Source organism: Vibrio sp. V12_P9A6T4 (genome assembly GCF_963874835.1).
GTDB classification, from domain to species: domain Bacteria; phylum Pseudomonadota; class Gammaproteobacteria; order Enterobacterales; family Vibrionaceae; genus Vibrio; species Vibrio anguillarum.
Map to the genome: position 1 here is coordinate 57,672 of NZ_CAWNJO010000115.1, position 41,055 is coordinate 98,726.

Genomic DNA, 41,055 nt, shown 5'->3' on the forward strand with positions numbered 1-41,055 from the left:
TGTCGACAAACATGGTTTGGATTACGCCATCACCGATCGATCCGGTGGATTATCTGTCGGACAAGCTCAGCGAATTGCACTTGCTCGCGCACTGCTACAAAACGGCAATTTTTGGCTACTTGATGAACCAACCGCCAGCTTAGATGCACGCAGCGAACAGTTAGTGATGCAAGGTTTGAACCGCCAAATTCAACACCACACCGCTTTAATCGTGACGCACCAATTAGCACCATTAAAATCGGTGCAACAGATTTTGGTGATGCAAAATGGGGCGATAATTCAAACAGGCGATTACAACACACTTAGCCAGCAAAAGGGTCTGTTTTCCGATATGTTACAAGCTAATCAAGCGCTTGATGAAGCCAATAAGGGGAACCTTGATGCGTGATCTCATCCCTTACCTTAAATTGTATAAAAAGCACTGGTTTGGTTTATCTCTCGGTATGCTGCTGGCCTTTTTAACCCTGTTTGCCTCGATTGGTCTACTGACCTTATCCGGCTGGTTTTTATCCGCAGCGGCCATTGCTGGCTTAACCATTGCTCGTGAAACATTCAACTACATGCTACCGGGCGCGTTTGTACGTGGGTTTGCCATGGGACGCACTGCAGGACGTTGGGGTGAGCGTGTTGTCAGCCATAATGCTACATTCAAGCTGCTGACGGATCTGCGTATTTTCTTCTTCCAAAAACTCGCGCCACTGATCCCAGGACGTGTGTCAAACCTCCGAGACGCTGATTTACTCAACCGTCTAGTGGCAGATATCGATGCTATGGATCACGTCTATTTACGCTTAATCAGCCCAGTAACCGTGGGTGTACTGGGCATTAGTGCGTTAACGGCATTCTTATGTTGGTTCGACCCTGCCATTGGCTTAACCCTTGGTGCAATTCTTCTGACGCTACTGCTCGTGTGGCCTGTCCTCTTTTATAAACTGGGTCAGCGTAATGGTGCCGAGCTCACCCAGCACAAGGCGGATTTGCGTATTGCAACGCTTGACTGGTTGCAAGGCTACAGTGAACTGACCCTGTTTGGTGCAGAAAACCGTTACCGTGAAGCGATTCTTAGAGCGCAGCAAAAATTGCTGGTCAATCAATTGGCTAACGCTCATTTTTCTGGCCTTGCACAAGCACTGCTCATGCTCGCTAATGGCTGGACGCTTGTGTTAGTGATCTGGCTTGCCGCCGATGGTGTGGCAGGTAATCAACCCAACCCGATGATTGCACTGGTGGCTTTTGCAACTATGGCAAGTTTTGAACTGCTGATGCCGATTGCTGGTGCATTTCAACATTTAGGACAAACACTCACTTCTGCTCGCCGCCTCAACGATATTATTCTGGCTGAGCCTGAAGTCCAATTTCCTACCGCTTCAACTCAGCACTCAGGTCAATTCGATATTGAATTTTCAGACGTAACCTTTCACTATCCTGACAGCAGCCAAGATGTGCTACGCAGTGTCAACCTCCATATTCCCGCAGGGCATCGCGTTGCGATAGTGGGGCAAACAGGCTCTGGCAAATCGACCTTAATGCAACTGCTGTCACGCTATTGGGATCCACAGCAAGGTAGCGTCTCCATTGCAGGTACCCACTTAACAGCATGGAATGAGAGCGAACTTCGCCAAACCATCAGTGTGGTTAGCCAACGTGTAGATGTACTCAATGGCACGCTGCGAGACAACCTCGCGATGGCCAATCCAGGCGCAAACGATCAACAGTTGGCTCACGCCTTAACGCAAGTCGGTTTACATACTCTATTGGATGATCTAGGTTTGGACGCATGGCTGGGTGACGGCGGCCGTCAGCTCTCTGGTGGAGAGAAACGCCGCATCGGTATCGCGCGCGCGCTGCTACACAACGGTTCAATTTTATTACTCGATGAACCCACGGAAGGCTTGGATAAACAAACAGAGCAGCAAATTCTGGCTCTGTTTCAACAGCATTTTGCGCATAAAACGGTCCTCTTTATTACTCACCGCTTGGTCGAGTTAGAAACAATGGATGCTATTTGCCTGATTGAACAAGGTGAAATCGTGGAATACGGTAGCCACCAAGCGTTATTGACCAAACAAGGCCGCTATTTCCAACTACAGCAAACCTTGTAGCCATCGTTTGTCATTTGCTCGTTATGAGACTTATCTTTTTTAGGAACACTATGCTGAATTAGGTAACTGAAGCTTGGTATGAAAAATCTTCGCCCTCTTGCTTTGAGAGTCAGTGCATGAGGGTGAAGAAGCGGCCTTGCAAAGAAGCGGCAGTCAACCAAACTCGCTAAATACGTACCTCATCAGCTTAATAAGTACTGAGCGTACTACTCATTTTATAGGTGAGATTTTTAATTAATATTCAAAGATAGATGGTTAATAAGATCTTCCACTGGCATTGGGTGTCCTAGGTAGTAGCCCTGCACTTGTTGACAGCCCATTGTCTGCAAAATTTTCAATTGGTTGGCTGTCTCTACGCCTTCTGCCACAATATTGATGTCAAAACTTTGCGCCATAGCAATAATGGCATTCACTATCGTTCTTGAACGATCATCATGTTCTACTTCAGAGACGAAACTGCGGTCAATTTTGATTTCATCCACAGTAAGATCTTTGAGCATGGCAAGTGACGTATAACCCGTGCCAAAATCATCGATGGAAAAAGTAATCCCGTTAGATTGCAGATTAGAAATAATTTCAACACTCTTTTTCATATCGGTAAGCGTTGCTGTTTCCGTAATTTCAATGCGTATGTATGAGTTCAAATTCTCATGCTGCTGAATAAATCGCGTGAGTTCATACATCTCATCAGCATTATTGAACTCAGTCGCGGAGACATTAACAGCAACGTGTTTAATTTGTGTCCCCAATATTCCTGAACGCCCCAGCTCCTGTGATACTTTTCCAACCACAAATTTGGAGATAGCGCCCGTCAAGCCATTGTCCTCGGCTAATGGGATAAAAACATCAGGCGGGATAGCGCCTTTAACAGGATGGTTCCAACGAATCAGTACTTCGACACCGTTGACTGTTAATGTTTTTAGGTCATATTTAGGTTGATATACAACCGTTAAGCTATCGTCGTCGATCGCTAAGCGCAGGTCGAGGACCATTTGCCGGCGCTGCATCGCTTTTTCTGTTAATGTTTTGTCATGATACTGAATGGCATTCTTTTGTTTCTTTGCAACATTAAGAGCCTCAGTCGCGGAAACCATCAGTTCTCTAGCACTGATACCATCGGCTGGGTAAATGGCAACACCTATACAGCAAGTTGTTTCAATATTGTGTTGCTTGGCCCGATGGGTATACAGACGTTGGACGCTCCGAACATGAGAATCCATATCTACAGCGTCACTCAACTTTACAAAACTGGCAAACTGATCGGCATGTAAGCGCGATACTAATGAGCCGGGCAAAGCCATTTCGTTAATATCGTGAGCTAAATCCTGCAAAAATGCATCTGCACGCTCAAACCCCAGAGTTTCGTTGATACTTTTAAAATCGTCGACATCAAGGTAACAAAGAATAAATCGCTCATTAGACTTTAATTTTTTGATCGTGATATTGAGAGTACGCACAAACATACTAAGGCTGTGCAGCCCAGTGAGGCTGTCCATATCATTGGCCTTTTCTAGTAAGCGATTCCCTCTAAGCACCAACATGAGCAAAAGTAAGGCGGTAATAATGACAAACATCAACCCCTTATAGGTTTGAGCGAGAGCGCGCAACTGGGCGTTATCTAGCAATAATTCGACTGTCATATCCGAGAATAATATCCAGAGCACGGCAAATGTTGCGTAGATAAGTGCCACTTTAACGGCTGAGATGCCTGCTCTATCCATGTTTAACTGACTCCAAATGTACCCGCTTATGATCGTAACATTGTAGCATCACTAAAATTTAGTCAACCATACCATACATGCCACATGTAGCCTGTTTCTTCACTCTACTCACTTAAATACCAGAAAATATGAACATAGGGATGTCAATCATGCACAAGTGCTCAATACCAACTCTATTGTTTTAATTTTTATTTTATTATCAATACCTTAAACGAAAAAATCCCGAGCTAAGCTCGGGATTTTAATATCAATTAACAGGCAACGAGAAAGTTTCGCTTATCGACGTGGCGCTTTCGCTTTACCAGTTTGAGGCCGACCAGTGCCGCGGCTACCATCGGCACCACTGTTACGGGTACTTGAAGCAGGCTTGCGACGGCCAGTCGTTGTGCCATTGGTTGTCGTACCGTTAGTTTTTTTACCATTCGTCGTTGTACCATTGGTCGTACGACTTTTAGGCTTGCCAGTCGTCGTTACGCGCTCTTCATGGCGCTTAACGGCACGGCGAATTTTTTGGCTACGCGCACGCTCACGAGTACGTGAAGTGTTGTCTTTGCTCAAATCTAGCATCGTCTCTTTTTCAGGACGCAGTTCAACCAATTCACGTAAATAGTTTACATCTTTAAGATCCAGTTCCATCCAACCGCCGCGTGGCAGTTTTTTGTCCAAATAGATCTCGCCATAACGAACGCGTTTCAAACGGCTCACTGTGGTATCTTGAGATTCCCAAAGACGACGAACTTCACGGTTACGGCCTTCGTTAATCGCGACGTAGAAAGTATGGTTCATACCTTCACCACCAGCGTAAACAATATCTTCAAAGCGTGCCAAGCCATCTTCTAGCTCAACCCCTTTAACGAGGTTACGCACTTTCTGTTCGTTCACTTCGCCAAAAACACGCACTAAATATTCGCGTTCTACTTGACGGCTTGGGTGCATAAGGCGATTAGCCAATTCACCATCGGTAGTAAAGAGAAGTAAGCCTGAGGTGTTGGCATCTAAGCGGCCAACTGAAATCCAACGCGAACCACGAATTTTAGGTAGACGATCAAATACCGTCCGACGGCCTTCTGGATCATGACGGGTACAAAGCTCACCTTCCGGTTTGTAGTAAGCAAGCACTCGGCAAATAACCTCTTCTGGTGCTTTAACGGAAACAGCATGCCCATCAATACGCACAACCGCGTTATCATCTTCTAGACGCTCGCCCAACATAGCTACCTTGCCATTAACACTGACACGTCCTGCTCTAATCAAAGCTTCTAACTCACGACGAGAACCATGACCAGCTCGTGCTAAAACTTTTTGTAACTTTTCGCTCATTTATCTACCTATGTGTCGTCTTCACAGACGTCGAATGAAAAAATGCGACCCCAAAATCGCGGCCGCATAGTATCTCAAATTCTACGCCAAAAAGCACTCGTTTTGATGGCCTACTCAAAAGCTATTCAAAAGGTGTTGGATCGCCCGCTCCCACGCGAGCAACCACCATCTCATCTTCACTGAAATCAATCACTGTCGTCGGCTGTTCACCTAAATAACCCCCGTTTAAAATGACATCCACGGCGTGCTCAAGACGATCCCGAATCTCTTCTGGATCCGATTCTGTATGGGTGTTGCCGGGCAAAATAAGTGAGGTGGACATTAGTGGTTCACCTAACGCTTCAAGTAAATCAAGTGCAATACGGTTATTAGGCACGCGGATACCGATCGTCTTACGCTTCGCATTCATCAACCGACGTGGCACTTCTTTGGTCCCTTTGAAAATAAACGTATAAGGGCCAGGTGTATTATTCTTGAGCAAGCGAAAAGCGGTATTATCCACACGCGCATAAAAAGAGAGCTCTGACAAATCACGGCACAGCAAGGTAAAATTATGCTTATCATCAAGGCGTCGAATTTGGCAAATACGCTCTAATGCTTGTTTATTTTCTAGTTGGCAGCCTAGTGCATAACCAGAATCCGTTGGGTACACAACAACTCCGCCATTGCGGATAATGGCAACCGCTTGAGTAATCAAGCGAGTCTGCGGGTTTTCTGGATGAACGTAAAAAAACTGGCTCATTGTAATTCCTCATTATTGAGTCTATCTACGGGGCTTAAACCCCAATCTTTCCAGACAGGATCGACGCCAGAAGGCAACCAAAGATTTCGCCCCAGTTCCATCCAAGGTGAGGGGTAATGAAAGTCACTGCCTTGAGAAGCTAATAGATTGTATTGTATGGCATAATCGGCTAAATTACGTCTTTCTTGTGGCGCTTGTTGTGGCTGTGCCACTTCCATAGCGTCACCACCCGCTTCTACAAACGCCGTTATTAAGCGCTTGAGCCACTTGGTCGTCAAGTCATATCGTCCAGGATGCGCTAATACCGCTTGGCCACCAGCGGCGTGTATTGCTTCAACGGCATCGGTCATCGAGCACCAACTTGGTGGTACATACCCGGGATTATCGCGGGTGAGAAACTTTTTGAACACCTGCTGCATGTTCTTCGCAAAACCCTGTTCAACCAGCCATTTTGCGAAATGCGCACGAGTAATCGGTGCTTCTCCGGCGATGGCTTGCACCTCTTCTAACACCCCTTCACGTGTCACTTTTTGCAATCGTTGTGCAATCAATTGTGCGCGCTGCACACGATGTGCCTTTTGCTGCTCAATTAACTGCTGCAGAGCTTGAGCGTTTGAGTCGATGTTGAGCCCAACAATATGAATATCTTTATTTTGCCAAACCGTGGAAATCTCGATGCCATCGATCAAGGTGATGGGTAATTGTTGCTGATTAATATAGTCATGAGCAATAGTTAATGCATCAGTCGTATCGTGATCAGTGATCGCCAATACCTCAATATCAAAGCTTAGCGCCCTATCGATTAACGCTTGCGGCGATAACCTGCCATCTGAAGAAGTGGTGTGGCTATGTAGATCAATTCTCATAATTTTATTTTGGCCATCTTTTAGGCTTGACTTTTTACTCTCGCACTAGTTAACTAGTACACAAATGCAAGGCACGTATTTGAGGTTGACCATGTTACAAGAATTTAACCAAAACCATAATCACAATTTAAGCGCAGCTTCATCTGAGCTCAATTGGTGGCACACTTGGACAAGTTCTTGGTGGGCAACCGTGTACTTTTAAAATAGAACACGAATTCACAAAGCCCGCCTCAATGAGCGGGCTTTTTATTTTGTCGAATAGCTCACATTACATTGCGCAATAAAACAGCGAACCCCCAAAGTGATGATTGGGTCTCTAAGAGGATTATGCGAGTATGGACGACAGGAACATTAAAATTCATCAAGGAGGTCTTGTGAATAAGACCATTGAAATTAAAAGCTTAGGCCAAATTGACGTAATCAATATGTCCGTGCCTTATACCCAAGATCCAACACGTCTATTTCATACGCTATGTGAGTCAAAAACAGATTGTTTGCTATTAGAATCCGCCGAGATCGACTCAAAACAGGATCTCAAAAGTCTATTATTGGTTGATGCTGCCGTGCGCATCACTTGCTTTGGTCACGTTGTCACTTTTCACGCATTGACAGACAATGGTCAACAGCTCATCGAACATCTACAGCGTAATATTAAAACGGATATTGAACATCAGTTACAACAAAATACCTTAACACTTCAATTTCAAGCACCATGTGACACGCTAGACGAAGATTCTCGCCTACGCGAAGCCTCTTCTTTTGATGCACTACGTCTCGTGCAGCACAGTTTCGATCTTCGTCATCACGATAAACATGCCCTCTTTCTAGGCGGTTTATTTGCCTACGATTTGGTGGCCAACTTCGAACCGCTAGGAAATGCCGATACGACTAATCAATGTCCAGACTACGTTTTTTATATCGCAGAAACCTTGTTGGTGATTGACCATAAAACTGAGCATTGTCAGTTGCAAGCCAGTGTTTTTAACCCCACGCCAACAATGCGTGAAACATTAATTACTCGTTTACAAGAGATCGCGCAGCAATGTGCCGCACCCAAATTACTACCGCAAGCCAAAACCGTAGCTAACGTAAGCGTGACAACGAATATTTCTGACCAAGAGTTTTGCAAGACCGTTCAAGCGTTAAAAGAATTTGTCGTGAAAGGCGATGTTTTTCAGGTGGTCCCTTCTCGCCGATTTACTCTGCCTTGCCCTTCACCACTTGCTGCTTATAAAAAACTGAAAGAGAGCAATCCAAGCCCTTATATGTTTTATATGCAAGACGAACGCTTTACTCTGTTTGGCGCTTCTCCTGAAAGCGCATTGAAATACGCCACCGAAACCAACCAAATTGAGATTTACCCTATCGCAGGGACTCGCCGCCGTGGTAAACGCACCGATGGTTCAATTGATTTTGATTTAGATAGCCGCATTGAACTTGAGCTACGTTGCGACAAAAAAGAGAACGCTGAACACATGATGTTGGTCGACCTTGCGCGCAACGATGTCGCACGTATTGCACAAGCAGGAACGCGCCACGTCGCTGATTTATTGAAAGTGGATCGCTACAGTCACGTTATGCATTTGGTTTCTCGCGTGGTGGGTCAACTCCGAAGCGATCTCGATGCACTGCACGCTTACCAAGCCTGCATGAATATGGGCACACTCACTGGTGCGCCGAAAATTCGCGCCATGCAGCTTATCCGTAACGTGGAAAAAGCCCGCCGTGGCAGTTACGGTGGCGCGGTTGGCTACCTTACTGGGGAAGGCGATTTAGATACTTGCATCGTGATCCGCTCGGCTTATGTCGAACAGGGTATTGCGCAAGTTCAAGCGGGCGCTGGAGTCGTTTATGATTCAGACCCTCAATCGGAAGCCGACGAGACACGTGGTAAAGCACAAGCCGTGATCTCTGCAATTCAAGCCGCGCATCAGGAGTAGCAGACATGGCCAACATTATTTTTATCGATAACTTTGATTCCTTTACCTACAACCTTGTTGATCAATTCCGCTCACTCGGCCATACGGTGACGGTTTATCGCAACAACATCGCCGCACAGAGCATTGAACAAGCGGTCTTTCAATTGAATGAACCGCTGCTGCTGCTCTCCCCCGGACCGGGCGCGCCCGCAGACGCGGGATGCATACCACAATTAATCCAACGCCTTAAGGGCAAAGTGCCGATCATTGGCATCTGTTTAGGTCACCAAGCGATTGTTGAAGCTTACGGCGGCACCGTCGCGGGTGCTGGCGAAATTATCCATGGCAAAATCTCGATGATGGAGCACCAAGATCACCGTATTTACCAACAGCTACCGTCACCACTAGCCATTGCTCGTTATCATTCCCTAGTGGCTACTGAAGTTCCGGATAGTTTAACCATCACGGCTGAGGTTGATGGGCTCGTGATGTCCGTGGTGCAAGAGCAAGATAAAGTGTGCGGCTTTCAATTTCATCCAGAGTCCATCATGACTACTCATGGCGCAGCATTGCTTGCCAATGCGATCGATTGGGCTTTAGAAAAAGCACCCACTAACGGATTTATAGGGATATTTTATGGAAAACATCATTAATAAACTTTACGTGCAGCAGTCGCTCTCGCAAGCAGAAAGCCAGCAACTGTTTGATGTCATCATCCGTGGTGAACTCGACTCTATTTTGATGGCGGCGGTATTGACGGCACTGAAAATCAAAGGTGAAACACCCGATGAAATTGCTGGCGCAGCCAAAGCATTATTGGCTAACGCGGCCCCGTTTCCAAGGCCAGACTATGATTTTGCAGACATAGTCGGTACTGGTGGTGATGGCTCAAATACTTTTAATATTTCAACCACCGCAGCATTTGTTGCTGCTGCCTGTGGCGTAAAAATTGCCAAACATGGTAATCGTGGAGTATCGAGCAAATCAGGCTCTTCTGATCTACTGGATTCATTTGGTATTAACCTTGCGATGAGCGCTGAAAATACTCGCCAAGCCATCGATGATTTGGGCGTCGCTTTCCTATTTGCGCCGCAATATCATGGTGGCGTGCGTCATGCGATGCCCGTGCGCCAAACCATGAAAACGCGCACTATCTTCAATATATTAGGACCGCTGATTAACCCTGCTCGCCCCAACATTGAACTGATGGGTGTTTACAGTAAAGAACTGGTTCTGCCTATTGCCCAAACCATGTTACAAATGGGACTGAAACGTGCAGCGGTCGTTCATGGCAGTGGTTTAGATGAAGTGGCGATTCATGGTGAAACCTTAGTGGCTGAAATTCGTGATGGACACATCATCGAATACACCTTAACACCTAAAGATTTTGGTGTTGAAAGCTACCCACTCGAAGCCATTCAAGGTGGTGAGCCTGCGGAGAATCGCGCCATTATCACCAACCTGCTGACTGGGAAAGGCACGCCAGCGCAACTGGCTGCCGTCGCTGTCAATGTGGCGCTGCTGCTGCGTCTTTTTGGCCAAGAAGATCTCAAAGCCAATACACAACAGGCCATTAGTGTAATGAACTCGGGCAAAGCCTATCAGCTTGTCCAACAACTGGCACAAAGAGGTTAAGCCCCATGCCTGAGCAACTTTCTGACCACATTTCAACCCAGCATACTCAAATGGCTGAAGTGTTGGCCAAAATCGTCAATGACAAATATGAATGGGTCGAGCAGCGTAAAACGCAGCAACCATTGGGCAGCTTCGAACACTTATTAACCGCATCGGATCGCTCGTTTTATGATGCGTTAAATACGGGTAAAACCGCTTTTATTTTGGAGTGTAAAAAAGCCTCACCTTCCAAAGGGCTCATTCGCCAAGATTTTGATTTGGATTATATCGCTTCGGTTTACCATCAATATGCAGACGCCATTTCAGTTTTGACTGATGAAAAATATTTCCAAGGCAACCTCGAATTTCTGCCACGCGTTCGCGCGCAAGTAAGCCAACCTGTGATTTGCAAAGACTTCATGGTTGATGTTTATCAGGTTTATTTGGCTCGTCACTACAGTGCAGATGCCATTTTATTGATGCTGTCCGTCCTTGATGATCAACACTATCAAACGCTAGCCAATGTGGCTCACCAATTGGGTATGGGTATTTTAACCGAAGTGAGCAATGAGGAAGAGCTGCACCGGGCAGTCGCCTTGCAAGCAAAAGTTATTGGCATTAATAACCGCAACTTGCGCGATCTCTCAACCGATCTAAATCGCACTAAACAGCTGGCACCTTTACTCCCAGAAGGAACCATGATCATCTCGGAGTCTGGTATTTATACTCACCAACAAGTGCGTGAACTTTCGCAATACGCCAATGGATTTTTAATCGGCAGCTCGTTAATGGCCGAAGAAAATTTAGAGCTAGCGGTACGTAAAGTGACGCTCGGCGAAAACAAAGTGTGCGGCTTAACTCATGCTGACGATGCGGCCAAAGCCTATCAAGCTGGAGCCGTGTTTGGTGGCTTAATTTTTGTGCCGCAATCCAAACGCTATGTCGACTTGGACAATGCACGTTTGACGATGAGCGGCGCACCGCTGCGCTACGTGGGCGTGTTTCAAAATCACACCATTGAAGCCATTACGCAGATTGCTACGACGTTAAAACTCTTTGCGGTGCAACTGCATGGCGAAGAAGATCAAGCCTATGTTGACCAATTGAGAGCTCACTTACCTAGCCAGATTGAAATCTGGAAAGCTTATGGCGTGAGCGACTGCCTACCGACCAAGCTTGAGCGCCACATTGACCGTCACTTATTCGATGCAAAAGTAGGAACGCAATCTGGCGGCACTGGCCAACGTTTTGACTGGCAATTACTAACCGAGGTAAACGATGTCATGTTGGCGGGTGGCTTATCCCCTGAAAATGCTCAGCAAGCAGCAAACATCGGTTGTTTAGGGCTCGATCTCAATTCAGGTGTTGAGAGCGAACCGGGGAAAAAAGACTTACACAAGCTAACCCTAGCGTTCGACGCTATTCGGCAGTACTAACACTAAATCGATTCCCATTGACTTGAAAAGCGAGTGACTCCCAGCCGCAAGGTCAAGTAGCAAGGGATAACAACAGATTCATTACCGCTGAATCACTCAGCAGTAACACAGAGACTAAGGATACGAATCATGGCAAAACTCGATGCCTATTTTGGCGAATACGGTGGTCAATACGTGCCACAAATTTTGGTACCAGCGCTTGACCAATTGGAACAAGCTTTTATTGATGCGCAGGAAGATCCTGAATTTCGCTCTGAATTCATGATGTTACTACAAGAGTATGCAGGTCGACCAACGGCGCTAACTTTGACGCGAAACCTCACGAAAGGCACAAAAACCAAATTGTACTTAAAACGTGAAGACTTATTGCATGGCGGCGCACACAAGACCAACCAAGTACTTGGTCAGGCACTGCTTGCCAAACGTATGGGTAAACATGAAATTATTGCCGAAACAGGCGCAGGGCAACATGGTGTTGCAACGGCGTTGGCCTGCGCACTACTGGGGCTAAAATGTCGCGTTTATATGGGTGCAAAAGATGTTGAACGCCAAAGCCCCAACGTGTTTCGTATGAAGCTAATGGGCGCAGAAGTGATCCCCGTTCATTCAGGGTCAGCAACACTTAAAGATGCGTGCAATGAAGCGCTACGTGACTGGTCTGCCACCTATGAAACCACCCACTATTTATTAGGTACAGCAGCGGGGCCTCACCCATTTCCAACCATAGTCCGTGAATTTCAACGCATGATTGGCGAAGAAACGAAACTGCAAATTTTGGCTCGCGAAGGTCGTTTACCAGATGCGGTGCTTGCTTGTGTCGGCGGCGGTTCGAACGCGATTGGCATGTTTGCTGACTTTATTGAAGAAAAGAATGTCCGTTTGATTGGCATTGAACCAGCAGGAAAAGGCATTCATACCCACCTGCATGGCGCGCCATTGAAGCACGGCAAGACAGGCATTTTCTTCGGCATGAAATCACCTTTGATGCAAGATGAAAACGGGCAAGTGGAAGAGTCTTACTCGGTGTCCGCTGGGCTTGACTTCCCTTCTGTTGGCCCTCAGCACGCTCATCTTTATGCGACAGGCCGCGCTGAGTACGAAAGCATTACCGATGACGAAGCACTCGATGCTTTCCAATCGATCGCACGTAACGAAGGTATTATTCCCGCGCTGGAATCATCACATGCGGTTGCTTACGCCGTGAAGATGGCGTATGCCGAGCCAGAAAAAGAGCAGTTATTGGTCGTGAATCTATCCGGTCGCGGCGATAAAGATATTTTCACCGTCCATAAACTATTAGAAGAGAAAGGAGCGCTGTAATGGATCGCTATCAAACCCTATTTCAGCGTTTAGCTGACAACAATCAAGGTGCGTTTGTTCCATTTGTGACCATCGGGGACCCAGATCCAGAGCAATCACTGCGCATCATGCAAACGCTAGTGGAAGCAGGAGCAGACGCATTAGAACTCGGTATCCCTTTCTCTGATCCGCTCGCTGATGGCCCAACCATCCAAGGGGCGAATATTCGTGCACTGGATGCAGGGACGACTCCAGATATCTGCTTTGAGTTGATAACCAAAATTCGCGCGCAATATCCCGACCTGCCTATCGGACTACTCATGTATGCCAACCTCGTTTATTCACGCGGCATCGAGAACTTCTACCAACGCTGTAAAAATGCAGGCGTGGATTCAGTATTGATCGCCGATGTTCCGACTAATGAAAGCCGTGAATTTGTCGCGGCGGCAGACAAATACGGGATTCAACCCATTTTCATCGCACCACCCACCGCCAGTGATGAGACCCTAGCCGCGGTCGCCAAACTTGGCCGTGGCTATACTTATCTACTGTCTCGATCCGGTGTGACAGGAGCAGAAACAAAAGCCAATATGCCAGTACATGCCTTGTTGGAAAGACTGAACCAATTTGATGCCCCACCCGCATTGCTTGGGTTTGGCATATCAGAACCTGAGCAAGTCAAACAGGCCATCACCGCCGGTGCTGCTGGCGCAATATCGGGATCCGCAGTAGTGAAAATTATTGAACAACGACTTAATCAGCCAGATGAAATGTTAACGACTCTCAGCCATTTCGTTTCCAGCATGAAAGCAGCGACGTTGAAATAAATTGGTTTACAGCAAAAACCAACCTGATCGATTTCTGAGTCAAACCAAGAAATCGATCTTTTTTTTAACATTTACGCCTCGCCAAATTCATTCACAAAACACAAACCAACCACTCATTAAATTGACAAAACAAATAGCAAACGTTTTCTTTTTGAAAAAACCACGTTTCATGTCAATGAACTATCAATAATCTTGTCAATTTACCTTGTTACCATATTGCTAAATGTAAAATATCCGTGTAAAAAGCTAGTCGAAATATTTATCCACCGATTGATATTTATGTAGTGGGTAACACTAGGAATTTACAATTAATTAGCACAGAGGTTATGGAAGTGTTAAACAAAAAGAGTTTGTTAAGCAACATTGGCGTGCAAGTCGTCATTGCAATGATCATTGGTACTGCCGTTGGTGCCATGATGGGACACGATGCGGCCATCTTTTCGCCACTGGGTGTCATTTTTATCAACTTAATTAAGATGCTGGTGATCCCACTGGTGGCCGTTGCGCTTATTTCCGGTGCTGCGGGCCTTGGTAATAGCCACGCGGCGGGTAAAGTCGGTTTTGTCACACTCAGCTTTTTTGCGGTCACTTCCGCACTCGCCGTGACGCTGGCACTGGTAATGGGCGAAGTCTTCCAACCGGGTATCGGCGTCGATATTTCGGGCGTTGAAGGTATGTTTTCTGCCGAATACGCAGCAAAAGGTGAACTACCTACTTTTTGGGCAACCATTACGGGTATGATCCCAACCAACGTTTTCCAGTCACTGAATAATGCCAACATTCTGCAAATCCTTGTGTTTTGCTTGTTCTTTGGCATTGCCATTTCTAAACAGAGCAAAGAAAAACGTGACCCGATCATTAATGGCGTAAACACTATTGTTGATGCCATGGTGTGGATGATCAACAAAGTGATGATTATCGCACCTATCGGTGTATTCGGTTTGATGGCTGAAGCCGTCGGCACGTTTGGTTTTGGTGCACTGATGGTGGTATTTAAGCTGTTTGTCGTTTATGTCGCGGCTATTTTAATTTTCGGCTTTATTGCTTACCCGCTGATGATTCAGCTCTTAACCAAGACGTCGGCTAAGAAATTTATCCTTGCGATGAAAAAGCCTCAAGCCGTAGCCCTTTCAACCGCGTCATCAATGGCGACACTCCCTGTCACTATGGATACCGTAGAACACGACCTTGGCGTACGCAACTCAACTGCCGCCTTTGTTCTGCCGTTAGGTGCTACCATCAACATGTCTGGCAACGCCATCTATTATGGTTTAGTTGCAATTTTCTTCGCCCAGCTATTCAATATTGATCTCTCGATGGGCGCTTACATTGCCATCATCGTAACAGCGACACTGGGCGCCGTCGGTCAGGCAGGTGTTCCTGGTCCTTCTTTCCTTGTAGTAGCCGTTTTGCTAGCGGCTGGAATTCCAATTGAAGGTTTACCACTACTCTTCGCCCTAGACCGTATCTTCGACATGATCCGTACCGCGCTCAACATCACAGGGGATGCCGCGTGTGCCGTTATTGTTGATGCTTTGATTGAAGAAGAAGCCACTGAGGCCTCATTGAAGCAGCAAAAAGCCTAACTCATCACAGAGCATCATTGATCCAATACAAGCCGCATCCTATGCGGCTTTCTTTTTGCATCGCAATTTGCAAAAAAAACAGTTCTCATACTAAAGTTAATCATTAAAGCGCCCTATGACTGACGATAAAGTTGGCATTGCGATTGCTATAATAAACGACACCTCTTTCGTGCCACATAGCAGCGGCAAACTTTTGGCGTCAGCACGAATCGACTTGGAGTATGAGTAATGGATATTGATCGTGATACTTATTATGGTTTGATTCACCACGGGATCCGAGAATTGGTTATCGATCGGATTGGCCATTTCAGTGAATTTGAATACCACCAATATCTAGGCTTAATTACTGGCAAAGATTCCTGTTTTTCAATGACAGATGAAGAATTGCAGATAGCCGTCGCCAATTTAAAAAGTGAAGGCTATTTAGAAGACATGAAACGAGCAATACCACAACTTGAAACCAGCGGCTGGGAACGCTGATCCATTTCTAGTTAATTTGTTTCGAATTGTCTCTTTCTATTTAGCTCTGACACGGTTTTGGTTAGACTGTGCGCAACGTTTAAATCGGAAGCATGAACACGAATGAAACAACTTATTGATTTTATACCACTCATCATCTTTTTTGCCCTTTTCAAGATGTACGACATCTATGTCGCCACAGGGGCACTTATCGTGGCCAGTGCGGTACAGATTGCCCTGACCTACGCACTGTATAAGAAAGTTGAAAAAATGCAGATCATCACGTTTTTGATGGTGACTATCTTCGGTGGTATGACAATTTTCTTTCACGATGACAATTTCATTAAATGGAAAGTCACCATTGTTTACGTTGTTTTTGCCTTGGGCTTGACCATCAGCCACATCATGGGCAAATCAGCCATTAAAGGAATGCTTGGCAAAGAGCTAACCTTACCTGAACACGTATGGGCAAAAATCAACTGGGCGTGGGTTTTCTTTTTCAGCGTTTGCGCTGTACTAAACATCTACATTGCATATCAACTGCCATTGGATGTTTGGGTCAACTTCAAAGTATTTGGCTTATTAGCCGCAACTTTTGTTTATACCTTATTAACAGGCGTTTTTATCTACAAACACCTGCCAAAAGAGAAGCAAGTTTCCGAGAGCAAGCCCTCCTCGCACGAGCACTGATTGCACTAACCTTCTCGCTAGGACTCATTCAGAGGACTCTTTGAGTGCAAAACAGGCTGTCTTTGGTATAATCCGTCCCTATTTTTCAGCGACCACTTTGGTCGCTGTTTTGTTGTTGTGGATGTCGAAAAATGAATCAGGAAAATAGTGCCCCAAGAGGCCAATTATTGCTACGCACCTTAGCCATGCCAGCAGATACTAACGCCAACGGTGATATTTTCGGCGGTTGGATCATGTCTCAACTCGACTTGGCTGGCGCAATTTTAGCCAAAGAGATCTCATTTGGCCGCGTTGTCACTGTGTCTGTTTCTAGCATTACGTTTAAAAAACCCGTCAAGGTAGGTGATGTGGTGTGTTGTTATGGTGAATGCACCAAAATTGGCCGCACTTCAATGTCAGTCAATCTTGAAGTATGGGTAAAACCCATCAAATACGACAGCGTGGGAGATCGTTTCCAAGTATGTGAAGCAACCTTCAATTATGTCGCCATTGATACCGATGGCCGCCCTCGACCGATTAAGCCTAGCAACTGATCACAGAAATTCAGTTTGGTTGCTTTCAATACGCGCCAGTTTCAGTACAGTAAGGCCTCGACTTCATTATCAAACAATAAGGATATCAATATGTGGTACGTTATTTTCTCTCAAGACGTAGAAAACTCGTTGGAAAAACGCATGAGTGTCCGGCCACAACATTTAGAGCGCTTACAAACCTTGCAAGATGAAGGTCGTCTATTAACCGCAGGGCCAATGCCAGCAATTGATTCGGAGAATCCAGCAGAAGCTGGGTTTACGGGGTCAACAGTCATCGCTGAGTTTGATTCGTTAAGACAAGCTCAAGCATGGGCGGATGCCGATCCTTATGTTGCTGCCGGTGTGTATCAACATGTTATCGTTAAACCCTTCAAGAAAGTGTTTTAAGATGAAAGTCATTCTCTGTGCTCTGTTTACAACGCTGGTACTGGTGGGTTGTAGCTCGAATGGTGATCAGCAAAAATATTTGGAAGCCGTAGCCAGTAATCGCGCGAATGTGATTAGCGCTGAGTTACCCTTAGAATTTGGGCCTTTGTCCGTGATGCGTGCCAGTGCTAAAGGCAGTACGGTGGAAATTATGATGATTTACAATGAGGGTCAAAAAGGAGCAAAGCCGATTGATCAAGTGTTGAAAACCAGCATCAATACCTACTGCTCGGATTCAACCACACGCGCTAACCTCGACCTCGGCTTAACTTATCGAATTAAAATGCGCAATACGCGGGGCCAACTTGTTGTGGACCAATTCATTAGTAAAGCAACTTGTTCGGCACAATAGTCCTCCCCTTATTAGTGATGACCACCACTTTATTCGTAAAAAACAGAGGCTTCATTTGAGGCCTCTGTCAAGATTAATGTAGCTTAACTTTGCTGGGGTTTAAGCTCTTTGCGCAGCGCTTTAGCTGCTGACACTAAGTTGGTCAGTGCTGCCTCAACTTCATTCCAATTGCGCGTTTTTAAGCCGCAATCAGGGTTAACCCATAATCTCTCGGCTGGAATTTTTTCCGCCGCTTTACGCAACAAACCTTCAATCCACTCTTGAGAGGGAATGTTTGGCGAGTGAATATCGTACACACCTGGGCCAATTTCATTCGGGTAGTTAAACTCTTCAAACGCTTTGAGCAGTTCCATATTCGAACGAGAAGTTTCAATCGTAATCACATCAGCATCCAGTGCCGCTACCGAATCAATGATTTCATTAAATTCGCTATAACACATGTGAGTGTGGATCTGCGTTTCGGGTTTTGCACTCGCCGCCGCAATTTTAAATGCCTCAACTGCCCACGCCAGATATGCTTGATGGTCACGCTTCTTCAATGGCAATCCTTCACGAATCGCAGGTTCATCAATTTGGATGATGTTAATGCCCGCTTGCTGCAGGTCTGCCACTTCATCACGCAAAGCGAAAGCCAATTGCTGTGTGATGGTTTGACGAGAAATATCTTCACGAGGAAACGTCCAGCATAAAATCGTTACAGGCCCAGTCAACATTCCTTTCATTTGCTTCGCAGTCAATGATTGAGCATAAGTAGACCACTCCACCGTAATCGGTTTTTCACGTTCAATATCGGCCACCACGATAGCCGGTTTTACGCAGCGTGAGCCGTAACTTTGCACCCAGCCAAATTGTGTAGTCTGGAAACCGGCTAAGTTTTCGGCAAAGTACTCCACCATGTCGTTACGCTCAGCTTCACCGTGCACTAACACATCGAGATCAAGTGCCTCTTGACGTTTTACTGCATCGGCAATGTGCCCTTTCAATGCATTGATATAATCAGCGTGTGCCAGTTTACCTTGACGGTAAGCACTGCGCTGATGACGGATCTCACTCGTTTGAGGGAATGAGCCTATGGTTGTCGTTGGCAAAAATGGCAACCCTAACACTTCAGCTTGGTGATGAGCGCGCTCTGAATAAGGTGCACTGCGCTCAGAGAGTGCCGCCGTTATGCTGTTGACTCTCGCCTGTACATGCGGTTTATTAACGTGAGTTGCCGTTTTACGTGCAAGTATCGGTTGGCTATAAGTTTCACAGGCCAGAATCGCCGCGTCATCACCGTCCAGTGCCTTACCAAGTAAAGCAACTTCTGTCACTTTTTGTTTGGCAAATGCAAACCAACTTTGTACTTCATCACTGAGCTGCTGCTCAAGATCTAAATCGACCGGGCTATGCAAGAGTGAACACGAACTCGCAATCCACAGACGATCCCCAAGTTGCTGCTTCACTGGCTGTAAACGAGCCAATAACGTCGCAAGATCGGCGCGCCACACATTGCGTCCATTGACCACACCTGCCGAAAGTACCCAATTTTTTGGCAATTTCTCTAGTACCGCGTTCAATTGATCGGCAGAAGCGGAGAGATCGATGTGCAATCCATTTACTGGTAGCTCAATGATTTTATCGAGCGTATCAAGCACTGAATCAAAATAAGTAGTCAGTAACAGTTTTACATCACCAGCGATCACTTGATAAGCCAACTTAAATGCATCTTGCCACTTTGGTTCTAGCTCTAACGCTAAAATAGGCTCATCGATTTGTACCCATTCCACTCCTTGTTTAGCAAGCTTAGCTAAAATTGCTTGATAAGCGGTCAATAAACGAGGCAGTAAGGTCAGGCGATCAAATCCCTCTTCGACCTCTTTACCCAAGTAGAGGTAGCTCAGCGGGCCAAGCAGTACAGGCTTAACTTGGTGGCCTGCTTTCGACGCTTCATTGACTTCCTCAAACAGTTGAGGCCAGCTGACTTCGAACGTATCGTCTTGGCTGAACTCCGGCACAAGGTAGTGATAATTGGTATTAAACCATTTAGTCATATCAGAAGCTGCACTTCCGCTACAGCCGCAACCCGCTTGTGATTGACCACGTCCAACGCGAAAGAGTGTATCTAAATCAGGAAAGCCGTTTTTATGACGTTTAGGAACGTGTCCAAGGAGCAATGTGGTTGTGAGTACGTGATCATACCAAGCGAAATCGCCTACGGTTGAAAAACTCAGACCCGCTTGTTGCTGCTCAGCCCAGTTTTTCTGACGAATGTCATGCCCCACTTGCAATAACTGCGCTTGATCGCTTTCGCCACGCCAATATTTTTCTAACGCAAATTTCAGTTCGCGTTTTTCACCAATGCGTGGATAACCTAAGATGTGAGTCGTCGTTGCCATGTCCCTAGTCCTTTTGCTGTTGATCGTGTCTGATTCTTTATCGCATGAGATAAAGATGTCTGGATGGCTAGACTATCCATCTAAACTGACCCACAGACAAGGTGCAATTATTCAACTTGTTTATTAAAAAAATTCATGTTGATTGCAGAGAGCTTTAATTGACATCAAGACAAATAGACGTCTAGATGTTTACAGCTCCATATTAAAAGCGTAACTTAGCTCAGAACAGCAGAATGGTCACCGTGTTGATGCGACCCACGATATTGGTATCAACCACCGTTCTCTCAAAGGAATGAAGGAAAATAATGGCAATGATTGAACTTAAGCATCTGAAGACTTTAGTTTCTTTAAGGGATAGCGGCTCACTCACCTCAACAGCTACCGCGCTCCATTTGACGCAATCGGCCCTTTCACATCAGATTAAAGATCTCGAAACACGCATTGGCGGGCCACTGTTTCTACGTAAAACTCGCCCAGTGAAATTTACCTCAGAAGGAGAGATCCTACTGAAACTGGCTGACGAGATCTTGCCAAAGCTGGCCAGAGCTGAAAATGACTTGGCCAGTTTGAAAGAAGACGTCAATGGGCGCTTACACATGGCGATTGAATGCCACTCTTGCTTTCAATGGTTGATGCCAGCGCTGCGCGAATACCAGCTTGCTTGGCCAAGTGTGACGTTAGATTTTTCGTCCGGCTTTGGCTTTGAACCGTTACCCGCATTGCTGGCCGGCGAACTTGATTTGGTCATCACTTCCGATATTTTGCCTCGCTCAGAGGTACACTACGAACCACTCTTTGATTTTGAAATGCGCCTTATCACCTCTACGACTCACCCGCTTGCGGGAAAATCGGTGATTGAACCAGAGGATCTCGCCTCACAAACGATGCTCACTTACCCCGTACAAAAGCAGCGTTTGGATGTGGTGAAACACTTTCTACAACCTGCTAGTGTTGAACCCGTGAAGTGGAAACAAGCCGACAACACTTTGATGCTAGTACAAATGGTCTCTGCTGGATTAGGTGTGGCAACATTGCCAAATTGGGCCATCAGCGAGTTCTCTAGGCAGGGGCTTATTACCAGCAAGCCACTAGGGAAAGGTTTATGGCGTCGACTATTTGCCGCAACACGCCACAGCGAAAAAGATCGCCACTATTTACAAGCTTTTTTTGCCACCGCGCGCCAACAATGCAAAAGCCACCTTGACGGGATCAAGATGGCTTAAACTATTCGTCGTGTCGACATGGCTATTTGAATGACAGTGCGGTTGGTTAACTGTCACTGCACGCTGCTTAGCACTAGCGTTGGTTCGCTTTAAATTGGTTGGTCAGTGGGTCGTATTGGTAACCTAAAACATCCAGCTTACCGACTACATTTTCTCTATCCATTTCATACATACTGGCAAGTTCTTCGAAGCTATCACACTCTAAGCGTAGCTTCTCATTGACGATGCCAAGTAATATATTGCTATCAAAACGGCTGACGTTACTCAAATCCATGGCTCACTCCTATAGCAAAGAGACCACTAAAGACTAGCGGTAAAATTCGCACTAAAGAGTGACCCAGGTCTAGAGATTAAACAAACCTTGAAAACAAATACTGGCTGCCAACATCAATAACAAGGCTGCCGTTAATTGAATTTTCTCAGCGCTTTTGGCAAACAAGATATACCAGCACCACACGATAATACCTGCGATCATGAAACCGAATGTCATTAGTAACAGCAATGTTGCTTGAGCCAACGTTTCATCATCTAACCCGTACGCATGCGGCACAACGCATAAAGCGATGCCCATCGAGCAGAGAATGCCCACAACGGGTAGAACTCGGTGGAAAGCTTGTAAACGCGAGCGCGCTATCGTTAGTAGAAGGTGCGAGAAACTCGCGCCCAACAAACCAACCAACAGCAACATGGCAATAGAAGCTGACCAATGACCCTGCTCTGATATCTGAATCGCGACATAAGCCAAGGCAAGGCCATTCGCCAAATACAGTGCCCATAACGGGCCTTCATCTCGAGTTTTCTTGGTTTGAACTTGTGAATAGAAATAGAAGATGGAAAAGACGACCAAAAAGGCTTCAATTTTTAGTGAAGCCACTGCCAACCAAAGCACACCAATAGCTGGCAATACGCGATGAATACGGCCACGTTGTCCAGGACAAATATCCCCTTTGACCAGCACTAACGTCAGTAAGATTTGCGCACCGAGCAGCATGGGTGAAAAAACAGAAAGTAAGGTTTGAATCATAATCTAAACATCATCTGGAAACATCTGGGCGCGATAATAGCAAAGAGTAAGCGCGGATGCCCAGAGAAGGTTACTGACTTTCGGCCAAATACCTCAGTACGTCCGCTTGAGTCAATAAGCCTTTGTAACGAGTGTTATCGACCAGTACCCATGGAAAATCATGTCCTTTTTCGATCAAATTCACCACTTGATTTAGCTCGGTGTACGCGTCAAGCTGAGTGAAATGAAATTTCATGATCTGATTCACGGGCTTACGCCATACGGCCGCTTCACGCGTGGTTTCAAGATCGGTCCCCATGTTCGGCGTCAGATATAAATTGAGTGAGGCTACATCGACGATGCCAACACACTCTCCTTGATTGACGACTGGCAGCACATCAACTTTAGTCGATTTAATATACTGATAAGCAAGAGAGATTGGCTCACTGGGATCCAAATGTGGTTTCCCCTCTTTGAACAGATTGAGCAAACAGTTGGGCTTTCGCTTTTGTTCTACTTTATCGCCCGAATACGCAAAACGATTACGATACTCCTTGGCCCGAACCAGTTCCTTAAGCGGTAGTGGTTTTGAAAAAATATAGCCTTGTATGTAGTCAATGCCCAATGATTTAAGCACCCAAACCTCATGCTCTGTTTCTACTCCCTCGGCAACCACTTTCACGCCGAGTGTGTGCGATAGCTCAGTGATCATTTTAACAATGCTGTACTTATTGCTGTTGACCTGAATGTCCGTGACAAACTCGCGATCTATTTTTAAATAATCAAAATTGCAATCGCTGAGGTAGGTAAAAGAGGAATAACCCGTACCGAAATCATCAATCGCAACCGTTACGCCGCGCGATCGAAGAGCATTAAGGGCATCAACCTGATGAGATTGACTATCAAAATAGGCGCTTTCGGTTAGCTCAATGGTGACTGATTGAGGCGTATCCGTGTAGCGATCAATGATCTCCATGGTATTGGTTAAAATCTGCGTCGCATCCATTTTGGTATTGAAAGAGCGGTTGATCGTTACCCCAACACCTTGGCCAAACAAGGTTTTTATCTTGGGTAAATCTTGCAAAGATAAAATACTGACACAACGATCAAGCTCGGCAATCAAATCCAGATCTTCCGCGATACCAATCATTTCTTGCGTGGTAAAAGGTAAATCGGGCACAGGCTTAAAACGGCATAACGCTTCGAATTTCGCAATGTTCCATGTTTTAGTATCGACAATCGGTTGGTAGTGTATTTCCAATTCCTTCTGCGCAATCGCTTTGGCGACTCTGTCTTCCAAGTTTTTTCTACGTTTCACTTGTTGATGTATTTCACTGTGATAGAAACTGATGTTACGCGCTTCCCCTGCATGTTGTTCAAGCATTGCTTGCATCGCATGCGTCACCATTCGAGCTGGCGTTTTTGCATCGAACCCTAAAACAGACACACCAATTCGGCCATTAATAATCGCGGTATGTGAGCTGGATTCGTTCTTTAACTCTTTCATAAAGCGACGGATCGCATGCTGGATGAGACGAAAATCTGTGTTTTTTTGGCACTCTGAACAACTCAAACTCACTAAATAAATATCTTTTCCCACATAGCCCACCAACTTAGCTTCTTTACAGCGCGCCAAAAAACTGGAAAGCATTAAAGTTTCTACATGGTGTCGATCTGATTCAAACGCAGGTTGAAAAGCCAAAACAATTTGTGTTTGGCCTTTGGGGTACTCCATGCAATATGTTTCGAGCAAGGCTTTAAACTTTTGTTCGGTAGGCAGTTGCGTCAAAAGATCGATATCCCCAAGTGCCGTATCGGCTACGCGGTGAAGATTATCGGCTAAATCAAGCGTCATCCCTACAAAGAACACTCGGCCATCTTGCAGTATGATTTTTTGAATAGTTAATTCTTGTGGTGCAACCAGCCCAGATGCCCGACGATTGAGAATGACACCGCTCCAATGATCTTTGGTGTTGATGTCATGCCACATCGATTGGTAAAACTCTTTGGAATGCTTGCCTGCATTAAATAGGTTGGCTTTTAATCCAAGTAGCTCATTTTGTTTGAAACCTGAATGCTGCTCAAAATAGTGGTTACAAGCCAAAACCCGCGTTTGATCGTCGGTTAGGATCAAACCATGATGTGTATTATCAAACACTCCTTCAAAAAGCTTGGCCACCTCTTGCAATAATTCCAATTTGAGCAGCGGTCGAATCGTACCTTGCAACTGCGTGAGAGAAGTACGCTCGATAAAAATCTCCACATAAGTTAACGCCTGATCCGAAATAACAAGGTTGCAATTTAAGGCATGGCTTTTGCCACTTTCAATCACATACTTGAAGCAGCGCTTCATCTCTGCAGCTTTGCTCGGCGTCATATAACGCAATAATTCTTGAATATTGGCTATCGAAACACGGGAATGAAGTAACGCATTCGCCGCTTTCAGATCACAAATAAATTCGGAAGTCGTTAGGTTAAACGACCAATCAATCGCATCATATCGAGCCACTGGCGGTTCTCGAAGCACTGCCTTTTCTCGTAGCTCTTGAGACTTCACCTGTGTCATATAGACTCCAACTCATTCAAATAATTGACCATTAATGGCACAGCATAGAGCAAAACTTAATCACAAGCCGTGAGTTAGCACTAATGATGTAAATGCAGTTGCTTATTTATTATTTTAGGCCAGACAAGCCATATAAAAAACGCCGAACATCAATACACCTCAAAAGGAGTAGCCTAGAACTATCGTAATCGAAAGAAAACAACGAACATAAAATGACCAATACGTTCGTTTTATAAGCTACTGAAATACATTAACTTGCCTTATTTGATTAATATATCTTGTCGATATGATAATTATTACTGATTGACGAGATTCATTAGCCCCTATATGGTACCGTTCCCACACCCAAGAGGTGCTGGAAAAACTAATCCGAGGTACTCATGAACAAACCCCTTTTTTCAGTCGCGCTAGGAGCGCTTCTGTTTACATCTTTTCAGTTCAGTGCTTCTGGAACGGAATCCGGAATATCAACTAGAATCATCAATGGAACCCCTGCTGACGCGGGTAACTTTCCCTTTATGGTTGCCTTACACTATTCAACTCTTAAAAGCTCTTTTTGTGGTGGCAGCTACTTGGGTGATAAGTATGTACTTACCGCCGCTCACTGCGTAGCAGGAAAAAACCCGCTCAATGCTGAGGATATTGAAGTGACGGTTGGAGCGTATGACTTACGTACTAATGCCGGTCGTCGGGTGAAAGTCAAACAAATCTATTATCATGAAGCTTATGATGATGAAACTCATGCTGACTATAACGAAAGATCCAACGACATCGCGATCCTTGAATTAGAAAACTCATTACCAATACAAGCAGTCACTCGCCCTAATACTGGTGCACTTGATACGCTAGCCGCTGGCACGGCTTTAGAGATAATTGGCTTTGGGGCAACGAGTTACAGCCAACTGTTGAATAAATCGAGCAATCCTTCTCAAATCTTGCGTAAAGCCGAAATATCGTTAATTGGTACTGCACAGTGCAGAACTTTGGGTGGCGGCTATTTAGATATACAAAATGATGCTTTTTGTGCGAGCAGTTACCCGCAAGATACCTGCCAAGGTGATAGCGGTGGCCCCGTTTTTATCAATGACGGCGGTAATTTTATTCAATATGGTGTCGTTAGTTGGGGGCGTGGTTGCGGCTTACAAGACGCGGCTGGCGTTTATGCCAAAGTCGACCATTTTAATGATTGGCTGACTCAAAGAACATCAAAGGTTTCTTTCCGACAATCTCAACACAAAAACGAGATTAAGTATGGGCTTCATACCCATCGCTTTAATTTTGTAAACGGCTCTGATGAGATTATTACCGCAAACAACGTCACACTGTCTCCAGCTTCTGCAAATATCACAGCCGAAAACTGTTCACAAGGCTTGGCTCCGAGTAGCCAATGTTATGTTGATGTTTCTTATACCATTGATTCAATGATACCTGCTGATGTGCGCTTAGAGATTGACACTAACAGCCCACTAAATTTAGGAACCGTCACCTCGTCACTAAAGCTCAATACGGTTCTACAACCTGCTGCAAAATCACTAGAGGGGTTAATTACCGTACCCAATAGCAGTCTTAGTGTGAATGTAAACCCTTGGCTAGAAGAAGATGGTTGGCTACGTTCTGCCATTATGAACGATAAAGCGAGATCGGTTTTGTTTCTTGAAAACGTCCCTAAAGGAAAAGTAAGTTTTGATTTCCAAGTCTCCTCTACTTTTATTTATGATTCCTTAATTGTGAAAGTGAACGGTAGCACTTACATAATCGAAGATGGTGAACGTAGTGGCAGCAGAACGTTATATTTGAATGAAGAAGTCAACGATATCCGCTTTGAATACGTAAAGACATCAAGCACACCAACCGGCAGTGATGCGGCTTACATCAAAAATTTGAAATATGAAAAGCCTTACTCCTTTACCTTACCCCCACTTTCAGGAGGTTCAGGCGGCGGTAGTACTGGTGGAATGACTTTATTGTCAATGCTGGCCGCCTTATTGATTCGACGTCGTTACTTGAGCCACTAACTCTTGTCTAAAGGTCAACCCGTTTTATTACTGGTTGACCTTTTTACTATTGGTGCATCTTTTTTATCACATATCACTTATGTATCTCTCCGACACACTTACCGCTCACTTTATTAATAATTTTCTTTATAAATAGAACGCAAAGCCAATGTTCCGCTAGATACTACCAGTGCAAGTCGTTATAATGCGCGGCTCATTAATCAGAGGTCAAAATATGCACAGCAACGTCACTCCTATTCATCAATATAAAAAATACTGGGCAGAGTGCTTTGGAACCGCACCTTTCCTGCCAACCAGTAAAAAGGAGATGGATGCCCTAGGATGGGACAGCTGTGACATCGTGATCGTCACGGGTGACGCTTATGTGGATCACCCCAGTTTTGGTATGGCGATCATTGGCCGTTTACTCGAAGCGCAAGGCTTTCGCGTTGGGATCATTGCCCAGCCGCAATGGCAAAATAAAGACGCTTTCATGGCGCTGGGAAAACCTAACCTGTTTTTTGGCATCACGGCCGGCAACATGGATTCGATGATCAACCGCTACACCTCTGACAAAAAATTACGTCATGATGATGCGTACACACCCAATAATGAAGGTGGCAAACGTCCAGATCGCGCCACACTTGTCTATTCGCAGCGTTGTCGTGAGGCTTATAAAGATGTGCCACTGGTACTCGGTGGTATTGAAGCAAGTTTGCGCCGCGTTGCCCATTATGATTATTGGTCAGACAAAGTGCGCCGTTCTGTGCTGTTTGATGCCAAAGCCGACATACTGCTGTTTGGTAACGCAGAGCGCGCATTGGTCGAAGTAGCGCACCGCTTAGCCAATGGCGATAACATCGCTGATATGACCAATATTCGCGGCACGGCCGTGAACCTGGCCGCTGAGCCTGAGCATTACACCATCATTGACTCATCACGCATTGAGAAACCGGGTAAAGCGTTTGTTCCTGTGAACCCTTACGCGGTGGAAACGCAGTGTGAAACTAATCAAGAAAAAGAAGCCGAAGCAAAGCCAATCACCATTCGTCCTTCTCGCCATGATGCCGCGACAACAGCGGTTCGTTTGCCTGCTTTTGAAAAGCTCAATAATGACCGGATTTTATACGCGCATGCAAGCCGTGTACTGCATTTAGAAACCAACCCCTACTCTGGCCGGGCGCTGATCCAGCGCCATGGCGACCGTGAGTTGTGGGTCAACCAAGCCCCGATCCCACTCACCACAGAAGAGATGGATTACGTGTTTGGCCTGAGCTACGCACGCGTGCCTCACCCTATGTATGGCAAAAGTAAAATTCCTGCTTATGACATGATCAAAACCTCAGTTAATATCATGCGCGGCTGCTTTGGTGGTTGTTCATTCTGCTCGATTACCGAACATGAAGGGCGCATTATCCAAAACCGTTCAAAAGAGTCGATTTTGAATGAGATGGAAGAGATCCGCGATAAAGTTCCCGGCTTTACTGGAACCATTTCGGATTTGGGTGGGCCAACGGCGAACATGTACCGTTTAGGTTGTAGTGATCCTAAAGCTGAGATGAACTGCCGCCGCCCATCGTGTGTTTTCCCCGGAATTTGCCATAAGCTCAATACCGACCACAAACATACGATTGATCTCTATCGTGAAGCGCGCAAAGTCAAAGGCATTAAAAAAGTGATGATCGCCTCTGGTGTGCGTTATGACTTGGCGATTGAATCTCCTGAATATGTACGTGAATTGGTCACGCATCACGTAGGAGGCTATCTCAAGATCGCCCCAGAACATACCGAGAAGAATCCGCTCGATCTGATGATGAAACCGGGTATGGGCACCTATAATCGCTTCAAAGAGATGTTTGAGAAGTACAGCGCTGAAGCAGGTAAGAAACAGTACCTCATCCCGTACTTTATTTCCGCGCATCCCGGTACAGAAGATGAAGATATGCTCAATTTGGCACTGTGGCTAAAATCAAACAATTTTGAGTGTGATCAGGTGCAGAACTTCTATCCATCGCCAATGTGTAATGCAACCGCGATGTATTACTCAGAGACTAACCCGCTCAAACGTGTGAAATACAAAAAACGTGAAGAAGTGACTGTCGCAAAGGGAGAGCGTCAACGCAGGCTGCACAAAGCGCTGTTACGCTATCATGACCCATTAAACTGGCCGATTATCCGTGAAGCCTTGATCAACATGGGTAAAAAGCATTTGATTGGTGATAAACCTAACTGCTTAGTGCCTGCGAATGATGTCGATGCACTCACGCCTGCACAGCGTCGTAAATCTGGCCGTCACGGAGCGAACCGTTTTGCGACCAAACACACCAAAACTCAGCCGGGCTTTGATGCTCTTAACCCGCGTAAAGAGAGCGCTACTTCACCAAGTAAATCGCCAAACAAACCACGCGCTAGCAGCGCGGCAGACAATGGTAAGAAAAACCAAGGCAGCGCATCTAAACCTGCACACTCTCGCCCGACAAGTAAAGGCAAACCGTTTGCTCAAGCCTCTAAGCCAAGAGCGCCACGCGCAGAACAGAGATAATTCCAAAGCCATATGATCAGCACAATAAGGCTCCTTACGGAGCCTTATTGTTTTTCAAAGAACAGCGTTAGTTTACCGACCTCGATACCAAATTTTTTAATTTTAGTCAGGTTAAACACCCGCTTTTCATCTTGCCGATAAAGCCAGTCGTCAAAGGTAACGGTTAGCGTAGAATCACCATAAGGTAAGGAAAAGTCATATTGCCAACGCAAAGCGTTACCCACTTCTTCCCCTTGGGCTTGGCCTAATACATCATCCGCTTGACCGATATATTTTCCATCAGCAAAACGTTCAATCACCCATACTCTTTGGCTTTTTTCACCATCATCAAAATTGAAGTCTTCAACCAAAGTGAGTTTATTCCCCTCAACTGTTCCGTCGATGGCAACCTCGAAACGACGCGTTTGCATCCCCGTATAATCTTGCACCATCCCCCATGCGAACGTTCGACCAGAGAAGTATTCAAATAAATCAAACTTAGGTTGCGTGGATTGGTATTGAGTGAGATCAGCGCTGCACCCCACTAACCAAAGTAGAAGTAACAGATAACTGCGTCTGGCTATCGCTTTCATGGTTGCATTCCTATCAATTGTTTGCGTAAGTGTGGGTATTGCGTCTGTGGCGACAGCCATATCGCGAGAAAGGCGTCATTTAACGCTTCGTCGACTACTGTACCAACCTGCGCTTGAACACCGTTCTTTGGATGAAAAATAAAAGCGCCCTGCTGCCCATCGGAAGTGTAAATCAAGCGATCGCCCTCAGTAACGCTGGGGAAAATGGACGATAGGTGCACCAGCCACGGTGCAACTTGTTGCTCGGTTAATTTGAGTTTTTGCCACTGCTCTGCGGTCGATTCCACCAGCTGTTTGCTACTGATGTCGCGCTGATATTCAATTTCAAGCACCAAGGGATGAGGTGATAAATCGCTTCCTTGCTCGTACTGCCCTGAAGGAGTACGCAGCTGCGAGGAATAAATATCTAGCCATAACCAGCTTAAATTCGCTTGGCCAATCACTGGCCAAGTTTGCCACTCGGTCAGTTTATCGTCTGCCACCGCCGCAAAAGCGTTATTCACCAAGCTGTGAAAGGCAATCACTATCAGTAACCGGTTGAATTTTCTTAGCCTATTTCTCTTTACTAACATCATCGCTAAATACCCTAAGTATCAATGCACCGATCATCACCCACTGCAGCCACAAGATGGCCATAGTCAAACCCAATGGCCAATCAAAATGTACAGCGCCTAAACGTTCTGCCGCCCAATAACTTAAACTGCCTAACACGCCGACCATCAAACAAATGAGTTTGGATGGATAACGTTTCATCAGCACCATTAAATGGGAGGCATACCAAGAAAAAGCGCCCCACAACACCATTAACCAAATGGGAAAGTCATTGGTAGCAAAGCGTAATAATCCGAAATACTGATTAAGGGCATCGATAACAATACCCACTATGGTTAACGCAATCACCCTTTCCAAAGGATAAGAGAAGTGCCGCAAAGAAAACATCAATGCGGCTAACATCATGGCCAATGCCAACCACTGCAAACGTTCTGTCCCCAACACAGCAACAAACCAGATCGCTTGAAACCAAAGAGAGACAGCAAACAGCGTTTTCATTACATCGGTCTTTGCAAAGTCATATGTACGGTGCTGATGGATTTTGCTAAAAATCCCCCCTCGCAGTAGCAGAAATAGTAACGCCACATACGCGTGAATCGCTCATCATACCCAAGTTGTGAAACCTGATGTTTTGCAAGCTCAAAACGGTGACGCCAATGAGCAAGCGTATGCGCATAATCAGGACCAAGATCAAACAGGTTGCGAACCACTAAATCACTGTGCTGTGTCGCCGCCGTTGTCAATGCAGTAATTGAGGGTAAAAAACCGCCAGGGAAAATGTATTTCTGAATGAAATCGACATTATTGCTGTAATAATCATAACGTTGATCAGCAATGGTAATGGCTTGAATCGCCATCAAACCATTGGGTTTTAGTAGTGACTGGCACTTTTCAATATAAGAGGCGAGGTACTCTTTACCGACCGCTTCGATCATCTCTATCGAGACTAATTTATCGTACTGACCTTGTAGCAGGCGGTAATCTTGCTTAAGCAAGGTGATTTGACTCTCCAGCCCCTGCCGCTCTATTTGCTGCGCGGTGTAGTAATGCTGCTCTTCAGAAATAGTCGTCGTCGTGACCTGACAACCGTAAGTTTTGGCCATGTAAATCGCCATCGCACCCCAACCGGTGCCAATCTCAATCACGTGGTCGCTTGCTTTGAGTTGCAACTGCTGGCACAAACGTTCCATTTTATTGATTTGCGCCTGCTCTAACGTTTCATCCGGATGCAGAAACAACGCGCTGGAATAGAGCATATTACTGTCTAAAAAGGTGTGGTAGAGATCATTGCCTAGATCGTAGTGGGCATGAATATTCTCTTTGGCTTTATCGATTGAATTTCGGTTGAGCCAATGGCTGACTTTATAAAAAAGTTTGGTCAACACACTACTGCGAGCTTCAATGCCATCTAATGCACTGACATTACGAGCCATCAGTTCCATTAGGCTGGTCAAATTCGGGCTATCCCACCAACCATCCATGTAAGCTTCACCCGCTGCAATACTACCCCCTTTTAATAAACGAGCATAAAAATGAGGATGATGTATTTCAATAGTTGCATGGGGTTGATGCTCTTTAAGTACGCCAAAAGTCTCCTGACTGGACGCGCCTTCATTGGAAAAGGTTTCAATGATGGTTAAAGTGCCGACGTCTAAACGCTGTAGACAGCGAAAAATGAAGCTTCTTGCACTCTTTTGCAACCCTGTCAGTTGCTTGGGCAACGCGAGAGTTTGTGAATTAAGCATTGAGCGTTCTCCTTGTTATTGTTATTTAGACACTGTCTCTGTGTAGATCTTGCGTATTTATGAATGTGGATTGGAGTAGAAAGGTGCTCCTTTAAGCCACAGCTTTAAAGCATGCCAGTAAATACCTATTGTCACTTTTACGGCCATCACGGGTGTTTTGATCAATAACTTGAGTAAATTTTTTGAATTAAATGGTTGTGCCTTCATCGATAAAGTCGCATCGAAAACTTTACCTTCTTTGTGACATTCCAAATGCACACTCAATGACGAACCAAGCGGCTTCAACTTCCAATGATATCGCTGATCAATAGGATTGAAGGGAGAAACATGAAACGCCTTTTGATGACGCCACTGTTGCTGCTCTTCTCCCGCTTGTGCTTTCACCGCGTAGTAGTGCCGTTGATTCCAAGGTGTATTACTCACTTCGGCCAACAAGTATTGCCATTCACCTTGTTGATCATAAAGATAGTAGAAATTAACCGGGCTGAAATAAATTCCTAAATAACGAAGGTGACATACTGCTATCACCTTTCCAGAGCAGCGGTCGCCCGTCAGCTCATGAACTTTATCTTGTATGCACTGTTTTAAATCCCCTTCACCAAGATAATCGGCGCGCTGAAAACGCGCCCAGTGCCACCATTTTTCGCCAAACCCCCAAACTGAATCACTCAGTTGCTCCAGTTCATCGAGATCAATACACGGCATAAACAATGGATAATTGAGCGCATGTTCAATCGGAGTAAAGCGTCGATGACGTACCATGCCAACCATCAAACAACTGTTGGGCTCAGTCTCCATCACGCCGCGCCTTTTAACTGCTGCGCTTGCGCTTCAAGTTGTGTCACCACATCCAGCGCACTGGTCACGCCATCTTCATGAAAACCATTGCGCCAATAAGCGCCACAGTACCAAGTGTTATTCACACCGTTAACTTCAGGCTTGCGTTGCTGAGCCGCGATAGATTGCGTGGTGAATACCGGGTGGTGATAAGTAAACTGTCGTAAAACTTTCTCATCAGAAATGCGGTCACCGCTGTTGAGCGATACACAAAAAGTATGAGCGCCTTTAATATGCTGCAAGATATTCATATTGTAGGTCAGCGCTGGTAAACGCGACTCTTGATCTGGACTGCCATCAAGCCAATAGTTCCAAGCTGCCCAAGCGGCTTTTCGCTTAGGTAGCAGTGATGTGTCGGTATGTAAAGTGACTTCATTGGCTTGATAGTGCATTACGCCGAGCACCTCTTGTTCAGCCTCTGTCGGTTGCTCTAACATACCTAATGCCTGATCGCTGTGACATGCAAAAATTACATGATCAAAGTGGTGTGATTGCCCATTAACAATGAGCTCGACACCTGCCGAGCCGCGTTTGACTTGTGTAACTGGGCTATCAAGATGAATCTTATCTTTAAAACCTTGCGTCAAGGGTTCGATGTACGCGCGCGATCCGCCTTCAACCACATACCATTGTGGTCGGTTAGTGATCTCTAGCAGGCCATGGTTGAGGAAGAAACGCAAAAAGAAACTTAACGGAAAAACCCGCATATCAGCCAAGGAAGATGACCAAATTGCCGCTCCCATCGGTAAAATATAATTTTCACAAAAATAGTCAGAAAATTGGTGCTCAAATAAGAAATCACCTAAGGTTTGCATTGATTGATGCGCTTGTTCTGCTTGCTGTTTCGCTAACCGATTGAAGCGAATGATTTCAAAAATAAAGCGATAAAAGACAGGGTTTAACCAGTTCCGCTTTTGTGCAAACAACGTAGTTGCGGTATGACCGTTATATTCCAGCCCATTCGCATCATTACGCACACTGAAGCTCATTTGAGTCGGAATGCCTTTTACGCCAATTTCATTCATCATTGCGATGAAATTTGGGTAGGTCCGGTCGTTGTACACGATAAAACCAGTATCAACTGCATGATTTTGACCATCGAGCTCAATATCGACGGTGGCGGTATGCCCACCAATGTAATGATTGGCTTCAAACACGGTAACATCATGATGTTTATGCAGATAATAACCGCATGTTAACCCGGAAATACCGCTACCAATAATGGCGATTTTCATACTCAATTCCTTTAATTACAAAACAGATCGTTATTTAAGTAATGCCGCAACTAATTTGCCTTGCCATGCGTAAGGTAAGCTGCCAATCAAACGTAATAGGCTCGTAAAACGAGCCGGAAAATAGAGGGTGGTTTTGCCTTTTTCCAACCCACGGCGAATCGCCTGCGATGCATACTCGGCACTGACCATCATTGGCATCGAAAAACTATTTTTATCAGTCAAAGGCGTGGCAACAAACCCAGGATAGATCATCGTCACAGCAACACCTTGCGCTCGCCAATCTTGCATGAGCGAGCGTGCTAGGTAACTAACCGCCGCTTTAGAAGCGCCATAGGCTTCTGCTCTTGGCAGCGCGATTTCACTGGCGATGGAACCAACGATCGCCACACGGTGGTTAGCAACAAAGTGATGCTGTATCGCCTCAATGCAATGAGCTAAACCCAAAACGTTTACGTCAAACACACGCTTAAACCGGAGTGAATCCATTTGACCATGATCGATGTATTCGCAATCGCCAGCGTTGAGGATCCACAGTGAAGGAGTAAAAGGCAGTTGCGATAAAGCCGATTTCGTTTGCTCAAAATCGGTAATATCAAACGCAATACCTTGGATCTGCGGATACTCTTGATGCATTTGATTAAGCTTGGCTTGGTTACGCCCACAAGCAATAACTTGCCAACCCGTTTTTGCATAATCAACAGCTAGCTGATAACCAATACCAGAAGTGGCTCCCGTGATAAGTACACTCTTCATTGCCCTAACCTCTGTTTGATCGAACGAATAACACTTCCCAGCAGCGGAATGTGTTCATAGAGCATTTCTCCCAAGTCGAAGTAATCACGGTGATAAATGACTTGGTTGTCTTGAAACTTGAGATGGCTCATCCCTTGCACTTGTATAAGTTTTCCACGAGCTAGCCGAGGATGCTGCAAAGACATAGTCCATGTGAGAAAGCCGCAGTCACCGACTTGCTGGTGATCATGGATGGTAAAATCACAACGCTCTACGTTCTGATACAAACGAGCAAAATAATCCGATAGCGCACGCCAACCTTCTATTCGATGAGCGGCATCCTCAAAAAGGACATTGTCGTGATAAACCTGACGTAATAAAGGCAAGTTCTCTTTGTTGAGTTGACGATAAACTTGAGCAACCGATTCGACATCCATTGTACGTTTCCATAAGTTATACAAAAACTTCACATGTACAAAATAGTACAAGTCACTTAGTTATACAAAATATTTCTTGTATAACTTTGTATCTTTTCAATGCATACGTGGTTGCAAGGAATTAAGATCAAAAAAGAAAATAAAGACTAAAATTCCAATAGTTACGACGATCAAAAAGGCCAGCGTAATTCGCTGGCCTTCTCTTTTTTAGTTAGCTTAGATTAACTATTGCGCAAAGCGGCGATGCGTTTATCAAGCGGCGGGTGACTCATCAATAATTCCGTCATTGAACGTTTACCGTTGATACCAAAAGCCATCATGGAACCTTCTAATTGAGATTCTTGCCCCATTTTTAAACGCTCTAACGCCGCAATCATCTTGTGTTTACCCACAAGCTTTGCTGCACCTGCGTCGGCGTGGAATTCGCGATGACGGCTATACCACATCGTAATAAAGCTCGCGAGGAAGCCAAATACCAATTCCAGCACCATAGAGATGCCAAAATAAACCATCATATTGCTACCGCCACCCTCTTCTGAATCTCGAGACGACACGATGTTTGCGATAAAGCGCGATAAGAAAATAACGAAGGTATTAACCACTCCTTGCATTAAAGTCATCGTGACCATATCGCCATTGGCAATGTGGCTCACTTCATGCGCCAATACCGCTTCGGCCTCGTCACGCGTCATGCTGTGCAATAGCCCCGTTGAAACAGCGACGAGAGAATCATCACGTTTAGCGCCTGTTGCAAAAGCGTTGATGTCCGGCGAATCATAAATTGCTACCGTTGGCATACCAATACCCGCTTGCTGAGCTTGACGACTTACAGTTTGCAATAACCAGTGCTCAGTTTCGTTACGTGGACTTTCAATCACCATTCCACCTACCGAGCGCAGAGCCATGCTCTTTGACATCAATAATGAAATAAATGAGCCGCCAAAACCAAACAACGCGGCCATGACGAGCAAGCCAGATAAACTGCCCGGCTGCATCCCCGTCACAGCATAAACAATATTTAATACAAGGCTAAGAACCAGAACCACCGCAAGGTTGGTTGCTAGAAATAACATGACTCGCTTCATTACTTATCTCCGAATGAAAAGCTTATTATGAGTGTAGGCTGCAAGCGACGCTAGCATGAACCTACACAATTTTTCATATACATATAGTCTAAGATTTGAAAAACAAGGTTAAGCGATAAATTGAAACATTTAATGTCTGACGCCGAGTTTTCTAAAATCTGTTATTGAATAGCAAGATGGTTAACCTACCCTTACAGCACGTGATGAGCAATTGAACGCATAAGACTTTGGTCGTATTGAGAGTCCCAGCTAAAGTGACTACATTGCATGGGAAACAGACATTTTCGACGGACAAAGGACAGCATCATGGCTGAAACGAGCAACTATCAAATGGCGATTGATTTACTGTGTTGCCACTTAGGTCTCTCTGAAGATGAAGCTAAACAACAATTGGGAATTGGCAGTACACCATCCGCGCAGCAGCAAATATCTGACACGCAACAAGCACTGATGGGGCTGATGCAAGAAAAATAGCCGTTAGCAAGGCTGGCGAGAGTTTATGCTAGCTAAATTGAAACAGCGCCGCTCATGGCATCATGGGTGGCGCTGTTTTGTTTGTGTTGCCTACAATGACCGTGATTAATCTCGCGGCGGCGCTGGCGATAGTACTTCGCGATTACCATTATGGCCGGGAGCGCTCACAATACCTTGTGCTTCCAGCTGCTCTACAATTCTTGCAGCGCGGTTGTAACCGATTTTAAATCGGCGTTGCACTCCTGAAACTGAACCTCGACGCGTTTCCACTACATGTTCAACCACTTGATCAAATAGCGGATCCACTTCTTCATCACTTTCCATCTTCTCACCGGGTAGCAAGGCTTCTGGTCCTTGGTCACCATAAGTGATCTCTTCTATGTAGTTCGGCTTACCGCGTGCTTTCCAGTTGTTTACCACCGCATGCACATCTTCATCCGAGGCAAACGCACCGTGAACCCGGATCGTGTGGCTAGAACCCGGTGGTAGATAGAGCATATCGCCCATACCGAGCAGTGATTCCGCACCACTTTGGTCCAAAATAGTTCTTGAGTCGGTTTTAGTCGAAACGGTAAACGCAACGCGGGTCGGAATATTCGCTTTGATTAAACCGGTGATCACATCAACCGATGGGCGCTGAGTGGCCAAAATAAGGTGAATACCCGCAGCACGAGCCTTTTGTGCCAAACGCGCGATCAACTCTTCTACTTTTTTACCCACCACCATCATCAGATCAGCAAATTCATCAACAACCACGACAATGTAAGGCAGTTTTTCCAGCAGCGGCGGTTCACTCTCCATACTGTCCCCTTCTCTCCACAAAGGATCGTGGATAGGGTGACCAGCAGCAGCGGCCATTTTTAGCTTATCATTGAAGCCTTTGATGTTACGCACACCAAGCACAGACATTAATTTATAACGACGTTCCATTTCACCCACACACCAACGTAAAGCATTTGATGCGTCTTTCATGTCAGTCACAACTTCAGCTAGCAGGTGAGGAATACCCTCGTAGATCGATAACTCTAACATTTTCGGGTCAATCATAATAAAGCGAACGTCTTCTGGGCTCGCTTTATAAAGCATGCTGAGGATCATCACGTTGACCCCAACCGACTTACCTGAGCCTGTTGTACCAGCCACCAACACGTGCGGCATTTTGGCTAAATCCGCGACCAATGCTTCGCCAGCAATGTCTTGCCCTAAAACGATGGTCGTGGGTGATTTCGCTTCTTGGAATTGACGGCTTTTTATAACATCTGACAAATAGACGGTTTGACGACTCATATTTGGCAGTTCAAGACCAACATAAGGTTTACCGGGGATCACTTCAACCACCCTCACCGCCATTGCCGATAAAGAACGCGCCAAATCCATCGATAGGCTAGAAATACGGCTCACTTTTACGCCTGGAGCTAAATCTAATTCAAAACGAGTGATAACCGGCCCCGGAAAGATATCAACCACTTGCGCTTGGATTTTGTAATCCGCGAGTTTAGATTCAACCAAACGAGCAACCTCCTCTAATGCATCTCGGTCAATAAAGTGTTCACGCTTTTCTGGGTGATACAGAAGCTCTAACGTCGGTAGTGGCTCCGTCGGTTTAGGCAGGTTAGTTTCTTTTTGCATTAAAAATGGATTTTGCTTGGCCGCCATATTGGCCTGAGCCGAAGACACCATGTTCTGAAAAGCCGTCACATCACTGTCTTGCTGGCCTAACGGTGGCTCGTCATCTTCTGACATCACATCAAGATCAGCAGCCAACGCTTGATCTGATTCATCTTCATCCAGCACATCTAAATTGGAAATAACCGGTTCAACACGCGACACATCAAGATCAACTTCTGTCATCGTAAGCGACGGCTCGCTCACCTCTTCGTCCTCTGCCCATGCATATTGCTGAGCTTCTTGACTGGCATCGAGGTCGGCACTGGCTAATGCTTGATGCTCATTAGCTCTTTCATCTACCCAGTCTGCCGATGAAAGAGCAAGGTCATCCTCTTCCAACGCAACAGTTTCTAACTCTTCAATCGTTGCACTAAGCTGCTTGCTGCGATCAAATGGCGCTTCATCTGAGTGAGTTTCACTGAATTCAGGAGAAGTGTTAGCCTGAGTTTTGGCCGCTGGCATGTGAATATTAAAACGTCTTGGCGAGTTAGTCTGTTCCAGCTCTTCTTCAACCCCTACCGCAGGCGTGTATTGCTCGGCCCCAAACGCATCGAGGGCTGATTTGACATATTCTTCATTTGGCGAACTAGACTCAACAACGGCTAAGTCTGCGGATGATGATTCAAGCGGCGACAATTCCATTGGCGACAAAACGGGCGCAATATCTTCATCTTTCTCACCACGTAATCGATTGATCAACGCAACGCCAAGAGAAATACTCATCGTGCCTAACCATTCCACGATGCTTAGCCAGGAGATACCCGTTAGCAGCGTAAAACCAGCGCCCCATAAAAAGAGCAATACTAAGGTTGAGCCTAGTAAATTAAGCGTTGGCAGCGCCAAACTGGTTAAGACATCCCCAATCACACCACCAGATGAAAAATACCAAATATCGTCAAAGTTGATATCCGCAAGGCCACAACTGGTCAAAATCAAGATGGTTAAGCCGAGTAAACGCGTTCCCCACAGCACAAAATCAAGGGGTTCATTCTCTTCTCTTTTACGCAGAAAAACCCATGCTAGCACAGTAATCATGAGCGGTATTGGGTAGGCCAGCGATCCAAAAATAAAGAACAAGGTATCGGCAATCCATGCGCCAATAATACCGCCTGCATTTTCAATATCGCCTCCCCACGCGGTTTGCGACCATGAAGGATCGGCGGGACTAAATGTTAATAAAGCGATGGAAAGAAGCACAGAGGCAAGCACAGCGACAATAAGCCCGCACTCTTTCAGACGTTGCGATCCATTGAGGCGTGAAGACTGAGGCTCTTCGCTGGTCTTAATAATGGTCTCAACTTTATTTTGGTTCTCTTTGAACATAAACCTAGATTCTGATTAACGCCAACACTCAAGGTTTATTGCGGCTTGATGCGTTGGTTTGGGTGAAAACAGTCCGAGCGGCAAAAGCCGCTCGGTTTGTTGTGTGATTTAACCACATCAAGGTTAAAAACCCAATTGGCGAACGTCAGAATGTGGAAAGAAGTACCACTATTCAGACAATCTGGCGTTATCGAGTTTTGATAACCAACTGGTTACTTTGCTTCACTTCTTCCATCACAACATAAGTGCGAGTGTCATTGACTCCGGGCAAACGCAATAGCGTATCACCCAACAATTTACGATACGCCCCCATGTCAGAGACTCGAGTTTTGAGAAGATAGTCAAAATCACCCGAAACAAGATGGCATTCTTGAATGTCATCCAGTTTTTGAACCGCAGTATTAAACTGTTCAAACACATCAGGTGCACCGCGATTCAATGTAATTTCCACAAATACCAACAGCGAAGCATCAAGATATTGTGGATTCAACAACGCGGTATAACCGGTAATGAAACCTTGACGCTCTAAACGACGTACACGCTCTAAACAGGGGGTTGGAGATAAACCCACTCGTTTTGATAATTCTACATTCGAAATACGACCATCTTTCTGCAATTCATTTAAAATATTGCGATCGATACGGTCTAAATCCTTGGACGGCCTTTTATAGTTGTCTGCCATTTTTTATTCCACCTTATTACTTCCTTGCAAAAATATATACTACAACTTTTTAATATTCAGTATCAAATTTTACACATTCACATCTATACTAGTCACAAATTCGAAACAACAACCC

The 41,055-nt window shown here is 45.5% G+C and carries 38 protein-coding genes and 1 other annotated feature (1 of these 39 cut by a window edge); of the genes, 19 read left to right on the forward strand and 19 right to left on the reverse strand.

Annotation, left to right across the window (positions count from 1 at the left end; translation table 11 throughout):
* Positions 1-388 carry the final stretch of a heme ABC transporter permease/ATP-binding protein CydD gene (gene cydD, locus AACQ42_RS16600; RefSeq protein ID WP_094165759.1) on the forward strand. Its footprint begins 1,400 nt before the window's first position, so 388 of the gene's 1,788 nt are visible here — the last part of the coding sequence; its start codon lies beyond the left edge, outside the window; its stop codon occupies positions 386-388.
* Entirely contained in the window at positions 381-2,102 is a 1,722-nt protein-coding gene (gene cydC, locus AACQ42_RS16605) for a heme ABC transporter ATP-binding protein/permease CydC (RefSeq protein WP_094165760.1), read from the forward strand. The genes cydD and cydC overlap by 8 nt, the downstream gene beginning before the upstream one ends.
* A gap of 230 nt (positions 2,103-2,332) precedes the next feature.
* Here the strand turns inward: cydC and AACQ42_RS16610 are convergent, their stop codons facing one another.
* From AACQ42_RS16610 to rnm, 4 genes are all read right to left on the reverse strand, one after another.
* Positions 2,333-3,823: a putative bifunctional diguanylate cyclase/phosphodiesterase gene (locus tag AACQ42_RS16610; RefSeq protein ID WP_094124102.1), complete on the reverse strand. Its 1,491-nt coding sequence runs from the start codon at positions 3,821-3,823 to the stop codon at positions 2,333-2,335.
* Positions 3,824-4,099: 276 nt separating this feature from the next.
* Positions 4,100-5,143, reverse strand: a complete 1,044-nt coding sequence (gene rluB / locus AACQ42_RS16615) for a 23S rRNA pseudouridine(2605) synthase RluB (protein WP_013857138.1) — start codon at positions 5,141-5,143, stop codon at positions 4,100-4,102.
* Between the two features lie 121 nt (positions 5,144-5,264).
* Positions 5,265-5,885 (reverse strand): L-threonylcarbamoyladenylate synthase, encoded by a 621-nt coding sequence (locus AACQ42_RS16620; RefSeq protein WP_013857139.1) that lies wholly within the window; start codon positions 5,883-5,885, stop codon positions 5,265-5,267.
* Positions 5,882-6,751 (reverse strand): RNase RNM, encoded by an 870-nt coding sequence (gene rnm, locus AACQ42_RS16625; protein WP_017042022.1) that lies wholly within the window; start codon positions 6,749-6,751, stop codon positions 5,882-5,884. The genes AACQ42_RS16620 and rnm overlap by 4 nt, the downstream gene beginning before the upstream one ends.
* A gap of 64 nt (positions 6,752-6,815) precedes the next feature.
* On the opposite strand from rnm, the gene AACQ42_RS16630 reads away from it, so the two are divergent.
* From AACQ42_RS16630 to AACQ42_RS16690, 13 genes are all read left to right on the forward strand, one after another.
* A complete protein-coding gene (locus AACQ42_RS16630; RefSeq protein ID WP_010318233.1) occupies positions 6,816-6,953 on the forward strand; it encodes a hypothetical protein in 138 nt (45 codons plus the stop codon).
* Positions 6,900-7,002: a sequence feature (Trp leader region), on the forward strand. It overlaps the preceding gene by 54 nt.
* 123 nt (positions 7,003-7,125) lie before the next feature.
* Entirely contained in the window at positions 7,126-8,691 is a 1,566-nt protein-coding gene (locus tag AACQ42_RS16635) for an anthranilate synthase component 1 (protein WP_029388172.1), read from the forward strand.
* Positions 8,692-8,696: 5 nt separating this feature from the next.
* Positions 8,697-9,323, forward strand: a complete 627-nt coding sequence (locus AACQ42_RS16640) for an aminodeoxychorismate/anthranilate synthase component II (RefSeq protein WP_094165761.1) — start codon at positions 8,697-8,699, stop codon at positions 9,321-9,323.
* Entirely contained in the window at positions 9,307-10,305 is a 999-nt protein-coding gene (gene trpD, locus AACQ42_RS16645; RefSeq protein ID WP_094165762.1) for an anthranilate phosphoribosyltransferase, read from the forward strand. Before AACQ42_RS16640 ends, trpD begins: the two co-directional genes overlap by 17 nt.
* Positions 10,306-10,310: 5 nt before the next feature.
* Complete coding sequence (gene trpCF, locus AACQ42_RS16650) at positions 10,311-11,720, forward strand: bifunctional indole-3-glycerol-phosphate synthase TrpC/phosphoribosylanthranilate isomerase TrpF (protein ID WP_094164104.1); 1,410 nt, start codon at positions 10,311-10,313, stop codon at positions 11,718-11,720.
* A 129-nt stretch (positions 11,721-11,849) separates the two neighbouring features.
* On the forward strand, positions 11,850-13,040 hold the full coding sequence (gene trpB / locus AACQ42_RS16655; RefSeq protein ID WP_094165763.1) for a tryptophan synthase subunit beta: 1,191 nt from the start codon (positions 11,850-11,852) through the stop codon (positions 13,038-13,040).
* Positions 13,040-13,846, forward strand: coding sequence for a tryptophan synthase subunit alpha (gene trpA, locus AACQ42_RS16660; RefSeq protein ID WP_017047754.1), 807 nt, complete (start codon positions 13,040-13,042; stop codon positions 13,844-13,846). Before trpB ends, trpA begins: the two co-directional genes overlap by 1 nt.
* Positions 13,847-14,172: 326 nt before the next feature.
* On the forward strand, positions 14,173-15,432 hold the full coding sequence (locus AACQ42_RS16665; protein ID WP_176429680.1) for a dicarboxylate/amino acid:cation symporter: 1,260 nt from the start codon (positions 14,173-14,175) through the stop codon (positions 15,430-15,432).
* Between the two features lie 228 nt (positions 15,433-15,660).
* A complete protein-coding gene (locus tag AACQ42_RS16670; protein ID WP_013857149.1) occupies positions 15,661-15,912 on the forward strand; it encodes a hypothetical protein in 252 nt (83 codons plus the stop codon).
* A 102-nt stretch (positions 15,913-16,014) separates the two neighbouring features.
* On the forward strand, positions 16,015-16,581 hold the full coding sequence (locus AACQ42_RS16675; RefSeq protein ID WP_017042013.1) for a septation protein A: 567 nt from the start codon (positions 16,015-16,017) through the stop codon (positions 16,579-16,581).
* 131 nt (positions 16,582-16,712) lie between these two features.
* Entirely contained in the window at positions 16,713-17,114 is a 402-nt protein-coding gene (gene yciA, locus AACQ42_RS16680; protein WP_013857152.1) for an acyl-CoA thioester hydrolase YciA, read from the forward strand.
* Positions 17,115-17,204: 90 nt separating this feature from the next.
* A complete protein-coding gene (locus AACQ42_RS16685) occupies positions 17,205-17,501 on the forward strand; it encodes a YciI family protein (protein WP_013857153.1) in 297 nt (98 codons plus the stop codon).
* 1 nt (position 17,502) lies between these two features.
* Entirely contained in the window at positions 17,503-17,892 is a 390-nt protein-coding gene (locus tag AACQ42_RS16690) for a GspS/AspS pilotin family protein (RefSeq protein ID WP_017047758.1), read from the forward strand.
* Between the two features lie 83 nt (positions 17,893-17,975).
* On the opposite strand, the gene metE is transcribed toward AACQ42_RS16690, so the two are convergent.
* Positions 17,976-20,270, reverse strand: a complete 2,295-nt coding sequence (gene metE, locus AACQ42_RS16695; RefSeq protein ID WP_094165765.1) for a 5-methyltetrahydropteroyltriglutamate--homocysteine S-methyltransferase — start codon at positions 20,268-20,270, stop codon at positions 17,976-17,978.
* A 311-nt stretch (positions 20,271-20,581) separates the two neighbouring features.
* On the opposite strand from metE, the gene metR reads away from it, so the two are divergent.
* Positions 20,582-21,493 (forward strand): HTH-type transcriptional regulator MetR, encoded by a 912-nt coding sequence (gene metR / locus AACQ42_RS16700; protein ID WP_094165771.1) that lies wholly within the window; start codon positions 20,582-20,584, stop codon positions 21,491-21,493.
* A 73-nt stretch (positions 21,494-21,566) separates the two neighbouring features.
* Here the strand turns inward: metR and AACQ42_RS16705 are convergent, their stop codons facing one another.
* The 3 genes from AACQ42_RS16705 to AACQ42_RS16715 all read right to left on the reverse strand — a co-directional run bounded on the left by AACQ42_RS16705 (position 21,567) and on the right by AACQ42_RS16715 (position 25,062).
* A complete protein-coding gene (locus tag AACQ42_RS16705; RefSeq protein WP_010316942.1) occupies positions 21,567-21,767 on the reverse strand; it encodes a DUF4250 domain-containing protein in 201 nt (66 codons plus the stop codon).
* Positions 21,768-21,836: 69 nt separating this feature from the next.
* Positions 21,837-22,517, reverse strand: coding sequence for a hypothetical protein (locus AACQ42_RS16710; RefSeq protein WP_094165766.1), 681 nt, complete (start codon positions 22,515-22,517; stop codon positions 21,837-21,839).
* A 70-nt stretch (positions 22,518-22,587) separates the two neighbouring features.
* Positions 22,588-25,062, reverse strand: a complete 2,475-nt coding sequence (locus AACQ42_RS16715; protein ID WP_094165767.1) for a sensor domain-containing phosphodiesterase — start codon at positions 25,060-25,062, stop codon at positions 22,588-22,590.
* A gap of 380 nt (positions 25,063-25,442) precedes the next feature.
* Here AACQ42_RS16715 and AACQ42_RS16720 point away from each other — a divergent pair, with 380 nt between their 5' ends.
* Both AACQ42_RS16720 and AACQ42_RS16725 read left to right on the forward strand, forming a co-directional pair.
* The gene (locus AACQ42_RS16720; protein ID WP_254918097.1) at positions 25,443-27,077 is read left to right on the forward strand and encodes a S1 family peptidase; all 1,635 of its coding nucleotides are present in this window, start codon (positions 25,443-25,445) and stop codon (positions 27,075-27,077) included.
* Between the two features lie 214 nt (positions 27,078-27,291).
* Positions 27,292-29,598, forward strand: coding sequence for a YgiQ family radical SAM protein (locus tag AACQ42_RS16725; protein WP_094165772.1), 2,307 nt, complete (start codon positions 27,292-27,294; stop codon positions 29,596-29,598).
* A 44-nt stretch (positions 29,599-29,642) separates the two neighbouring features.
* Here AACQ42_RS16725 and AACQ42_RS16730 read toward each other — a convergent pair whose 3' ends face one another.
* From AACQ42_RS16730 to htpX, 9 genes are all read right to left on the reverse strand, one after another.
* Complete coding sequence (locus AACQ42_RS16730) at positions 29,643-30,170, reverse strand: DUF3833 domain-containing protein (protein WP_017049908.1); 528 nt, start codon at positions 30,168-30,170, stop codon at positions 29,643-29,645.
* Positions 30,167-30,745 carry a chalcone isomerase family protein gene (locus tag AACQ42_RS16735; RefSeq protein WP_094165768.1) on the reverse strand — a complete coding sequence of 193 codons (579 nt, stop codon included), beginning with the start codon at positions 30,743-30,745 and terminating at the stop codon, positions 30,167-30,169. Before AACQ42_RS16735 ends, AACQ42_RS16730 begins: the two co-directional genes overlap by 4 nt.
* Complete coding sequence (locus tag AACQ42_RS16740; RefSeq protein WP_094165769.1) at positions 30,723-31,220, reverse strand: DUF2878 domain-containing protein; 498 nt, start codon at positions 31,218-31,220, stop codon at positions 30,723-30,725. The genes AACQ42_RS16735 and AACQ42_RS16740 overlap by 23 nt, the downstream gene beginning before the upstream one ends.
* The gene (locus AACQ42_RS16745; protein WP_094149481.1) at positions 31,220-32,467 is read right to left on the reverse strand and encodes an SAM-dependent methyltransferase; all 1,248 of its coding nucleotides are present in this window, start codon (positions 32,465-32,467) and stop codon (positions 31,220-31,222) included. The genes AACQ42_RS16740 and AACQ42_RS16745 overlap by 1 nt, the downstream gene beginning before the upstream one ends.
* A 57-nt stretch (positions 32,468-32,524) precedes the next feature.
* Entirely contained in the window at positions 32,525-33,265 is a 741-nt protein-coding gene (locus AACQ42_RS16750) for a DUF1365 domain-containing protein (protein ID WP_019280844.1), read from the reverse strand.
* Positions 33,265-34,539: an NAD(P)/FAD-dependent oxidoreductase gene (locus AACQ42_RS16755; RefSeq protein WP_040122962.1), complete on the reverse strand. Its 1,275-nt coding sequence runs from the start codon at positions 34,537-34,539 to the stop codon at positions 33,265-33,267. Before AACQ42_RS16755 ends, AACQ42_RS16750 begins: the two co-directional genes overlap by 1 nt.
* A 30-nt stretch (positions 34,540-34,569) precedes the next feature.
* A complete protein-coding gene (locus AACQ42_RS16760; RefSeq protein WP_013857166.1) occupies positions 34,570-35,292 on the reverse strand; it encodes an SDR family NAD(P)-dependent oxidoreductase in 723 nt (240 codons plus the stop codon).
* Positions 35,289-35,708, reverse strand: coding sequence for a nuclear transport factor 2 family protein (locus AACQ42_RS16765; protein WP_026028585.1), 420 nt, complete (start codon positions 35,706-35,708; stop codon positions 35,289-35,291). The genes AACQ42_RS16760 and AACQ42_RS16765 overlap by 4 nt, the downstream gene beginning before the upstream one ends.
* A 221-nt stretch (positions 35,709-35,929) precedes the next feature.
* Entirely contained in the window at positions 35,930-36,793 is an 864-nt protein-coding gene (htpX, locus tag AACQ42_RS16770) for a protease HtpX (RefSeq protein ID WP_017044602.1), read from the reverse strand.
* A gap of 306 nt (positions 36,794-37,099) precedes the next feature.
* Here htpX and AACQ42_RS16775 point away from each other — a divergent pair, with 306 nt between their 5' ends.
* Positions 37,100-37,267: a hypothetical protein gene (locus tag AACQ42_RS16775; RefSeq protein WP_017041998.1), complete on the forward strand. Its 168-nt coding sequence runs from the start codon at positions 37,100-37,102 to the stop codon at positions 37,265-37,267.
* A gap of 105 nt (positions 37,268-37,372) precedes the next feature.
* Here the strand turns inward: AACQ42_RS16775 and AACQ42_RS16780 are convergent, their stop codons facing one another.
* Together AACQ42_RS16780 and lrp are read right to left on the reverse strand one after the other, a co-directional pair.
* On the reverse strand, positions 37,373-40,258 hold the full coding sequence (locus AACQ42_RS16780; protein WP_094165770.1) for a DNA translocase FtsK: 2,886 nt from the start codon (positions 40,256-40,258) through the stop codon (positions 37,373-37,375).
* A gap of 187 nt (positions 40,259-40,445) precedes the next feature.
* On the reverse strand, positions 40,446-40,940 hold the full coding sequence (gene lrp, locus AACQ42_RS16785) for a leucine-responsive transcriptional regulator Lrp (protein WP_010317439.1): 495 nt from the start codon (positions 40,938-40,940) through the stop codon (positions 40,446-40,448).
* Positions 40,941-41,055: the final 115 nt, after the last annotated feature.

Bases quoted from the DNA above. Each gene is read 5' to 3' on its own strand.
- cydC (WP_094165760.1), top strand. From the start codon at position 381: ATGCGTGATCTCATCCCTTACCTTAAATTGTATAAAAAGCACTGGTTT.
- AACQ42_RS16610 (WP_094124102.1), bottom strand. From the start codon at position 3,823: ATGGATAGAGCAGGCATCTCAGCCGTTAAAGTGGCACTTATCTACGCA.
- rluB (WP_013857138.1), bottom strand. From the start codon at position 5,143: ATGAGCGAAAAGTTACAAAAAGTTTTAGCACGAGCTGGTCATGGTTCT.
- AACQ42_RS16620 (WP_013857139.1), bottom strand. From the start codon at position 5,885: ATGAGCCAGTTTTTTTACGTTCATCCAGAAAACCCGCAGACTCGCTTG.
- rnm (WP_017042022.1), bottom strand. From the start codon at position 6,751: ATGAGAATTGATCTACATAGCCACACCACTTCTTCAGATGGCAGGTTA.
- AACQ42_RS16630 (WP_010318233.1), top strand. From the start codon at position 6,816: ATGCAAGGCACGTATTTGAGGTTGACCATGTTACAAGAATTTAACCAA.
- AACQ42_RS16640 (WP_094165761.1), top strand. From the start codon at position 8,697: ATGGCCAACATTATTTTTATCGATAACTTTGATTCCTTTACCTACAAC.
- trpD (WP_094165762.1), top strand. From the start codon at position 9,307: ATGGAAAACATCATTAATAAACTTTACGTGCAGCAGTCGCTCTCGCAA.
- trpCF (WP_094164104.1), top strand. From the start codon at position 10,311: ATGCCTGAGCAACTTTCTGACCACATTTCAACCCAGCATACTCAAATG.
- trpB (WP_094165763.1), top strand. From the start codon at position 11,850: ATGGCAAAACTCGATGCCTATTTTGGCGAATACGGTGGTCAATACGTG.
- trpA (WP_017047754.1), top strand. From the start codon at position 13,040: ATGGATCGCTATCAAACCCTATTTCAGCGTTTAGCTGACAACAATCAA.
- AACQ42_RS16665 (WP_176429680.1), top strand. From the start codon at position 14,173: ATGGAAGTGTTAAACAAAAAGAGTTTGTTAAGCAACATTGGCGTGCAA.
- AACQ42_RS16670 (WP_013857149.1), top strand. From the start codon at position 15,661: ATGGATATTGATCGTGATACTTATTATGGTTTGATTCACCACGGGATC.
- AACQ42_RS16675 (WP_017042013.1), top strand. From the start codon at position 16,015: ATGAAACAACTTATTGATTTTATACCACTCATCATCTTTTTTGCCCTT.
- yciA (WP_013857152.1), top strand. From the start codon at position 16,713: ATGAATCAGGAAAATAGTGCCCCAAGAGGCCAATTATTGCTACGCACC.
- AACQ42_RS16685 (WP_013857153.1), top strand. From the start codon at position 17,205: ATGTGGTACGTTATTTTCTCTCAAGACGTAGAAAACTCGTTGGAAAAA.
- AACQ42_RS16690 (WP_017047758.1), top strand. From the start codon at position 17,503: ATGAAAGTCATTCTCTGTGCTCTGTTTACAACGCTGGTACTGGTGGGT.
- metE (WP_094165765.1), bottom strand. From the start codon at position 20,270: ATGGCAACGACGACTCACATCTTAGGTTATCCACGCATTGGTGAAAAA.
- metR (WP_094165771.1), top strand. From the start codon at position 20,582: ATGATTGAACTTAAGCATCTGAAGACTTTAGTTTCTTTAAGGGATAGC.
- AACQ42_RS16705 (WP_010316942.1), bottom strand. From the start codon at position 21,767: ATGGATTTGAGTAACGTCAGCCGTTTTGATAGCAATATATTACTTGGC.
- AACQ42_RS16710 (WP_094165766.1), bottom strand. From the start codon at position 22,517: ATGATTCAAACCTTACTTTCTGTTTTTTCACCCATGCTGCTCGGTGCG.
- AACQ42_RS16715 (WP_094165767.1), bottom strand. From the start codon at position 25,062: ATGACACAGGTGAAGTCTCAAGAGCTACGAGAAAAGGCAGTGCTTCGA.
- AACQ42_RS16720 (WP_254918097.1), top strand. From the start codon at position 25,443: ATGAACAAACCCCTTTTTTCAGTCGCGCTAGGAGCGCTTCTGTTTACA.
- AACQ42_RS16725 (WP_094165772.1), top strand. From the start codon at position 27,292: ATGCACAGCAACGTCACTCCTATTCATCAATATAAAAAATACTGGGCA.
- AACQ42_RS16730 (WP_017049908.1), bottom strand. From the start codon at position 30,170: ATGAAAGCGATAGCCAGACGCAGTTATCTGTTACTTCTACTTTGGTTA.
- AACQ42_RS16735 (WP_094165768.1), bottom strand. From the start codon at position 30,745: ATGATGTTAGTAAAGAGAAATAGGCTAAGAAAATTCAACCGGTTACTG.
- AACQ42_RS16740 (WP_094165769.1), bottom strand. From the start codon at position 31,220: ATGAAAACGCTGTTTGCTGTCTCTCTTTGGTTTCAAGCGATCTGGTTT.
- AACQ42_RS16745 (WP_094149481.1), bottom strand. From the start codon at position 32,467: ATGCTTAATTCACAAACTCTCGCGTTGCCCAAGCAACTGACAGGGTTG.
- AACQ42_RS16750 (WP_019280844.1), bottom strand. From the start codon at position 33,265: ATGGAGACTGAGCCCAACAGTTGTTTGATGGTTGGCATGGTACGTCAT.
- AACQ42_RS16755 (WP_040122962.1), bottom strand. From the start codon at position 34,539: ATGAAAATCGCCATTATTGGTAGCGGTATTTCCGGGTTAACATGCGGT.
- AACQ42_RS16760 (WP_013857166.1), bottom strand. From the start codon at position 35,292: ATGAAGAGTGTACTTATCACGGGAGCCACTTCTGGTATTGGTTATCAG.
- AACQ42_RS16765 (WP_026028585.1), bottom strand. From the start codon at position 35,708: ATGGATGTCGAATCGGTTGCTCAAGTTTATCGTCAACTCAACAAAGAG.
- htpX (WP_017044602.1), bottom strand. From the start codon at position 36,793: ATGAAGCGAGTCATGTTATTTCTAGCAACCAACCTTGCGGTGGTTCTG.
- AACQ42_RS16775 (WP_017041998.1), top strand. From the start codon at position 37,100: ATGGCTGAAACGAGCAACTATCAAATGGCGATTGATTTACTGTGTTGC.
- AACQ42_RS16780 (WP_094165770.1), bottom strand. From the start codon at position 40,258: ATGTTCAAAGAGAACCAAAATAAAGTTGAGACCATTATTAAGACCAGC.
- lrp (WP_010317439.1), bottom strand. From the start codon at position 40,940: ATGGCAGACAACTATAAAAGGCCGTCCAAGGATTTAGACCGTATCGAT.